This is a genomic window from Pseudomonas sp. TH41 (assembly GCF_016650695.1).
Lineage (GTDB): Bacteria > Pseudomonadota > Gammaproteobacteria > Pseudomonadales > Pseudomonadaceae > Aquipseudomonas.
The window spans coordinates 1,133,801-1,191,296 of the sequence record NZ_JAEKFH010000003.1; the positions used below are offsets into that span (position 1 = coordinate 1,133,801).

The following is a 57,496-nucleotide window of genomic DNA, read 5'->3' on the forward strand; positions in this document are numbered from 1 at the left end:
TATTAACACTATCCCCTACAAGGCCAAGGCTGCGCCCCTATAAACGTGCTCACCTGAGCACCCAACCGCTTGATTTACAGGCTTACGGCCTGGCATTGAGCGCGCAAGACCTTTGCACGAACGTCCTCTGACCAGAGGATCCGCTGCATAACAGGGCACGCCATAATAATAAAGCCTAGTTACGCATACCTTGAGTGCGCTTATTTGGACACTCGGAACTTTGTATGCCTGCACACGGCATTGTGGCGTCTGTCATGCCGCACTTGCTAGTGCACTATGACCGCTGAACACCATTAACTCCGGCCATGTAATGGCTTGATAATCACAGAGGTAAATGCGATGCGCATCAGCATATTTGGTTTGGGTTACGTCGGTGCAGTATGTGCCGGTTGCCTGTCTGCACGGGGCCACGACGTCGTTGGCGTCGATGTTGCCAAAGACAAGATCGATATGATCAATGCCGGCAAATCGCCGATCGTTGAACCGGGTCTGGGCGAACTTCTGCAGAAGGGTATTGAGACCGGCCGTCTGCGCGGCACGACCAATTTCGCCGAGGCGATTCGCGACACCGACTTGTCGATGATCTGCGTCGGTACGCCGAGCAAGAAGAACGGCGACCTGGAACTGAACTACATCGAAGCCGTGTGCCGCGAGATCGGTTTTGTCCTGCGTGACAAGACCTCCCGCCACACCATCGTGGTTCGCAGCACCGTACTGCCGGGCACCGTCGCCAACGTGGTGATCCCGATCCTCGAAGATTGCTCCGGCAAGAAAGCCGGCGTCGACTTCGGCGTGGCGGTCAACCCTGAGTTCCTGCGTGAAAGCACTGCGATTGCGGATTACGACCTGCCACCGATGACCGTTATCGGCGAGTTCGACAAGGCTAGCGGCGACGTTCTGCAATCGCTGTACGAAGAGCTCGACGCACCGATCATCCGCAAGGACATCGCCGTTGCCGAGATGATCAAGTACACCTGCAACGTGTGGCACGCCACCAAGGTGACCTTCGCCAACGAGATCGGCAACATCGCCAAGGCTGTCGGCGTCGATGGTCGCGAAGTGATGGAAGTGGTCTGCCAGGACAAAACCCTGAACCTGTCCCAGTACTACATGCGCCCTGGCTTCGCATTCGGCGGTTCATGCCTGCCCAAAGATGTACGCGCCCTGACCTTCCGCGCCGGTTCGCTGGACGTCGATGCACCGCTGCTGAACTCGCTGATGCGCAGTAACGAATCGCAAGTGCAGAACGCCTTCGACATCGTTTCCAGCCACGACAAACGCAAAGTTGCCCTGCTGGGACTGAGCTTCAAGGCCGGCACCGACGACCTGCGCGAAAGTCCGCTGGTTGATCTGGCGGAAATGCTGATCGGCAAGGGCTACGACCTGAGCATCTACGACAGCAACGTCGAATACGCCCGCGTTCACGGTGCGAACAAGGATTACATCGAGTCGAAGATTCCTCACGTCTCGTCCTTGCTCAACGCTGACTTCGACGACGTGATCAACAACTCCGACGTGATCATCCTCGGCAACCGTGACGAGAAGTTCCGCGCCCTGGCGCTGGAAGCTCCACACGGCAAGCAAGTGATCGACCTGGTCGGCTTCATGTCCCAAGCCACCAGCGTTACCGATCGCACCGAAGGCATCTGCTGGTAACGCGGTCGTAGGAGCTGTCGAGAGAAACGAGGCTGCGATCTTTCCGGGTTCACTTGAGTCTTGAGTGACCCCGGGCTCTTGAACCCCAAGCGAAAGATCAAAAGATCGCAGGCTCCGCCAGCTCCTACAGGATTTCTGGCGTCATCCGGATCGGGTGTCGTCAGTTTTCACAAGCCTGCCTTAACCCCATCGGGCCACCCCACAGGCTCGCCCGAGATCGAGACGGATGCAGACTATGCACAGGCTAAAGCACGGCCTACTTCAGGCCGCCGGTTGGCTGTTTTACCTAAGTTTATTGATGGGCATCGCCATGGCGTTGCCTGCGTCCACGTTCGACTCCGAGTCGAAGGACTTCATCTTCCTGATTGGTTTTATCGGGATCTGGCGTTACTCGATGGGTGCCACGCACTTTCTGCGCGGCATGCTGTTTCTGTACGTGGTCTACCCGCACCTGCGGCGCAAAGTGCGCAAACTGGGCGAAGCGGCAAACCCGTCCCATGTCTATCTGATGGTCACGAGTTTCCGCATCGACGCGCTCACCACCGCGCAGGTGTACAGCTCGGTAATTCGCGAAGCGATCGACTGCGGTCTGCCTGCCACCATGGTGTGCTCGATCGTGGAAATGTCCGATGAGCTGCTGGTGAAAAGCCTTTGGGCCCGGATGAATCCACCAGACCGCGTCAAACTCGACTTCGTGCGTATTCCCGGCACGGGTAAGCGCGATGGTCTGGCCTACGGTTTCCGCGCCATCTCCCGCCACCTGCCGGACGACCGCGCCGTGGTAGCAGTGATCGATGGCGATACCGTGCTCGCCCCCGGCGTCGTGCTCAAGACCGTGCCGTGGTTCCAGCTGTTCGGCAACGTCGGCGGCCTGACCACGAACGAGTTCTGCGAAGTGCGCGGCGGTTACATCATGAGCGAGTGGCACAAACTGCGATTCGCCCAGCGCCACATCAACATGTGCTCCATGGCCCTGTCCAAGCGCGTGCTGACCATGACCGGCCGGATGTCGGTGTTTCGTGCGACGGTCGTGACCGACCCGGACTTCATCGCCGACGTGGAAAGCGACTCGCTGCAACACTGGCGCCTGGGCCGCTTCAAGTTCCTTACCGGTGATGACAAATCGAGCTGGTTCAGCCTGATGCGCCTGGGCTACGACACGTTCTACGTGCCGGACGCCGCGATCCACACCGTGGAGCACCCGCCGGAAAAAAGCTTCATCAAGGCCAGTCGCAAACTGATGTTCCGCTGGTACGGCAACAACCTGCGCCAGAACTCCCGCGCCTTGGGCCTGGGGATGAAACGCCTCGGCCTGTTCACCTCGGTGGTGCTGTTCGACCAGCGTGTGTCGATGTGGACATCGCTACTTGGCCTGACCGTCGCGCTCATCGCCAGCTTCAAGTACGGCACCGCGTTCATCCTGGTTTATCTGCTGTGGATTGGCATTACCCGCCTGATCCTGACCCTGCTGCTGTCTTGCTCCGGTCACCGGATCGGCCCGGCCTACCCGGTGATTCTCTATTACAACCAGATCGTCGGCGCGCTGGTGAAGATCTACGTGTTCTTCCGCCTCGACCAACAATCCTGGACTCGCCAGGACACCAAATTGACCCGTGATCTCGCCAGCTTTCAACGTTGGTTCAACACCTGGTCGTCTCGGACCATGACCTTCTCCGCCGGCAGCATTTTTGTCGCCGTGCTGCTGATGATGGTCTGACCGAACTCGCCTGAATTAACTAGGAAATCGCCCATATGAATACCGCCGTCAACGCCAACGTAGTGCATGAATCAGAAGCCCAGCGCCAACACGCCCGAGTGAAAATCCCGGCCAAGTTGCGCTTCTTCGGTCCTGACCGGACCCCGGTTGAAGCTCGAGTGATCGACCTGTCCGCTGGCGGACTGGCCTTCAATGCCGGTCAGTTGCCACTGAAGATCGGCGATGTGTACAAGGCTCGCCTGCAATTCGTCATCGATAACCTCGGCCTGGCCATGGACGTGGAATTGCAGGTGCGCTCCTTCGATCGCCCGACCGGTCGTGCCGGCTGCCAGTTCCAGAACCTGGAACCACAAGACATCTCGACCCTGCGTCACCTGATCACCTCTCACCTGGCCGGCGACATCGTCACCATGGGTGAAGTGCTGGCAACGCTGCAGCGCGACAACTTCACCAAGGCACGCAAGGTCAAGGATGGCGGCCACGGCATGAGCCCGTTCGGTCGTCTGCGTGCAGTGACGTTCAGCCTGGCGATTTTCCTCGTCGGCCTGGCGGCGTTCGGTTTCATTTTCAAATCGGTGTACGGCATGTACTTCGTCAGTCACGCACAGGCTGGCCTGGTCACCGTGCCGGGGATGAACATCACCATGCCGCGTGACGGCACCGTGCAGAGCCTGATCAAAGCTGACGGCATTGCCGCCAAAGGTGCTCCGCTGGCGACGTTCAGCACCAGCATGCTCGACGTGCTCAAGGGCCATCTGGACGAAGAGCAACTGCAACCCGCCAAGGTTGAAGAACTGTTCGGCAAGCAAATGACCGGCACCCTGACCTCGCCGTGCGATTGCACCGTGGCGCAGCAACTGGTCGCCAACGGTCAGTACGCCAGCAAGGGCGACGTGATCTTCCAACTGGTGCCGCGTAACACCCAAGCCAATGTTGAAGCACGCTTCTCCTATCGCCAGTTCGGCGACGTGCTTCCAGGCAGTCCGGTCCGCTTCCAGATCGCCGGTGAAAACAAATCCCGCACCGGCAAGATCGTCAGCAGCACCAGCCTGAAAAGCGCGGACCTGTCCTCCGACATCCGCGTGCTGATCCAGCCGGACGAGCCACTGGACAGCAAGTTAGCCGGTCGCCCGGTTGAAGTGAACAGTGACCGTGGTCCGAACCTGAGCTGGCTGATCGACAAAGCCATGGCTTCCGGTCTTTAAGCAGAGGACATGCCTGTGACCATAATCAGTCTCCTGAAAACACCGCAAACCCTGTGGGAGCGGGCTTGCTCGCGAAGGGAACAACGCGGTCTGCCTGATGCAACGCAGCGCCTGCTTCGCGAGCAAGCCCGCTCCCACATGGGTTACGCGTTCTGCTCACTGGCGTTGGCCGTGAGCCTGGCCGGTTGCGCCGGTCTGCCCGACCAGCGTCTGGCCAACGAAGCCCTCAAGCGCGGCGACACCGCGCTGGCGCAGCAGAACTACAAACAACTGGCCGACCTGGGCTACAGCGAAGCGCAAGTGGGCCTCGCCGATATCCAGGTCGACAGCCATGACCCGGCGCAGATCAAGCAGGCCGAGGCGACTTACCGCGCTGCGGCCGATGTCTCGCCACGGGCTCAGGCGCGCCTGGGTCGTCTGTTGGTGGCCAAACCCGGTTCCACCGAAGCCGAGCAACACGAAGCCGAAGGCTTGTTGAAGAAAGCCTCCACCGCGGGTGAAGGCAACACGCTGATCCCGCTGGCGATGCTGTACCTGCAATACCCCCACAGCTTCCCGAACATCAATGCCCAGCAGCAGATCAGCCAATGGCGCGCCGAAGGCAAACCAGAAGCGGGCCTGGCCCAAGTGCTGCTGTATCGCACCCAAGGCACTTACGACCAGCACCTGGACGAAGTGGAAACGATCTGTAAAGCCGCGCTGAATACCACCGACATCTGCTACGTCGAACTGGCCACGGTTTATCAGAAAAAAGCCCAGCCGGAAAAACAGGCCGAGCTGATCAAGCAGATGCAAGCCGCTCACACTCGCGGCACCGTTTCTGCTCAGCGGGTGGACAGTGTTGCTCGTGTACTCGGCGATGCAACCCTGGGCAAGACCGACGAGAAAACCGCTCAGTCGTTGCTCGAAGACATCGCCCCCGGCTACCCCGCTTCCTGGGTCAGCCTGGCGCAACTGCTCTACGACTTCCCGGAACTCGGTGACGTCGACACGATGATGAAGTACCTGGACAACGGCCGCGCCGCCGACCAACCCCGCGCCGAACTGTTGCTGGGCAAGCTTTACTACGAAGGCAAATGGGTGCCGGCCGACGCCAAGGTCGCCGAAGAACATTTCCAGAAAGCCGTCGGCAAGGAAGTCGCCGCCGACTACTACCTCGGCCAGATCTACCGTCGCGGTTACCTGGGCAAGGTCTACTCGCAAAAAGCCCTGGATCACCTGCTCAAGGCTGCGCGTAACGGCCAGAACAGCGCCGACTTCGCCATCGCCCAACTGTTTTCCCAGGGCAAGGGCACCAAGCCCGACCCGCTCAACGCTTACGTCTTCAGCCAGTTGGCCAAGGCTCAGGACACCCCGCAAGCCACTGAGCTTGCGCAAACACTCGAAGCCCAACTGCCGCCTGCCCAGCTCGCCGAGGCCCAACGTCTGTTGAAACAAGAACAGGCCGTTCGCGGAAGCTTGAGCAAGAACACGCTGGAACTGCATGCCCTGCAAGAAGAAGACGGCGAGGAATCCCTATGAAGTTGAATCCCATGCACCCTGTAGCAGCTGCCGAAGGCTGCGTTCGATCGCGCAGCGGTCGCCATGCGGTCGCCCCGAATCTGTCTGAAAGAACGTTGACGCTTATTTTACGATTGCTTCGCAATCGGACGCAGGCTTCGCCAGCTGCTACAAAACTCTTCACACTTTCAAAACTGGGTATCGGCCTGAGCTGCGCGCTGGTCTGGTCTTCCCCGAGCTTTGCGGCACTGACCGAAAGCAAAAACTACGGCCTTGACGTGAAAGTCACTGCCCAGTCCGAAGGCGACACCGACCTGGGTACGCAGAGTGGCGGCGACGTCAACGGCATCGGCCTCGATCTGCGTCCGTGGGTCTATGGTGAAAGCGGCGCGTGGAGCGCCTATGCCATGGGTCAGGCCGTGACGGCCACTGACATCATCGAAACGGACACTCTGCAAGGGACCAACGGCGACGGCACCCAGACCACCGACAACGGTGATCGTCAGACCAAGAGAAACTACCTGGCCATGCGCGAATTCTGGGTCGGCTACAGCGGCCTCACGCCGTACCCCGGCGAAATGCTCAAGCTCGGTCGCCAACGCCTGCGCAACGATGACGGCCAATGGCGCGACACCAATATCGAAGCCCTGAACTGGACTTTCGATACCACCCTGTTGCGCGCCAATGTCGGTGTGGCTGAACGCTTCAGCGAATACCGCACCGACCTGACAGAACTGTCCCCCAAAGACAAAGATCGCCAGCATGCTTACGCCGATGCGGCGTATCAATGGACACCGGGCAACTGGGTCGGCATTCGCGGTCATCACACCCACGATGACGGCAAGCTGGACTACGCAGAGCCGGGCGTACCTCCCGATACCCTGGACAAGAAACAGAACGGCGACATCAGCTGGATCGGCCTCACCGCCGACAGCGATGCCTATAACTGGCGCAACACCAACACCGTCAATTACTGGGGCAGCGTCACCGGCATGAGCGGCGACATCGACAAGGTCAACCCGCTGAACGCCGACGGCACCACACCCGCCCAACCCAAAACCAGTGGCAACGTCGATGGCTGGGCCACCGACCTGGGTGTGCGCCTGCGCCTCGATCCGCAATGGCAAGTCGGTGCGGCCTATGCCCGCGCCAGCGCCGAGTACGAACAGAACGGCCTGGAAAGCAACCGCTCGAACTACACCGGTACCCGCTCGCGGGCGCACCGTTTCGGCGAAGCCTTCCGTGGCGAAATGCAAAACATGCAGAGCGCCACCCTGTTCGGCTCGTGGATGCTTAACGACGAATACGACGCCAGCCTGATCTACCACAAGTTCTGGCGTGTCGACGGCAACAAGCCTGTCGGCAGCAACGGTATCAATGCCGTTGAGAACAACACCGATGACGCAACCGGTGCGATTCTCTCCAGCACCTCCCTGCCACTGGAAGATGGCAGCAAGGACCTCGGCCAGGAAATGGACGTGGTCGTCACCAAGTACTTCAAGCAAGGCCTGCTGCCTGCCTCTATGAGCCAATCGATTGATGAGCCTTCGGCCCTGGTGCGTTTGCGTGGCGGTGTGTTCAAGCCCGGCGATGCCTACGGCAAAGGCGTCGATTCGTACATGCACCGTGCGTTCATCGACGTGATCTGGCGCTTCTGATGCGAACCGCGAAGGGAGTGCCCGACATGAACAGTCCGAACAGAGGCTCGTTGACCTTGCTGGCCGGCGCGATGCTGCTCGCAAGCTCGGCAGCCTTCGCGACGGCGGAGCCTGTCGCCAAACCGGTGACCATTGCCAAGGAACTGCAACAGGCCAAAACCTACACTGTCAGCAGCGCGCCAACCGCGCCGCTGGAGCTTGCAAAGCCAACATTGCCAGACACCTCCGGCTACACCGCCGAAGCCATTGCCGCGAAAATCGTGCGCACCAAGGCCGGCAAAATCAGCGTGCGCCGGATGATGCAGGAAGACGCGCTGAAGGACTTCATTGGCGGCGACAACAAGATGGCCGAATGGGTGGTGCGCCAGCACGGTATCCCGCAGGCGATTTTTGTCGACGACGGCTACATGAACCTCAAGGATCTGGCCAAAAAACTGCCGAAGCAATACTTCAGCGAAACCTCGCCGGGCGTGTTCCTGGCGAAGTTACCGATCGTGGTGGGTAGACACGGCATCCTGGAAATCGACAAGCAGACCCAGGAACTGCGCATGTCCCAAGAGGCCGGTTCGTTCCTGGTCAACGACGGTCAGCTGTTCGTGCGTGACACCAAAATCACCGGCTGGCGCGAGAAGGACAACGGCCCGGCGACGTTCACCTCGCCCAAGGAATTCCGTCCGTTCCTGCTGTCCTGGGGTGGCACCGAAACCTACATCGCCAACAGCAAGATCGCCAGTTTCGGCTACGCCAACAGTAAGTCCTACGGCGTGAGTATTTCCCAATACACGCCGAACATGGCCAAGGTCCTCAAGCGTCCTGAACCGACTGGCTGGATCGTCGGCTCCGAGTTCTCGGACATGTGGTATGGCTTCTACTGCTACGAAACCCGCGACTTCGTGGTCAAGGGCAACACCTACAAAGACAACATCGTCTACGGCATCGACCCGCATGACCGTTCCCACGGTCTGATCATTGCCGACAACACGGTGCACGGCACAAAGAAGAAGCACGGGATCATTATTTCCCGTGAGGTCAACGACAGCTTCATCTTCAACAACCGCAGCTACGACAACAAATTGTCGGGCCTGGTGATCGACCGTAACAGCGTGAACAACCTGATCGCCTACAACGAGATCTACCAGAACCACACGGACGGCATCACCCTCTATGAGAGTGCCGACAACCTGCTGTATGCCAACAAGGTGATCAGCAACCGTCGCCACGGCATCCGCATTCGTAACAGCGTGAACATCCGTCTCTACGAAAACCTGTCGTTGGCCAACGGCCTGACCGGCGTCTACGGCCACATCAAAGACCTGAGCGACACCGACCGCGACATCAAGCTCGACCCGTTCGACGCCGAGGTCTCGCTGATCGTGGTCGGTGGTGAACTGGCCGGCAACGGCAGCGGGCCGCTGTCCATCGACTCGCCGCTGAGCGTCGAGCTGTATCGCGTGTCCATGCTCGCCCCGACCAAATCCAGCGGCATCAGCTTCAACGGGATTCTTGGCGATCGTCAGGATGAAATTCTCGACCTGCTGGTGCGCCAGCAGAAAGCCGTGCTGATCGACCCTGTCGAACGCCAGACCGAACTGCGGGACTGAGGATAATTTTATGCACCCACACTTGATCAAATTACTCAGCCTGTCGGCCCTGACCGCCGGCATTCTTGCGGCCAGCGCGGGTGTTCGCGCCGATGAAGCCCCGGCACCAAAATTCAGCGCCGAGCCGTGCTGCAACCTGTGCCCTGAAGCGCACGACGCGAAGAACTACACCACACGCTATCAGCAGAACTTCACCACGCTGGTACAGGCTCAGGGCGACTGGTTGTTCCGGACTCAGGAAGACTTGCGCACCGAATTCGACACCTCTCCCGCTGGCTACAAACGCATGAAAGAACTGCACGATGCGTTCAAGAGCAAAGGCGTAGAACTGGTCGTCGTTTACCAGCCGACCCGTGGCCTGGTGAACCGCAACAAGCTCAACCCGGAAGAAAAAGCCAAATACGATTTCGACAAGGCGTTGAAGAACTACAAGACCATGCTCGGGCGCTTTGCCGCCATGGGTTACGTGGTGCCGGACCTGTCGCCGCTGACCAACGAGTCGCTGCCCGACACCCTGCCCGCCCACGATTTCTACTTCCGCGGCGACCAGCACTGGACGCCGTATGGCGCCCAGCGCACGGCGAAAATCGTCGGCGAAAAAATCAAGCAACTGCCTGAGTTTGCTGACATCCCGAAACGCGAATTCGAGACCCATAGGTCGGGTCGCATGGGCAAGACCGGAACGTTACACAATATGGCCGGTCAACTCTGTGGCACCAGCTACGCGATCCAGTACATGGATCAGTTCACCACCGAGCCGAAAGGCGAAGCAGCTGATGGCGATCTGTTCAGTGACTCCGGTAATCCGGAAATCACCCTGGTCGGCACCAGCCACAGTGGCAAGAACTACAACTTCGCCGGTTTCCTCGAAGAGGCCATCGGCGCCGACATCCTCAACGTGGCGTTTCCCGGTGGTGGCCTGGAAGGTTCGATGCTGCAGTACCTGGGCAGCGAAGAATTCCAGACCAAGCCGCCGAAGATTCTGATCTGGGAATTCTCGCCGCTCTATCGCCTCGACCAGGAAACCATCTACCGCCAGATGATGGCGCTGCTGGACAACGGTTGCGAAGGAAAGGATGCACAGATGACCGGCAGCACCACATTGAAACCGGGCAAGAACGAATTGATGGTCAACAGCAAAAACCTGAACCTGCAAAACAGCAGCCACCAGGTCGACATCCGCTTCGCCGATCCGTCGGTGAAAACGTTGCAAGCCACCCTCTGGTACATGAATGGTCGCCACGAGGACATCAAGATCGATAAACCGCAAACTTCCGACACTGACGGGCGTTTCGCCTTTGAGTTGCGCACGGACGAAGACTGGGCCTCGCAGAACCTGCTGGCCGTCGAAATCCAGGGCCCTGAAGCAGGTGCCGCGCCACAGAAAGTCGAAGCGAAAATCTGCAAACGCAACGTATTCCCTGGCGCTGGGCAGCGTACCGCTCAGGCCGGGCAATGAGGTTACCTCCTATGACATGCCTGCAAACCCGAACTTTGAAAAAGCTACTCGTGCCGTCCCTGTTGAGCCTGGCCTTGTTTGCCGGTGCGACCCAGGCCGCCGCGCCATTGCGCCCGCCCCAGGGCTACTTCGCGCCGATTGAAAAAGTCAAAGCCGGCGACAAGAGCGAAGGCTGTGATGCGATGCCGACGCCGTACACCGGCTCGCTGCAATTTCGCAGCAAGTACGAAGGCTCCGATAAGGCGCGTTCGACCCTGAACGTGCAATCGGAAAAAGCCTTCCGCGACAGCACCGCCGACATCACCAAACTCGAGCGCGGTACCAGCAAGCGCGTGATGCAGTTCATGCGTGACGGTCGTCCGGAACAACTCGAATGCACGCTGAACTGGTTGACCGCGTGGGCCAAGGCCGATGCGTTGATGTCCAAGGACTTCAACCACACCGGCAAGTCCATGCGCAAATGGGCATTGGGCAGCATGGCATCGTCTTATATCCGCCTGAAATTCTCCGACTCGCATCCGTTGGCGAACCATCAGCAAGAGTCGCAGTTGATTGAAGCCTGGTTCAACAGAATGGCCGATCAGGTCGTCAGCGACTGGGACAACCTGCCGCTCGACAAGACCAACAACCACTCGTACTGGGCCGCCTGGTCGGTGATGGCGACGTCCATCGCCACCAACCGCCGCGACCTGTTCGACTGGGCCGTGAAGGAATACAAGGTCGGTGCCAATCAAATCGACGCCGACGGCTACTTGCCGAACGAACTCAAGCGCCAGCAACGCGCCCTCTCCTATCACAACTACGCCCTGCCGCCGCTGGCAATGATCGCCAGTTTCGCCCAGGTCAACGGTGTGGATTTGCGTCAGGAAAACAATGGCGCCCTGAAACGCCTGGGTGACCGAGTGTTGGCCGGGATTAAAGACCCGGGTGAATTCGAGAAGAAGAACGGCAAAGAGCAGGACATGACCGACCTCAAAATCGACTCGAAATTTGCCTGGCTTGAACCGTTCTGCACGCTCTACACCTGCCCGGCCGATGTGCTGGAACAGAAGCACAAGATGCAGCCGTTCAAGACGTTTCGCCTGGGCGGGGATTTGACCAAGGTCTACGACCCGGCCAATGAAAAAGGCAACAAAGGCTCGTAGGACAAACGCAAAACCCCCTGTGGGAGCGGGCTTGCTCGCGAATGCGGTCGGACATTCACCAATGATGTCGACTGACACACCGCTTTCGCGAGCAAGCCCGCTCCCACAGGGTCAGTGCAAGACATGAATTTTGTGTGATGTTTCCCCCGGTTTTCGGTGGGGGGTTTGGGGGGGCCGTTGGCCCTTGACTGTTGGTTAAACATGGAGAGATCGGGATGGTATTTTCGTCCAATGTGTTCCTGTTTTTATTCTTGCCGATCTTTCTCGGCTTGTATTACCTGAGCGGGATTCGCTATCGCAATCTGCTGCTGCTGATCGCCAGTTATGTGTTCTATGCCTGGTGGCGCGTGGACTTCCTTGCGCTGTTCGCCGCCGTCACGCTGTGGAACTACTGGATCGGCCTCAAAGTCGGCGCCGCCGGCGTGCGGACCAAACCGGCCCAGCGCTGGTTGCTCCTGGGCGTGGCCGTCGACCTGTGCATTCTCGGCTACTTCAAGTACGCCAACTTCGGCGTCGACAGCATCAACGCGATGATGACTTCGGTCGGTCTGTCACCGTTCATCCTGACCCACGTGCTGTTGCCGATCGGGATCTCGTTTTACATTTTCGAGTCCATCAGCTACATCATCGACGTCTACCGGGGTGACACCCCGGCGACCCGCAACCTGATCGACTTTGCCGCCTTCGTGGCGATCTTCCCGCACTTGATCGCAGGTCCCGTGTTGCGTTTTCGCGACCTCGCCGACCAGTTCAACAACCGCACCCACACCCTCGACAAGTTCTCCGAAGGTGCCACGCGGTTCATGCAGGGTTTCATCAAGAAGGTGTTCATCGCCGACACCCTCGCGGTGGTGGCCGACCATTGCTTTGCCTTGCAGCACCCGACCACGGGCGACGCCTGGCTCGGCGCCCTCGCCTACACCGCGCAGTTGTATTTCGACTTCTCCGGCTACAGCGACATGGCCATCGGCCTGGGCTTGATGATGGGTTTCCGCTTCATGGAAAACTTCAAACAGCCGTACGTCAGCCAGTCGATCACCGAGTTCTGGCGTCGCTGGCACATCAGCCTGTCCACCTGGTTGCGTGACTACCTGTACATCACGCTGGGCGGTAACCGTAAAGGCACGCTGATGACGTATCGCAACCTGTTCCTGACCATGCTGCTCGGCGGTCTGTGGCACGGCGCGAACATCACCTACATCGTCTGGGGTGCGTGGCACGGCATGTGGCTGGCGATTGAAAAAGCGCTGGGCCTGAACACTTCGCCGCGCAGCATCAACCCGATCCGCTGGGCCCTGACGTTCCTGCTGGTGGTGATGGGCTGGGTGATCTTCCGCTCGGAAAACCTGCACGTTGCCGGCCGCATGTACGGCGCGATGTTCAGCTTCGGCGAATGGTCGCTGTCGGAACTCAACCAGGCCAGCCTCACCGGCTTGCAAGTCGCAACCCTGGTGGTGGCTTACATGACCCTGGCGTTCTTCGGCATTCGTGATTTCTACACCAACCGTCCGCCACTCAAAACCAAGCCTGCCGTGAATGTCGAGGCCGATGGCCCGGCGACCGCCACGCCTGGAATGATCAAAGCCGTACCGGGCGACAACCCGGCCAACATCCACCAACCGGGTTACACCGTCGGCGTTGAAGCGACCGTGCAACCGGCCTACTGGACCGCTGACTGGCCTCGTTACGTGATGCGCACGCTGGTACTGGTGCTGTTCATCGCCTCGATTTTCAAACTCTCGGCGCAAAGCTTCTCGCCGTTCCTTTACTTCCAGTTCTGAGGGATCTGACCATGACCCGCTCATTACGTATCTTCTACATCGCCCTGTTCCTGGTGACCCTGTTGGTCCTGGGTCTGTGGTCGACACGCAGCTTCTTCGGTTTCAGCACCAACGCCGACGCGACGGTGCTCAACGGTCGCTGGACCAAAGCCGTGGAGACTCACTACGACGACGAGTTCCCGATCAAGCGCCTGGGCACCAACCTTTGGGCCGCGCTGGATTTCAAACTGTTCAACGAGGGTCGTCCGGGTGTTGTGCTCGGTCGCGACCAGTGGTTGTACAGCGATGAAGAATTCAACCCGATCGTCAACGAAGAGCTGAACCTGCAAGGCAACTACGCGCTGGTTGAAGGCGTGCGCCAGACCCTGAAAGAGAAAGGCGTGAAACTGGTGATGGCGATCGTGCCGGCCAAGACTCGCCTGTACCCGGAACACTTGGGTGAGGTGAAGCCTTCGAGCATTCACGCCAACCTCTACCAGGATTTCCACGCCCGAGTCGCGGCTGACAAGATCCTCGCGCCCGACCTGCTCGGCCCGCTGCAACAGGGCAAGAAAAACGGTCAGCAAGTGTTCCTGCGCACCGACACCCACTGGACCCCGGAAGGCGCGCAAATCGCTGCCGAAACCCTGGCCAAAACCATCGCCGACAAGACCCCGCTCAGCGGCGAGCCTCAGCGCTTCGTCACCGAGCCTGCGGAGAAAGTCACCCATAAGGGCGACCTGCGCCTGTTCCTGCCGCTGGACCCGCTGTTCGAAAACCTGATGCCGGCGCAAGAACCGCTGCAGAAGCGCAACACCGTGGCGGCTGAAGACCAGCCTGCTGGTGATGACGCCTTGTTTGCGAACACCGAAGTACCGGTGGCCCTGATCGGCACCAGCTACAGCGCCAACCCCAACTGGAACTTCGTCGGTGCGCTGAAACAAGCGCTGCACAGCGACGTGGTCAATTACGCCGAAGACGGCCACGGCCCGATTCTGCCGATGCTCAGCTACCTGAAAAGTGATGCTTTCAAGAACAGCCCGCCACAAGTGCTGATCTGGGAGTTTCCTGAACGTTATCTGCCTGTGAACAACGAAATCGGTGACGCCGACCCGCAGTGGGTCGCAGAGCTTAAACAAGCCGGCGTCCGCCAACAAAACGTAGCCGCAAACACTAAATCCGAGACGCCCGACCGGGCGCAAAACTGAAAGAGAGAGGTACTACCATGACTTTCACTACTACTCCTCGCCGTCTCGCCAAGACCTTCGCACTCGTTGCGGGCATGAGCGTTCTGTCAATGCACGCCTTCGCCGGTGGCGACTCCGCGCTGTACGGCCCGACTGCACCGAAAGGTTCGAGCTTCGTGCGGATCTACAACGCCGGTAACGCTGAAGTCAGCGCCACCGTCGGCACCACCAGCCTGAGCGATGTCGCGCCGCTGTCCAGCAGTGATTTCAGCTTCATGCCGGGCGGCGACTACAGCGCCAAGGTCGGTAGCCAGACCCTGCCGGTGAAACTGGCCGGTGATCACTATTACACCCTGGTCAACAACGCCAGCGGCGCACCGCAACTGATCGAAGAGCCGCCGTTCAAGAACAAGCAGAAATCCCTGGTTCGCCTGCAGAACCTCAGCGACAAGGCCCTGACCCTGAAAACCGCCGACGGCAAGACCGATGTGGTCCCGAACGTGGCCGCCAAGGGCCGTGGCGAACGTGAAATCAACCCGGTCAAAGTCAGCCTCGCGCTATACGATGGCGACAAGAAAGTCGGCGACGTAAAACCGGTTGCCCTGGAACGCGGTGAGGCCGCTGTGCTGTACGTCACCGGTAACGGCACCAGCCTGTCGCCAGTCTGGGTAAAACGCCCGGTTTCGACGCGCTAAACAATTTTTCGAAAGGCTGACACCCCAATGGGGCCTTGAATCAGGCCCCTGTAGGAGCTGCCGCAGGCTGCGATCTTTTGATCTTCAAAAATTTCAAGACCGCCAAAGATCAAAAGATCGCAGCCTGCGGCAGCTCCTACAGGGGATCGTGCCAGCCTTTGGATACGAGACAAAAACAAGAGTGAAACGACAGAACGCAGTAGCTCTGACCCAATCGATTTTAAAGGAGTAACAACATGATTCCGGTGATCTTGTCAGGTGGTAGCGGCTCACGTCTTTGGCCGCTTTCGCGTAAACAGTTCCCTAAACAATTCCTCGCCCTGACCGGCGAACACACCCTATTCCAGCAAACCCTGGAACGCCTGGTGTTCGACGGCATGGACACCCCGATCGTGGTCTGCAACAAAGACCACCGCTTCATCGTCAACGAACAACTGAGCGCCCGCAAGCTGGAAACCCAGCGCATCCTGATGGAACCGTTCGGCCGCAACACCGCGCCGGCCGTGGCCCTGACCGCGATGATGCTGGTCAACGAAGGTCGCGATGAGTTGATGCTGGTGTTGCCGGCTGACCACGTATTGGAAGACCAGAAAGCCCTGCAACGTGCCCTGGCCCTGGCCACTGTCGCGGCCGAAAACGGCGAAATGGTGCTGTTCGGCGTGCCGGCCACCAAACCGGAAACCGGTTACGGCTACATCAAGTCGACCAACGATTCGCTGCTGCCCGAAGGCGTCAGCCGTGTCGCGCATTTCGTTGAAAAACCCGATGTGAAACGCGCCACCGAGTTCGTCCAGTCCGGCGGTTATTTCTGGAACAGCGGCATGTTCCTGTTCCGCGCCAGCCGCTTCCTCGAAGAACTGAAAAAACACGATCCGGACATCTACGACACCTGCGTACTGACCCTGGAACGCAGCGAACAGGATGCCGACACCGTCGACATCGATGCCGCTACCTTCGCCTGCTGCCCGGACAACTCCATCGACTACGCCGTGATGGAAAAAACCCAACGCGCCTGCGTCGTGCCGCTAACCGCAGGCTGGAGCGATGTCGGCTGCTGGTCGTCGCTGTGGGAAGTGAATGAAAAAGACGCTAACGGCAACGTCACCAAAGGCGACGTGGTCATCCAGGACAGCAAAAACTGCATGATTCACGGCAACGGCAAACTGGTGTCGGTGATCGGCCTGGAAAACATCGTGGTCGTCGAAACCAAGGACGCCATGATGATCGTGCACAAGGACAAGGTCCAAGGCGTGAAGCAGATGGTCAACACCCTCAACGAACAGGGCCGTAGCGAAACCCAGAGTCACTGCGAAGTCTATCGTCCGTGGGGCTCCTACGACTCGGTGGACATGGGCGGCCGCTTCCAGGTCAAGCGCATCTCGGTGAAACCGGGTGCATGCCTGTCGCTGCAGATGCACCACCACCGCGCCGAACACTGGATCGTGGTCAGCGGCACTGCTGAAGTGACCTGCGACGAGAATGTGTTCCTGCTCACTGAAAACCAGTCGACCTACATCCCGATCGCTTCGGTTCACCGCCTGCGCAACCCGGGCAAGATTCCACTCGAGATAATCGAAGTGCAATCGGGCAGCTACCTGGGTGAAGACGATATCGAGCGGTTTGAAGACATCTACGGTCGGTCCACCCCGATTGAACGCGGCGTGTCGGTGAGAACCATCGCGCAGTAAGCGTTCAGCAAAACAAGAAGCCCCTGCCCAGTGCGCTGCGTACCCTATCCGCAGCCGGTTGGGTGGGGGCTTTTTTGTGTTCAACAAAGCAAGATCAAAAGATCGCAGCCTTCGGCAGCTCCTACAGTGCGATCTTTTGACTTTGCGGTACCCATCGCCACCTCACCTGCGCTTAGGTAGGATGACCTTCTCTCCCCCGAGGTTCGCGTCATGTTCATCGGCGTCCTGCTGGTCATCACCTGGCTCATTCTGTTGCTGCGCTATCCGGCAAAAGCCTTGCCCGTCTCTCTGGCGGCCGCTGTCGGGTTGGGGTTGGTGGCGACCTGGGTGGTCTGGCTGGACAATCGCGAGATCAAGCAACTGGCACGCCTTGAGTTGCGCATCACTTACGCGCCGGAACACTGCCCGGCGGACCGGCCGTTGCAACTGAAAATGAACAACGGCAACGACGTACCGCTGACCGAGTTGCGCTGGCGCATCGCCGCCTACGCGTCAGGCGACACGGTCAATCTGGCCGACAATCAATATGCAGCCCCGCGCTACCGCGGCCCCGGCGAATTGCAGGCCGGTGCCAATTGGGAAGACTGTTTACCGTTGCCGCCGCTGCGCCCCGGTTATCGCCCGCAAACCCTGGAGTTTCGCGCCGAGCGATTGCAGGGTAGTTTCTCCGACTGATTCCCTCTCTTCCTTTTGCACAAGGACCGCGCCATGCCCGTTGCGTTGATTACTGGTTGTTCCAGCGGCATTGGCCGCGCCCTGGCCGATGTGTTCAAACAGGCCGGATATGAGGTCTGGGCCAGCGCTCGCAAAGCTGAAGATGTCGCGGCGTTGACTGCCGCCGGCTTCACCGCCGTGCAACTGGACGTCAATGACGGCGCGGCGCTTGAACAGTTGAGCGAGAGAATCAACCAGCAACGTGGCGGCCTCGATGTGTTGATCAACAACGCTGGTTACGGCGCCATGGGGCCGTTGCTCGATGGTGGTGTGCCAGCCATGCAGCGCCAGTTCGAAACCAATGTGTTCGCCATCGTCGGCGTCACCCGCGCAATGTTTCCGGTACTGCGCCGCGCCAAAGGACTGGTGGTGAACATCGGTAGCGTCTCCGGCATTCTGGTCACGCCGTTTGCCGGCGCCTACTGCGCCTCAAAAGCAGCGGTGCATGCCTTGAGCGATGCGTTGCGCATGGAGCTGGCGCCGTTTGGTGTGCGGGTGATGGAAGTGCAGCCAGGTGCGATCGAATCCAGTTTCGCCAAGAATGCCGGTCATGAGGCGGAACAGTTGATCACCGAACAATCGCCGTGGTTTCCGTTGCGTGAAGGTATTCGCGCGCGGGCCAAAGCGTCGCAGGACAAACCGACGCCGGCCAAGGAATTTGCACAAGGCTTGCTCAAGGCTGTGCAGCAGAGCAAACCACCGCGCCTGATTCGCCTGGGCAATGGCAGCCGGGCGCTGCCGTTGCTGGCGGGGTTGTTGCCCAAGGGGCTGCTGGAGGCGGGGTTGATGAAGCGGTTCGGGTTGAGTGCGCGACTCTGAGCCCGAGTCGGCCCCTTCGCGAGCAGGCTCGCTCCCACATTTGAAATGCATTCCCTGTGAGAGTGAGCCTTGCCCGCAAAAGATCGCAGCCTTCGGCAGCTCCTACAGGGGGTCGCGGTCACTGTAGGAGCTGCCGCAGGCTGCGATCTTTTGATCTTTACATCACTGCGTCACCACAACTGTACAAGTAATCCCCGCCGCCAACAGCACCCCCTCCGGCACTTCATCAATGTGAATCCGCACCGGCACTCGCTGTGCCAACCGCACCCAGTTGAACGTCGGGTTCACGTCAGCGATCAGTTCACGGCTTTCCGGGTTGTCACGGTCGTAGATGCCGCGAGAAATACTCTCCACATGCCCCTTGAGCACTTCGCCGCTCATCAGCTGCATGTCGGCCTTATCACCCACTCGCACATGAGGCAGTTTGGTTTCTTCGAAGAAGCCGTAGACCCAGAACGAATTCATGTCGACCACGGCCATTTTCGCTTCGCCGATGCGTGCGTAGTCGCCGCGATGAACGTTGAGGTTGGTCACGTAACCGTCCACCGCCGCCCGCACTTCGGTGCGTTTCAGGTTGAGTTCGGCAGCTTCAAGTTGCGCTTGCGCGTGTTGGTAATCGGCCAGGGCCGAGTCGGCGATGTTGCTGGCGTCGTCGCGGTTTTCCCTGGAGATCACCAAGGCGTCCATATCGGCGCGGCGATGGGCGTTGACCTTGCGCATCTCCCACGTCGACTTGCGTGAAGCCACCAGCGATTGCGCCTGCTTGACCGCGATGCGGTAGTGCTCGGGGTCGATCTGCATCAGCAAGTCGCCCTTCTTCACCAATTGGTTGTCGCGCACTGGCACATCCACGACTTCCCCGGTGACGTCGGCCGCAACGTTGATGATGTCGGCGCGCACCCGGCCGTCGCGGGTCCATGGGGTGTCCATGTAATGCACCCATAGGGTGCGGCCGATCCACATCGCAAGGGCCAGCACCAACAGGGTCGCGAGCAGGCTGAAAAGCTTTTTCATCAGGGCATTCTCAGTGGTAGAGAGTCAACGGTAAACAGTCAGCGCCAGGGCGCCGAACAGACAGGTAAACAGACTCAGGCGCAGCAGCGCCGGGTGCCAGAAAAAGCGGTACACATCGAACCCGGACAACAATCGGTCCAGCGCCCAGGCCAGCGCTGCGGCGATGAAAAACATCAGCGTCATGGTCGGCATGTACACGCCATGGAAGGCGATCTCACGAGGCATGTTCAAGTCCTTGGGGCTTGGCGGTGGGCCGGGCGTTTATGTAGTTCGCCAGGGGTGATTGCGGGTCCAGCAATGAGGTGCGGATGAAGTGCAGATAGCTTTTCACCCGGCGCAACGCCGAGGTGTCGAAGTGCGGGGCGAAGGGCTCGTCGGTGGCTTGCACGCGGCTGATGGCGTGATCGACGGCGATCAGTGCGCGCTCCAGATTGCTCTGGCTCGGTTGCAGAAACAGCCGCACCAGCGAGCGACCCATCACCCGGATCGCCTGGCGCCATGGCTGGGATTCGGCGTAGGCAGGATGCACCGGCAGGATCGCCTGTTCCTTGCGCAACTCGATAATCGCGTGCCCGACTTCCAGCACCACGAACATCCAGCGCAGCAAGTCCCGTTGCACCTGCGGCTGCCCTGCCGCAAGGCCGTACGCCTGATGCAGCAGGTCCCGCGTGCGGCTTTCGAAGCTCGACGCCAGCCCCTTGAGTTTGCCGCTGATGGCGTACACCACTTGCTCGCGCAAATCCTGCTCCAGTCGGCGCCACAACCAGCGGCTGTTGGGCGGCAGAATGATCGCCCCCGCCGCCGCGCACACCAGCATGCCGAGCACCATGGCGATGTAGTCGTTGATGAAGGTGTAAGGGTTGTAAACGGTGAGGTTGTCCGGCACCGAACCGGTGCTGAAGAAAATCAGCAAACCGAGGCCGACACCGGCGTATTGCGGCCGCGACGTGAGGAAAGAACCGAGCACGATCACCGGTGCGAGCATCACGCAGAGCAACGGAAAACCATCGATCCAGGGGAAGATGAAAAACATCTCGACGAAGCCGATCAACGCCCCAAGGAAAGTCCCGCAGGCCATTTGGAAGGCCATGCGTTTCGGGTTCGGCGTGGCGGCAGACAGGCCCACGGTGGCAGCGGCGATCAAGGTCATGGTTGCACCGCTCGGCCACGCAGTGGCGACCCAGTAACTGCCAAGTACCACCAGAATGAACGCTGCTCGAATGCCCGAAGCGGCCGACGCCAGCCAGTTGGTTTGAGGCGTGAAGGGCTCGTCCCAACGCTCTCGTTCGTGACTGTGATCGGCCAGCGATGCGTGGGTCTGTGCATAACTGTGCAGGTCGTCGACGAAGCGATAGAGCAGTTCGTACGCGGTATGAAAGTCCAGTTGCTCGGCGTCGCTCGGAGCGTTCTGCTGAAACGTCGCCCGCAGGCTGCGAACCCGTGCCGGTAAACCTTCTTTGTAAGCCGTCAACGCGAGCACCAGGCGCGCCGCATCGGCATGGGTCAAGGCACGACCGCTGAAGCCGTCGAGTAATTCGGCAAGGTCCTGCAAACCCGGTTTGATCGCCGCGACAACGTGCTCAGCGCTGCTGCTGTGCAAGCGTTCGAGCAGCTGGTGCAAGGCGTTGAAGCGCGTGGTGATGCCCATGAACTCGCTGTTCAGCCGGCTGAGCCGACCGTTGCGCCGGCGCATGTGCGGGTCTTCGAATACCGTCACGCTGCGCAGCCCCTCCAGGCCCACGGCCTCGGCAATGAACCGCACGTTGCTCGCTTCAAAGGCGTCCCGTTGACTGCGACCGCGCAAGCCGTCGGTGACAAACAACGCAAACACACCAAAGCGCTGATACAAAGCGTTGCGCATCGCGGCACTGGCGGTTTGCGGCAGGATCGCGGCGCTGACCAGCGTCGAACAGAGAATCCCCAGAGAGATTTCCAATACTCGCCAGACTGCCGCCATGAACGCACCGTCCGGGTGGGCCAGCGCCGGTAAACCGACCATCGCGGCGGTGTACCCGGCGAGCACGAAGCCGTAGGCACGGAAGTTCCGGTAGCGTGCCGCGCCAGCGGTGCAGATACCGACCCAGATCGCCAGCGAACCGAGGAACAGTTCAGTGTTCTGCGCGAACAAGGCAATCAGCGCCACCATCACCGCCGAACCGGCCAACGTGCCAAGGAAGCGATAGAAACTCTTGGCGAACACCTGGCCGCTTTGCGGCTGCATGACGATGAACACGGTGATCATCGCCGTACGCGGTTGCGGCAACTCCAGGCGCATCGCCAGCCACAAGGTCAGGAACGCCGCGAACAGCACCTTGAAAATGTAGACCCAGGTCACGCCGTCGCTGCGTGCCCAGTCGAAAAACCCCCGACGCCATTCCAGGGAATACAGCCAGCGCAAAGGTGCGGGCAAGGAAGTCATGAAGTAATGCTCAATGGTCGGAAGTTTTACGGCGAGGACTCGGTCCCTGTGGGAGCGGCGGTGCGGCGATCCGACTTGCTCGCGAAGAGGGGGTGACAGTCAATGCTGATGTCGCCTGACACACCGCTTTCGCGAGCAAGCCCGCTCCCACAGGTTTTGTGTTCAATTCGAGAGGCTCTTAAGCAGAGCCGGGGTTTTCGGTGCTGCGGTCTGACTGTCTTTCGGCACGTCGTTACCCGCACCGAGTCCGCCACCCAACGCCGTCACCAGTTCGGCGTGAGCGCTGAGGCGCGCGGCCTGAACCTGCTGCTGGACCTGCTGCTGCTTGAACAACAGCGTCTGGGCGTTGAGTACGTTGAGGTAGTCGGTGAGCCCGCGCTGATAGGCGATCATCGCGATGTCGTAAGTCTTCTGCGCGGTGGCCACCGACTCGGCGGCGAACGTCTGCTGCTTGTCCATGGACTCGCGGCGGATCAACTGGTCAGAGATGTTTTTCAGGGCGTTGACCAGCGTCTGGTTGTACTTGGCCACGGCGATGTCATAGCCGGCCGAGGCTTCGCCCAACTCAGCACGCAAACGGCCACCGTCGAAAATCGGCAACGAGATCGCCGGGCCGACGCTGTAGTTGAGCTTCTTGCCGGTCAAAAACTCCAGTGCTCCGCCGCCAGTGGCCATGTAGCCGAGACTGCCGACCAGATCAACGTTGGGGTAGAAACCGGCGTGTGCGACATCGATGCCCCGGGCCTGGGCCGCCACTTGCCAGCGACTGGCGACCACGTCCGGGCGTTGACCGAGCAATTGCGCGGGCAGTGACGACGGCAGTTTCAGCGCCACGCCCAACGACAGCGTCGGCCGTTGCAACTGCGCACCCTCCCCCGGCCCAAAGCCTGCCAGGGCTGCGAGTTGATTGCGGCTGAGGGCGATTTCTTCATCCAGCGCGTCGATCTGGCGATGGGTTTCCGGCAGCGGCGTTTCGGCCTGACTGACTTCGAAATGGGTGCCTATCCCGCCATTCAGGCGTTTCTGTGCGAGGTCGAGAATCTGCTGTTGCTGCTGCAACGTCGCCTCGACGATGTCGCGCTGCGCGTAGTGCAACGAGAGTTCGATGTAGGCGCGCACGATGTTGTTCTGCAATTCGAGCTGGGCCAGCCGCGCTTCGGCAGCGGTCATGTGGGCTATGTCCACCGCGCGTTCGGTGGCATTGCTTTCGCGGCCCCACAAATCGAGCGCATAGCTGAAACCCAGCGCGGCGTTGTTGTCCCACGTCGTCGTGTTGGCCAGCTCGCCCGGCCCGTAGAACTGATCGGTGGGCCAGTTGTGGCGTTTGAGGGTGGATTCGCCGTTGACCTGCAGCGACTCGGCGGATTCGGCGACGCCAGCCATGGATTTGGCCTGACGCACTCGCGCTGCCGCCATCGCCATGGTCGGGCTGCCCTGCACGGCGCGGTCGATCCAGCGGTTCAATTGCGGGTCGCCATACACCTGCCACCATTGGGCGGAGGGCCAGTGAGCGTCCTGCGCGGCGTTCTGGATAGCTTCGTCGGTGGCCAGTGAATTGGCCTCCAGCGCCTTGCCCTGTGGGGCAATACCTCCGGTTCCGATGCAGCCGCTGATTGCCAGGGTTAAAGCCAAAACACTGAGTGTCTGAAACACTCTGCTGATGCGACGCGGCACTGCTGCAAATTCCTGAAATAAGGGAGGTCTTCTGTATGGACCGCGTATCAATGCGATTGAAATACGGTCCTGTAGGAGCTGCCGAAGGCTGCGATCTTTTGATCTTGCTTTTAAAAACAAAAATCAAAAGATCGCAGCCTGCGGCAGCTCCTACAGAGGTGGGCGCAATTCTAGGGGTGAGCCTTGTTGGCGATAAGCCGGGATTCCTGTGAATCTTTATTACCGTTCACGCGATAATCCCTTGGTCGGGGTCTCAGACTCTGAAACCTTGTGTCACAATTTGCCATCGCACCCGAGAGCACCCCATGGACACTTTGCAAAACATGCGCGCCTTCAGTTACGTGGCCGAGGCCGGCAGCTTCACCGCCGCCGCCGTGCAACTCGACACCACGACGGCTAACGTCTCGCGCGCGGTCTCCAACCTGGAGGCCCACCTGCAAACCCGCCTGCTCAATCGAACGACCCGACGCATCGCCCTGACCGAGGCCGGCAAACGGTATTTGCTGCGTTGCGAGCAGATCCTGTCCTACGTCGAAGAAGCCGAAGCCGAGGCCAGCGACGCCCACGCGCGCCCGGCCGGGCAACTCAAGGTGCACACCATGACCGGCATCGGTCAGCACTTCGTGATCGACGCCATCGCCCGCTACCGCAAAAGCCACCCGGACGTGACCTTCGACCTGACCATGGCCAACCGCGTACCGGACCTGCTCGACGAGGGCTACGATGTGTCCATCGTGCTGGCCAGCGAACTGCCGGACTCGGGCTTCGTCTCCCAGCGGTTGGGCATCACCTACAGCATCGTTTGTGCTTCGCCGGCGTATGTAAAAGCCAACGGCTGCGCCCAGAAGCCCAGCGACTTGCTCAACCATGCCTGTTTGCGCCTGGTCAGCCCGGTGATCCCGTTAGAGAAATGGACCTTCGACGGGCCGGAAGGCCAGGAGATGGTCACCATCAATAGCTCGCCGTTTTTGGTGAACTCCGCCGATGCGATGAAAACCGCGATCACCAGCGGCATGGGCGTGGGTGTGCTGCCGGTGTACGCCGCCATCGAAGGCTTGCGCAACGGCTCGTTGGTGCGGGTGATGCCGAAATACCGGTCGCAGGAACTGAATCTGTATGCGATCTACCCGTCGCGGCAGTACCTGGACGCGAAGATCAAGACCTGGGTTGAGTACCTGCGGGGGTCGTTGCCGGAGATCTTGGCGGCGCATCAGGCGGAATTGGCGGCTTTTGACTTGAGCGGGAGCATGGCTGGGGCTCGGGTGGCGAATTGATTTTCGCCTGCACCACAATTTTTGGATTGGGGGCAGATCCGTTTTTTTGGTAGCGGCCGCTATTGGTTTCGCCCTTACGGCGAGTCACTTTCGAAAAGCGCGAAAGTAACCAAAGCGCTTCTGCCCCTTTCGTTCGGTGCCTCGCCTAGGCTCGGCATGCCCTCGCTCCGGTCCTGCTCCGTGGGCCCGCCGCCATCGGCCATCCATGGCCGGGGGCGGCTAACCCGGCATCCATGCCGGGTTGCCCACTGCGCAGAACCTCCACTCGGCCTCTCGAGGGGGCGGTGCATCGAGATCAAAAGCTGAAGGCGAGCTAACGCTCGGCCTGATGAGTGGTGAGGAGCAGGTGTACGCCGATCTGCTTTATGTGAGCGAGCTTGCTCGCGATGGCGGTGCATGAAGATCAAAAGATCGCAGCCTTCGGCAGCTCCTACAGGGGGATGCGTGCTCTGTGTAGGAGCTGCCGAAGGCTGCGATCTTTTGATCTTGCGGTTGCTTTGGCTTTTGATCTGCCTGCCCCTTTCCCAGAGGCCGAACGCAGGCGTTGCGCAGGGGGCACCGCGGCAAGGATGCCGCGGTAGCCGCCCCCGGCCATGGATGGCCGATGGCGGCGGGCCCCCGGAGCAATGCCGGAGTGAGGGCATGCCGAGCCTAGGCGAGGCACCGAATGGAGGGGCGAAGCGTTTTTGGTTACTTTTTAGGCGTTTGTAAAAAGTGACTCGCTGTAAGAGCGAAACCGCCAGCAGCCGCTACCCAAAAAATGGATATGCCCCCCCCCAAAAACCCGCCACAACTTCAGAACACCGTCAGGTTTTCTACAGCCCCCCTATCAATGCAAAATCTGGCTCAAAAACAACTTGGTCCGTTCATTCTGCGGATTATCGAAGAAATCATTCGGCGCAGCCTGTTCAACGATTTCCCCCTTGTCCATGAAGATCACACGATTAGCCACAGTACGGGCAAAGCCCATTTCGTGAGTCACGCAGAGCATGGTCATGCCGTCTTCGGCCAAACCAATCATGGTATCGAGCACCTCTTTCACCATCTCAGGATCGAGTGCCGAAGTCGGTTCATCGAACAGCATGATTTTCGGTTTCATGCACAACGCACGAGCAATCGCCACACGTTGCTGCTGACCGCCGGACAACTGCCCCGGGAATTTATGCGCCTGCTCCGGAATGCGCACGCGCTCCAGGTAATGCATGGCAATTTCTTCAGCCTTGCGCTTGGGCATCTTGCGTACCCACATCGGCGCCAGCGTGCAGTTTTGCAGGATGGTCAGGTGCGGGAACAGGTTGAAATGCTGGAACACCATGCCGACTTCACGGCGGATCGCTTCGATCTGCTTGAGGTCGTTGGTCAGTTCCACGCCATCGACCACGATGCGGCCCTGCTGGTGTTCTTCCAGACGGTTGAGGCAACGAATGGTGGTGGATTTCCCCGAACCCGACGGGCCACACAGAACGATACGCTCACCCTGCTTGACGTTCAGGTTGATGTCTTTCAACACATGGAACTGGCCGTACCACTTGTTCACGCCCTGCATCTGAATAATGCCTTCAGGACCCACAGGCTGTTTGATCGCTTCACTCATGACAAAACTCCTAACGCTTGTGGCCAGTGTCCAGCTTACGTTCCAAATGCATGGAGTAGCGGGACATACCAAAACAGAAAATCCAGAACACCAGGGCCGCGAACACATAACCTTCAGTGGCCATGCCCAACCATTTCGGGTCGGCGGCGGCTTGCTTGACGCTGTTGAGCAGGTCGAACAGGCCGATGATGATCACGAGGCTTGTGTCCTTGAACAGCGCAATGAAGGTGTTGACGATGCCCGGAATGACCAGCTTCAGGGCTTGCGGCAGAATCACCAGGCCCATGCTGCGCCAGTAACCGAGGCCCATCGCTGCAGCCGCTTCGTACTGACCTTTGGGAATCGCTTGCAGACCACCCCGCACCACCTCGGCCACATAAGCCGACTGGAACAGGATCACGCCGATCAGTGCCCGCAGCAGCTTGTCGAAGCTCATGCCCTCAGGCAGGAACAACGGCAGCATCACCGAAGACATGAACAGCACCGTGATCAACGGCACGCCGCGCCAGAATTCGATGAAGGTCACGCAGACCACCCGAATCGCCGGCATGTTCGAACGACGGCCCAGGGCCAGGACGATACCCAGCGGCAGAGCACCCGCAATACCAACGGTGGCGATCACCAGGGTCAGCATCAAGCCACCCCATTGGCTGGTCGCCACGGGGGTCAGTCCAAAAAGGTCGCCGTGCAACAGGAAGAAGGCAATGATCGGGTACAGCACCAGGAAACTCAGGCCATACACCGCTTTGTGGTGAAAGCGCGAGATGAACAACGGTGCGATGCCGATTATTGCCAGCCACACGGTCAGGTCCACCCGCCAGCGCAATTCCGGCGGATAGTAGCCGTACATGAACTGGCCAAAACGCTGCTGGATGAACACCCAGCACGCACCTTCCTTGGTGCAGTCGGCGCGGGTGGTGCCCACCCAGTTGGCGTCGAGGATCGCCCAATGCAGGATCGGCGGCACCACCAGGTAAATCAGATAGAACGCGAACAGGGTCAGCAGGGTGTTGAGCCAGCTGGAGAACATGTTCGCGCGCATCCATGCGATCACACCGATGCTGCGGTTCGGTGGTGGCATGTCAGGTTTGAAAGTATGAGTACTCATGCGCTTTTCCTTACCGCTCGATCAGCGCAATGCGCTTGTTGTACCAGTTCATCAGCAGGGAAATGCTGATACTGATCGCCAGGTACACGCTCATGGTGATGGCAATGACTTCGATCGCTTGCCCGGTCTGGTTCAGCACCGTACCGGCGAACAACGAAACCATTTCCGGATAACCGATACCGGCCGCCAGCGAGGAGTTTTTCGCCAGGTTCAAATACTGGCTGGTCAGCGGCGGAATGATCACGCGCAGGGCTTGCGGGATGATCACCTGGCGCAGGGTCGGACCGTTGCGCAAACCCAGGGAGTGCGCCGCTTCGGTCTGGCCATGGCTGACCGACTTGATGCCCGAACGCACGATCTCGGCGATAAACGCCGCGGTGTACACCGTCAGGGCCAGGGTCAACGCCAGCAGTTCCGGGATCAGCACCCAGCCACCGACGAAGTTGAAGCCCTGCAGCTTCGGCAGTTCCCAGTGCAGCGGCGCGCCGAAGATCAACGCGCACAGCGCCGGTATCACCAGGAACAGCGCCAGCCCCACCCAGAATTTGTGGAAGGGTACGCCGGTCGCTTCGAAGCGTTTGGTGGCCCAGCGGTTCATCAGCACGATGGCGACAATGGCCACGACCACACTGACCACAAACGGCCAGAAACCTTCTGCCACCAACGCGGCCGGCATGTTCAGGCCGCGGCTGCTGACGAAGAAGGTGTCGCCGAAGTTATGGCTGTTGCGTGGCCCCGGCATGGTGAGGAACACCGCGAAGTACCAGAACAGGATTTGCAGCAGCGGCGGAATATTGCGGAAGACTTCCACATAAACAGTCGCCAGCTTGCTGATGATCCAGTTCTTCGACAGCCGTGACACACCAACGATGAACCCGAGGATCGTCGCCAGGATCACGCCGATGAAGGTCACCAGCAGCGTGTTGAGCAGGCCGATGACAAACACCCGGGCATACGTGTCCGATTCGGTGTAGGAGATCAGGTGTTGAGCGATGCCGAAACCGGCGCTGCGCTCCAGAAAGCTGAAACCGGAGGTGATACCCCGGTGTTGAAGGTTGGTCTGCACGTTATCGAACAGGTACCAACCCATCGAGACCACCGCCACAAGGGTGATGATCTGAAATAGCCACGCACGCACTTTGGGATCGTTGAGGCTGAGCCTCTGCTTTGGTGCGCCGATTGAATTTTGCATGAAGTGCCCCGGATGTAATGGAACAGAACATCACCCGGTGGTTGGCCCACCGGGTGATAGAACCATCAGCGCACTGGTGGTGCGTATTGGATGCCGCCGTTGGTCCACAGGGCGTTCAAGCCACGGTCGATTTCCAGCGGGGTGCTCTTGCCGAGGTTTTTCTCGAACACTTCACCGTAGTTACCGACCTGGCTGACGATCTTGACGACCCAGTCCTTCGGCAGCTTCAGATCCTTGCCGTATTCACCGTCAGCACCCAGCAGACGGGCAACGTCGGGGTTCTTGGTCGACTTGGCTTGTTCAACCACGTTTTTGGAGGTCACGCCCGCTTCTTCAGCGTTGAGCATGGCGTAGCCAACCCAACGAACGATGGCCAGCCACTCGTCATCGCCGTTACGCACGACAGGACCCAGAGGTTCTTTGGAAATGGTTTCCGGCAGCACCACGTAGTCTTTCGGCGAAGCCAGCTTGCTGCGCTGTGCGTACAACTGGGACTTGTCGGAGGTCAGCACGTCGCAACGACCGGATTCCAGCGACTTGGCGCTTTCATCGGAGGTGTCGAAAGTGATCGGAGTGTATTTCAGGTTGTTGGCACGGAAGTAGTCGGACACGTTCAGCTCGGTGGTGGTACCGGCTTGAATACAGATGGTCGCGCCGTCCAGTTCCTTGGCACTTTTTACGCCCAGCTTGCTGTTGGCCAGGAAGCCTACGCCGTCATAGTAAGTAATGAAGCCTGGAAACTTCAGGCCCATGCCCGCGTCACGGGAACTGGTCATGGTGGAGTTACGCGACAGCATGTCGATTTCGCCGGACTGCAGAGCCGTGAAACGCTCCTTGGCATTCAACTGGCTGAATTTGACCTTGTTCGCGTCACCGAAGACTGCAGCAGCGACAGCGCGGCAGTAGTCAGCATCGATACCCACGATCTTGCCAGTGGAGTCCGGTACCGAGAAACCCGGCAGACCGTCGCTCACGCCGCACTGTACGAAACCTTTCTTCTGCACTGCATCCAGGGTTGCACCCGCCTGAGCGAACCCGCTGACACCGAGTACTGCGGCTGCAGTCACGATCGCCAGGGTGGATTTCAACATCTTCATTCAAACCTCCAGTTTTGCTCTTGTTGTGTCGGAGCTTGAGTCCAGTCGCACCCTTATGAGGCGTTGTTGACCCGTGTTGGCTTTTTTTGGGGTCAACCGACGTAGGACCTGCGCTATGAGTCTAGTAGGAGAAAATCCATTCATGGATAACTCACTTCTCACCAATCGGCCGAACGGGCTGTAGCCCTTTCACGTTCGCGAAGCCCGTAGCGGCCACTGGCGAACATCCATCACCGGATTCTTTGCTATCCCGCAACCAGCGGTACACTGATAGTGTTACCGCAAGGCGCGAGATGGGTTGCACCGTTTCCCCATAGCAAAGCCCGTACCAGACCGCTCGCTAAAGCGATTCAGCGACAGGTCAATAGCAAAACTTGTAGCCTTGCGACATCTTCTTAACTGATCAACCAGGCACGCACTCAGAACTCGCACTTAATGAGCGCGCGCGCACACCTTTGGAGCACCCATGACCGAGCCCTTGATTCTTCAACCCGTCAAGCCCGCAGACGCCTGCGTCATCTGGCTGCACGGCTTGGGCGCTGACCGTTTCGACTTCCTGCCGGTGGTCGAAGCCTTGCAGGAAACGCTGTTGACCACCCGCTTCGTTCTCCCTCAGGCACCGACACGCGCCGTGACCATCAACGGTGGCTACGAGATGCCGAGCTGGTACGACATATTGGCCATGACCCCGGCGCGCGCGATCAGTCGAGAGCAGCTGGAAGAGTCGGCCCAACGCGTCATTACTCTGATCGAAGAGCAGCGCGCCAGCGGAATAGACGCCTCGCGGATTTTCCTGGCCGGTTTTTCCCAGGGCGGCGCCGTGGTGTTGCACACCGCATTCCTCAAATGGCAGGGGGCCTTGGGTGGCGTACTTGCCCTCTCCACTTACGCACCGACCTTCAGCGATGAACTGGAGCTTTCGGCCAGCCAGCAGCGCATTCCCGTGCTGTGTTTGCACGGCCAGTACGATGACGTGGTTCAAAACGCCATGGGGCGGAGCGCTTATGAGCATTTAAAGCTGCGTGGTGTCACCGTGACATGGCAGGAATACCCAATGGGCCACGAAGTGTTACCCGAGGAGATTGTCGATATCGGCGCGTGGCTCGCCGAGCGCTTGCGCTAACGCTGTTGCTGAAAAGCACGCCCATTGATCATCCCACTACGCCGCGCCCGATTCTTGCATTACACTGGCCGGCGTATATTCCTTAACCAATTGATGAGATGACCGTGCTCAAAGCACTCAAGAAAATGTTCGGTAAAAGCGAGACTGAGCAGCTCGCGCCAGTTACCAGTGCTCCGTCTCACAATCCCGGCCACCGCACCGACGGTAATCAGTCTGGCCGGACCGCCACCGCCGCGGTACCGAAGCACGAGCCAGTGACCGCACCGGCCGTCCTGCCTGTTGAAGTCGCTGACGCCGAGCCACCGCGCAGCGAAGCCCCGAAACCGGCAAAACCGCGTCGCGAACCGAAGCCGAAAGCGCCGGTCATTCCCTGGAAACTCGAAGACTTCGCCGTCGAACCCCAGGAAGGCAAAACCCGTTTCCACGATTTCAAACTCGCCCCCGAACTGATGCATGCCATCCAGGACCTGGGCTTTCCGTATTGCACGCCTATCCAGGCACAGGTTCTTGGCTTCACCCTCGCGGGCAAAGACGCCATCGGTCGCGCCCAGACCGGCACCGGCAAAACTGCTGCCTTCCTGATTTCGATCATCACCCAGCTGCTGCAAACCCCGCCGCCGAAAGAGCGTTACATGGGTGAGCCGCGGGCGCTGATCATCGCGCCGACCCGTGAATTGGTGGTGCAAATTGCCAAGGACGCGGCCGACCTGACCAAGTACACCGGCCTCAACGTCATGACGTTTGTCGGCGGCATGGACTTCGACAAGCAGCTCAAGCACCTCGAAGCCCGTCATTGCGACATCCTCGTGGCCACGCCGGGCCGTCTGCTGGACTTCAACCAGCGCGGCGACGTGCACCTGGACATGGTCGAAGTCATGGTCCTGGATGAAGCCGACCGGATGCTCGACATGGGTTTCATCCCACAAGTGCGTCAGATCATTCGCCAGACCCCGCCGAAAAACGAACGTCAGACACTGCTGTTCTCCGCGACCTTCACTGAAGACGTGATGAACCTCGCCAAGCAGTGGACCACCGACCCGTCGATCGTTGAGATCGAGTCGCAGAACGTGGCCAGCGAAAACGTCGAGCAGCACATCTATGCGGTGGCCGGTGCCGACAAATACAAACTGCTCTACAACCTGGTCAACGACAACGGTTGGGAGCGGGTGATGGTATTCGCCAACCGCAAGGATGAAGTGCGGCGCATCGAAGAACGCCTGGTCCGTGATGGCGTCAACGCCGCGCAGCTGTCGGGTGACGTACCGCAGCACAAACGCATCAAGACCCTGGAAGGTTTCCGCGAAGGCAAGATTCGCGTGCTGGTGGCCACCGATGTCGCCGGTCGCGGCATCCACATCGACGGCATCAGCCACGTGATCAACTTCACCCTGCCGGAAGTCCCGGACGACTATGTACACCGTATCGGCCGTACCGGTCGTGCGGGCGCCGAGGGTGTGTCCATCAGTTTTGCCGGCGAAGACGACTCCTACCAGCTACCGTCCATCGAGGCGCTGCTGGGGCGCAAGATCAGCTGTGAAACGCCACCGACGCATCTGCTGCGGGCGGTTGAGCGCAAGCGCCCATAACACGGGACGCAGTAAAAGAGGCGCAGCCGGAAACGGACTGCGCTTTTTTTTTGTGCAGCCTTTGTAGGAGCGAGCTTGCTCGCGATGGTCGTTAACGATGACGCTTATTTTCTGAAACAACGCGGCGCACTTGGGATCATCGCGAGCAAGCTCGCTCCTACTGGTATTGCGTTAACGGCGAGAAGCAGCTTTTTTTTCGCTTGGATATTGCGAGCTAGAACTAAAAGTCCATAATGGACAAATTAGTTTACTTTCAGTGCCCGGAGCCGACCATGTCCAGTACGCCTTATGTGATCAACCAACTTCAGGCCCGCGAGCTGCTGGCACAGGTCGACGTGCCGCAGATCCTGCGCAAACTGTTCCGCGACCTCGCCGCCGGGCAAGCGGTGCAACCGGCGCAGCAACTGGTGGAGTTTCCACAGGGCGCCGGCGATTTCATCAACTATCTGGGGGTACTGGCAGAAGAAGGCGTCTACGGGGTCAAGACCTCGCCGTACATTGTGCGCGAGCAAAGTCCGCTGGTGACGGCGTGGACGTTGCTGATGTCGATGCAGACCGGTCAGCCGCTGCTGCTCTGTGATGCCGCAGAGCTGACCACCGCACGCACCGCCGCGACCACGGCCGTGGCGGTTGATGCCCTCGCCCCGTTGGAGGCCCGGCGCTTGGCGATCATCGGCAGTGGCAAGGTTGCCCAGGCGCACTTGCATTACGTCAAAGACCTGCGGGACTGGCAGACCATCAGCCTCTACTCGCCAGGCCTGGACGACCTGAGTCCAGAAGCACTGGCCCAGCTCAAAAGCCTCGATCCACGCCTGACCCTCGTCGACAACCGCGAAACGGGCATTCAGGACGCCGACGTGATCATGCTCTGCACCTCCTCCGCAGGCCCGGTGATCGAGCCGTCGAGCTTAAGCAAACCAGCGCTGATCACCTCCATCAGCACCAACGCGCCGCGTGCCCACGAAGTACCGCCGCAGAGCCTCAATGACATGCAGGTGTTCTGCGACTATCGTCTGACCACCCCGGGCTCGGCCGGTGAAATGCTGATTGCCGGCGAACACCATGGTTGGGACAAAAGCGCGATTGTCGGCGACCTGCCGGATCTGCTCAGCGAAAAAGTGCAGCGCCCCGACTACGACCGTCATGTGTTCTTCCGCTCGATCGGCCTCGGTCTTGAAGACATCGCGCTGGCCAATGCCATTTACCAACTTCAGCGCTAACACCACGAATCCCCTTGTAGGAGCGAGCTTGCTCGCGATGGTGTGTCAGTTGACATCGATGTAGCTGACCCACCATCGCGAGCAAGCTCGCTCCTACAGGAGGCACCGACACCATCGGCATTTGCGCCCCACAGGAGACGTTCATGAGCCAGGCAGATTTCATCATCATCGGCGGCGGGATAGCCGGCGCTTCCACCGGTTTCTGGCTGTCGCAACAGGCCCGCGTGATCGTGCTCGAACGCGAATCCCATCCGGCCTATCACTCGACCGGACGTTCCGCTGCGTTGTACACCGCCGCTTACGGGACTCCGCAGGTTCGGGCATTGACCCAGGCCAGCCGTGATTTCTTCGACACCCCGCCAACCGGTTTCTGCGAGCACCCACTGCTGACCCCGCGAGGCGAGATGACCGTGGACTTCACTGGCGATCCGGTCGAGTTGAACAATCAATACCTGAGCGCCAAATCCACCGTGCCGGAGATGCAACTGCTCAGCCCCGACGAGGCCTGTGCACGCCTGCCGATTCTGCGCCGGGAAAAAGTCCATGGCGCGATCTACGACCCGACGGCCAGTGATATCGACACCGATGCCCTGCACCAGGGTTACCTGCGCGGTATTCGCCGCAACAACGGCGAGGTCCATACCGACCGTGAAGTCCTGAGCCTGACCCGCGATGCCGAGGGTATGTGGCACGTAGAAACCAACGGCCAGACCTTTACCGCCCCGGTCATCATCAACGCGGCCGGCGCCTGGGCCGACAAGATCGGCGAACTGGCCGGCGCCAAACCGCTGGGCCTGCAACCGAAACGCCGGGCGGCGTTCATCTTCGCCGGCCCCGAGGGCGTGGACATCCACCATTGGCCGATGCTGGTCAGCCTCGACGAATCCTTCTACATGAAGCCCGACGCCGGGATGTTCCTTGGCTCGCCGGCCAACGCTGACCCGGTGGAACCGCACGACGTGCAGCCTGAAGAATTGGACATCGCCATGGGCATTTACCAGATCGAAGAAGCCACGACCCTGACCATCCGCCGTCCGACCCGAACCTGGGCCGGCCTGCGCAGTTTCGTCAGCGACGGTGACTTGTTGTCCGGTTTCGATCCACAAGTGCCGGGGTTGTTCTGGGTGGCGGCGCAAGGCGGCTACGGCATTCAAACGTCGCCGGCCATGGGCCAGGCCAGCGCTGCGCTGGTACGCGGTGAAACCCTGCCCGAACAACTGACGCGCTTCGGCCTGAACGCCGAGATGCTCTCGCCCACTCGACTGAGCTGATTGTCGTCCTCAGGTGACGTCTCGACACGATTACGGCACACTTCCAGCGCCCGCTTTTGATGGGGCGTTGATGCTGCCTGGAGCTCCACTTTATGAACGCCCAAGAACAAGATCCGGCCCTCGATGCCTCTCCGTTGGAGCGCTCGCCCCTGGACAACTATCGAGCGATCGCCGACGCCATCGCCACGTTGTTCTTTCCTCACGCCGAGGTGGTCCTGCACGATCTGCGCACACAGAAGGTCGACTACATCGCCAACAACCTGTCCAAACGGGAAATCGGTGACGATTCGTCGCTGGAGGACATGCTCAGTGACGATGTCAGCGAACGAAACATCGGGCCATACGAAAAACTCAATTGGGATGGTCAGAAGATTCGCAGCCTGAGTAGCGTGCTGCGCGACAGCGAAGGTCATCCGCAGGCGGTGCTGTGCATTAACCTGAATATTTCGTTGTTCGAAAACGCGAAAGCGGCGCTGGATCTGTTCCTGTCGCCGACCAAGTTGATTCCGCAACCGGACTCACTGTTTCGCGATGACTGGCAGGAGCGGATCAACACTTTCCTCCATGCCTGGCTGCGCGAACGCCAGCTGAGCCTGAACCTGCTGACCCGCGACCACAAACGCGAACTGGTGCTGGCACTGCATGCCGAAGGCGCTTTCAAAGGCAAAAGCGCCTCCAACTACGTCGCCAATGTGCTGAACATGGGACGGGCAACGGTGTACAAGCATTTGAAGGAATTGAAGGGCTAACACGCACTTGTGTAGGAGCGAGCTTGCTCGCGATGGTCGTCAACAATAACGCTGTAAGCCTGACACCCCGAGGTGTTTTCAGGTTTATCGCGAGCAAGCTCGCTCCTACAATTGATCGAGTGGTTACTCCAGCACCGCAGCCGGCCCGAAGAACTCGTAACGGCTTTGCTTCTCCGGAACACCCAGGGCTTTGAGGTGGCGCTTGATCGCCGCCATAAAACCTTTAGGCCCAAGGAAGTAAGCATCCAGATCGCGCTGCTGCGGCAACCACTCGCCGAGCTGCTCCTGACTCAACAAACCAACCTTGTGCGCTGCCGGGCTGACGCCGTCATCTTCGTCGTAGCAATAGAAGCGCTTGAGCTGCGGATGACGTTCGGCCAAACCATCGATCCAGTCGCGGAAGGCATGAACGCTGCCATTACGTGCGCAGTGGATAAAATGCACCGGCCGCTCGGTCGCCAGCGCCGCTTCAAGCATCGCCAGGGTCGGGGTGATGCCAACGCCGCCGCTGATCAACACCAGCGGTTTGTCGCTGGCGGTCAGGGTGAACTCGCCCGATGGCGGGAACAGCTCAATGGTCGAACCCACATGCAGTTGATCGTGCAAGTGGTTCGAGGCGCGGCCACCGGTTTCACGTTTGACGCTGATGCGATACTGCCCTTTGTTCGGCAAGGCCGACAACGAGTAGTTGCGACGAATCTCTTCGCCATCGAGGATCAGCTTCATGCCGATGTACTGCCCAGGCTCTGCGACCAGAATCGGGCCTTTATCAGCCGGTTCGAAGTAGAACGAGATGATTTCCGCGCTTTCTTCCACCTTGGCCGCCACGATGAATTCCCGTGCCCCGCGCCAGCCGCCCGGTGCCTGTTCTTTCTGGTCATAGATGCTGGTTTCGGCGCCGATCAGGATCTCGGCCAATTGACCGTAGGCCGCGCCCCAGGCGCTCATCACTTCAGGCGTGGCAATTTCGTCGCCCAACACTTCGGAGATCGCCCGCAGCAGGCAGGTGCCGACAATCGGGTAGTGTTCCGGGAGGATTTGCAGGGCAACGTGCTTGTTGATGATCTTGGCCACCAGGTCGCCCAACTGGTCGAGTTGGTCAATGTGCCGCGCATACATCAACACACCGTTGGCCAAGGCACGTGGCTGATCACCACTGACCTGATGGGCCTGGTTGAACAGCGGGCGAACTTCCGGGTACTCGGAGAGCATCATGCGGTAGAAGTAAGTGATCAACGCTTCGCCACCGCTTTCCAGCAACGGCACAGTGGATTTGACGATGGCACGGTCTTGAACGCTAAGCATTAGGCGACTCCTGGGTGACGTGGGTTGCTAACTGATGATCCTAGGCTTATCAGTTTCCATGCCAACATTTAAAACTTTATAAATCAATAGCTTAAAAACAAGATAGTCATATCGACAGCACCTGATTTATAGTCATACCGACTACATGGAGTCAGTATGACTGCAAAATCCTTACTCACCGCGCTGCTACCCCTGGTCTCCGACCTTTCCCGTGAACTCCCCGAAGGCGAGCGTTATCGACGCCTGCTCGAAGCCATGCGCGCCTTGCTCCCCTGCGATGCCGCCGCCCTGTTGCGCCTCGACGGCGAATGGCTGGTGCCCCTGGCCGTTGACGGGTTGAGCACCGACACCCTTGGCCGACGCTTCAAAGTCAGCGAGCACCCCCGCTTCGAAGCGTTGCTCAGCAGCCCCGGCCCGACCCGCTTCGCCGCCGACAGTACGTTGCCCGATCCTTACGACGGGCTGGTCGATGGCCTCGACGATCACCTGGAAGTCCACGACTGCATGGGTTGCCCGCTGTTCATCGACGAGCGTCCGTGGGGCCTGCTGACGCTCGATGCCCTCGATCCAGAGCGCTTCGAACCGATCGAACTCGACGCCCTGCAAGCCTTCGCCAGCCTCGCCGCCGCCACGGTCAACGCCGCCGAGCGCATCGAACGCCTGGCCAATCGCGTCGAGGACGAACACCAGCGCGCCGAGATTTACCGTCAAGCCGGCGGCCAGCAGAACCGCGAGATGATTGGCCAGAGCAAGACCCACAAGCGGCTGGTGGAAGAAATCAATCTGGTGGGCGGCAGCGATCTGACCGTGCTGATCACCGGGGAAACCGGGGTAGGCAAAGAATTGGTGGCCCAGGCGATTCACGCCGCATCGCCCCGAGCCGACAAGCCGATCATTAGCCTCAACTGCGCCGCACTGCCGGAAACCCTGGTGGAGAGCGAACTGTTCGGCCACGTGCGCGGCGCGTTCACCGGGGCAATGAATGACCGGCGCGGCAAGTTCGAACTGGCCAACGGCGGCACGCTGTTTCTCGATGAAGTCGGTGAGTTGTCGTTGACGGTGCAGGCCAAATTGCTCCGCGTGCTGCAAAGCGGTCAATTGCAGCGACTGGGTTCGGATAAAGAACATCAGGTCGACGTGCGACTGATCGCGGCGACCAACCGCGACCTGGCGGAGGAAGTACGCAGTGGTCGCTACCGCGCCGACTTCTATCATCGACTCAGTGTTTACCCGTTGCTGGTGCCGGCCCTGCGGGATCGCGGACGCGATGTGCTGCTGCTCAGCGGGTTCTTCCTGGAACAGAACCGCTCGCGCATGGGCCTCAACAGCCTGCGCCTGAACGCGGACGCCCAGGCGGCGTTGCTGGCCTACAGTTGGCCCGGCAACGTGCGGGAGCTGGAACACTTGATCGGCCGCAGTGCCTTGAAGGCCTTGGGTAACTGCAAGGAACGACCAAAAATCCTCAGCTTGAGCGCGGCCGACCTGGACCTGCCCCATGGCAGCGTCGAGGTCAGCGTCGAGCAACCGGCTGCGGCCGCCGTGGCAGGGGTGACGGGCGATTTGCGCGAAGCCACCGAAAACTATCAGCGCCAATTGATCAGTGCATGCCTGGAACGCCACCAGAACAACTGGGCAAGCGCCGCCCGCGAACTGGGTCTGGATCGGGCGAATCTCGGGCGAATGGCCAAGCGGCTGGGCATGAAATGAGCTATCAACCCCTAACATCCAAGGATGCCCGAATCATGAAAACTGTCTCCCTGACCTTCCTCTGCCTCACCGCCCTCGTCACCCAGGCCCACGCCTCCAGCCCTGAAGCCTGGGCCACCTACGACAAAGCGGTAATCGCCAGTTGCACCAAGGCCAGTGGCCTCAAAGATGCCAGGCCCGTCAGCAAGGCCGCGCAGTTCGATGATCGGGTCGGCTACACCGCGCTTCTGTTGCAAGGGCAATACCCGCAAAAACACATGAAAGGCCAACAAGGCACCGAGCTGTGCCTCTATAACAAAAAAAGCAAAACCGCCTACGTCACCGAATGGGACGCCATCCTCCCCGCCGCCAAGGCGCAGTGAGTGGCGCATAACTTGCTTCGAGAGCGACCCCTGCGGCGGCATTCTGTCGCTGTTTTTTATGCCCTCGGATGCGACTGACCGCTCAATGAATACGACGTTTTCCTGCGTAGGCTGCGGCAAATGCTGCAATGATCACCATGTGCCCCTGACCCTGTCCGAAGCCCGGACCTGGGCAGCCGATGGCGGTCAAGTGATCGTGCTGGTGGAAGCTTTCCTGAGCAACGGCCTGGGCCTGCCGTCGCAGCAACGCGAACACGCCGAACGCCGTTCAGCGCTGGTTCGTAGCGCCGACGCCGAGGCCAGCGTCGCGATCACCTTCGCGGCCTATAACGTCGGTGCCTGCCGTAATCTTGACGAAGACAATCGCTGTCGTATCTACGAACGCCGACCGTTGGTGTGCCGCATCTACCCGATGGAAATCAATCCGCACATCCCTCTGAACACCACCGTGAAGGAATGCCCGCCCGAGTCGTGGGAAAAAGGGCCGGACCTGATTGTCGGCGGTGAGTTGATGGACCGGGAATTGTCAGCGCTGATTCAGCGCTCCCGCCAGGCGGACCGCGATGACATTCAGATGAAGGACGCCATTTGCGCGTTGCTGGGAATCCGGACGACCGCGCTGAAGGGCGATGGATTTACCGCTTATCTGCCGGACATGAACGAGTTCGCCACGATCATCGACGAATTGACCGGCCAGGTATTGCCGCAGTGGGACAGCGAATGGCTGTTCCATGTGTCGGGTGAGGATATCGCCGGACAAGTGCTGGCGGCCGGCGCGCAAGTGGCGACGGATGAGCCGGCGAACTATTCGTTTATTTCGTTGCGGGCGGCTTGATCCGAAAGGATTGTCGCCTGTAATGGCCTCTTCGCGAGCAGGCTCGCTCCCACAGTGGATCTTGTGGGAGCGAGCCTGCTCGCGAAGACGGCAGACCCGGCATTCTAAATAGCCGATTCCTAACGCTTGCCCATCGAACGACGAGTGCCCGGAGGCGCTGCGCCAGGGGTCTTGGTGTGGCCGTTCTTGGCGCCATTCTTGTACCAGGGCTGGCTGGCACCCTTGGCGGCCTGCAGTTCACCTGGTTTGAACGGGAACTTGAACGCCGGGATCGCCGCGTTGATTTCGCTCTCGGTGCCGGTGTCGACGCCGTCTGGCAGCTCGTCGCTCAAGGCGTCCGCTACCGGCGGTTGTTTCGGGGAAGTCATGAAAGCTCCGGGTAATGCGCAAAGTGTCGGGCCCGGTCAGCGAGCCGCGAAAGGCGGCAGTATAACTGGATGGCGCTCAAAGCTCTCAACTGCCGTTGAACGGTAGGCAGGCGACTCGCACAAATCCCGGGAAGAATGTTAGCGTGCTCAGCATTCACCTCCGCCCGACGAGCCCCCACCCATGAAAAAGACCGTCCTCGCCTTCAGCCGCGTCACGCATGAAATGATTGAACGCCTGCAACAAGACTTCGACGTCATCGTGCCGAACCCGAAAAACGGCGACATCAGCGCCCAGTTCAACGAAGCCCTGCCCCACGCCCATGGTTTGATTGGTGTCGGCCGCAAGCTGGGTCGCGCCCAACTGGAAAACGCCGCGAAACTGGAAGTGGTGTCCAGCGTTTCGGTGGGTTACGACAACTATGACGTAGCCTATTTCAATGAGCGCGGGATCATGCTCACCAACACCCCCGATGTGCTGACCGAAAGCACTGCCGACCTGGCCTTCGCCCTGTTGATGAGCAGCGCCCGGCGCGTGGCTGAGCTGGACGCCTGGACCAAGGCCGGTCAATGGCAAGCCACTGTCGGCGCGCCGTTGTTCGGTTGCGATGTGCACGGCAAGACACTGGGCATCGTCGGCATGGGCAACATCGGCGCAGCCATTGCCCGTCGCGGTCGGTTCGGTTTCAACATGCCAATCCTGTACAGCGGCAACAGCCGCAAGACCGAGCTGGAACAAGAACTCGGCGCGCAGTTCCGCAGCCTCGATCAACTGCTGGCCGAAGCCGATTTCGTCTGCCTGGTGGTGCCGCTCAGCGAAAAGACCCGGCACCTGATCAGCCACCGCGAACTGGCACTGATGAAACCAAGCGCCATTCTGGTGAACATTGCCCGGGGCCCGGTGGTCGACGAACCGGCATTGATCGAAGCGCTGCAAAACAACCGGATTCGTGGCGCAGGGCTGGACGTCTACGAGAAAGAACCACTGGCCGAATCGCCGCTGTTCCAATTGAAAAATGCCGTGACCTTGCCGCACATCGGCTCGGCCACCCACGAAACCCGCGACGCCATGGCCAACCGGGCCTTGGCCAACTTGCGCAGCGCCTTGCTGGGTGAGCGGCCACAAGACCTGGTGAACCCGCAAGTCTGGAAAGGCTGACCCGCCAAATCAAAAGATCGCAGCCTGCGGCAGCTCCTACAGGGAAATGCATTCCTATGTAGGAGCTGCCGCAGGCTGCGATCTTTTGATCTTACCGGCCCCTCACGCCAGCTTCCCATTCCCCAGGCTCATCGGCACCTTGGGTTTGCGAAACACCAGCACGTTCCCCAGCATCACCATCACCAGACCCGCCAGCGCCGGCGCGGTCCACTGGTAACCTTCGACAAACGCCGACACGTTGAGCGCCACCACTGGGAACAACACGGTGCAGTAAGCCGCGCGCTCCGGGCCCATGCGCCCGACCAGCGTCAGGTACGCAGTGAACCCGATCACCGAACCCGGAATCACCAGGTACAGCAGCGAGCCGAGGTAGCGTGCATTCCACTCGATATCAAACGGAATGCCCTTGACCAGGCACCACACCGAGAGCATCGCCGCGCCATACGCCATGCCCCAGGCATTGGTCGTCAGCGGCTTGAGGCCGGCCTTCTGTTGCAGGCTCGAGAGCATGTTGCCCGCCGAGAAGCACAGGGTTCCGCACAGCGCCAGGCCCAGACCGAGCAAGGTTTGCGGGCTGGCAGCGTGGCCGGCCAACTCAGGCCAGAACAACAGGCCAAGCCCAAGCAAGCCCAGCGCGCCGCCCATCAACACGTTACGGGCGATTTTCTGGCCGAAGAACACCCGCGCATTGAGGGCGTTCCACAGCGTCGCGGTGGAAAACACCACGGCCACCAGACCGCTGGGGATCCACTGGCTGGCGGTGAGGAAGCACATGAAGTTGACGCAGAACAGGCACAGCCCCTGTGCCAGGCAGATCAGGTGTCCGCGGCGGTTCATCACTTGCAGGCGCCGGCTGAGCAGCAACATCACAAACAGCACCAGCGCGGCGAGGCCGAAGCGATAGACGATCGACACCGGAATGGCCACCACGCCCAATTGCCATTTGAGCGCAATCCAGGTGGTGCCCCAGATCAGCACGGTCAACAGGTACAAAGACAGGTTCATGGCAAAGACTCCTCAATAGGGGCCCAGTGTCCTGCGCCAGCGCCTGGCGCACTTGCATAAACTTGCGCTTTTGTCAGGCGGCGGGCTGGCAGGCGAACGCCTACGGAGTAGGATGCAAGGCGTTGGAGAGAACCGATCATGCCCGCACTGGAAACCTTGCAAGTCTTTCAAGCCCTCAACCGCTCGCCCAATGCTCGTCTCGAGCACAGCGCCGAGCTCGGTGACGGCATGGCTGCAGCCTTGTGGAGCAACCATCACGACGCCCAGGATTACGAAGCGCCGAGCCACCACACCCTCTCTTGCTACATCGCCGGCGGCACCGGCACCTTTCGACGCGACCAGCCCGGCACCAAGGGCGGTCCCGACAAGCTGTGCATCCTGCCGGCCGAGCATCAGTCTGGCTGGGTGATCAATGGCGACATTCGCCTGGCCCACCTGTATTTCAGCCCCGAACAATTCGCCCTCGGCTGCGTCACGCTGCTGGACCGCGAACCACGCGAACTGCAGTTGCGCGAAAGCACCTTTCTCGACGATCCACGGCAAGCCCGGCGCTTTCGGCAGATGATCACCCTCAATTGGGATGAACCGGGTGAACGCCTGCTCACCAGCAGCCTGGCCCACGAAATGCTCAGCCACGCGCTGCTCTGCCAGGTCGGGATGCGCGAAGGGTTGCGGCTCAAGGGCGGGCTGGCGGCGCATCAGCGACGGCAGTTGGTGGAGTACATCGACAGTCAGTTGGCCGAAGCCATCAGTCTTGGGCAACTGGCGGGATTGTGTGCGCTGTCGGAATATCACTTTGCGCGGATGTTCAGGGAAAGCTTCGGTTTGCCGCCGCATCAATATGTGTTGGCGCGGCGATTGAGCCGGGCGCGGGATTTGCTGCGTTCAACGTCACGGCCATTAGGAGAAATTGCATTGGCGTGCGGCTTTGCCAGTGCAAGTCATTTCACCAATCGGTTTCGCCAGGTGTTGGGTGGGACACCCGGGGAGTATCGGCAGGCGTTTTTGCGGTAAAGCAAGATCAAAAGATCGCAGGCTCCGCCAGCTCCTACACGGAATATGCGTTTCCCTGTAGGAGCTGCCGCAGGCTGCGATCTTTCAGCTCCCGCCTCAGAACTCCAACGTGCTGGACAACGTCACCTGCCGCGAATCGCCCATCGAGACAAAGAACCGGCTCGAGCCTGCGCCAGTTGCTACAAAAGAGCGGCGTTGTCGATGAGATCATTGAACGCACAAACCAAAACGGGCCTGCATAAGCAGGCCCGTCTTCAGTGGGAAGGTAAAAAGTAAATCAGGCTTCAGCCGTTTTGTGCAGCCTGTTCGTTCTCGAGAAACTCTTCTTCCAGCAATACATCAGCAGTGCGTCTCTCGAACGGCACCACAGCAGCTCGCGGTTTGCCCCGCAGTCTGCCAAACAGATGATCCAGTGCATGTTCGAGTTTTTCGGCTGCCCCGTCGATCGCCAGTTCCAGGGAGTCAGCTTTATGGGTGACAGAAATCGGTTGATGGCCTTTTGGCCGCGCTTCCAGTTGGCAGCGCAAATCGTGGGGACCCGGCTTGTCGCCGTTCTCGTCCCGCAGGTGAACCTCAACTCGGGTCAGGTCCTCTTCGTAACGTTCGAGCGTGCTCTCAATGGTAGTACGTACCCACTCCTCCAGTCGGATGCTGCTTTGAATATGGTTATCGCTGTTGACTTGGATTTGCATAGTTCATCCCTTATTTCAGCTAGCTCGCTAGAGGCCCTCCGGCTAGCCCTTGGGCGTCATCACCGTGACCTCTTACTTACACAATCGGTCTGTGCGAGGAACATTTCAACCCCTACAAAAAGATAAATTTCGATTCGCAAAAAAAGCCGGACAACGAACAAAAGCGCTGTTAAGGTCGGGAGTTGGGTCGCCACGCTTCTTTGTCATAATTACTCACATCTGCTGCTCCGCCAGTGGATGCAGGCTACGAAAAACACCCGCCTCTTCCACCAGCCAGTCATGCACCGCGCGCACGCCCGGATGGCTCAGCGCACCTGGCGCGTAGAGCAGCATGTAACGCTTGTGATTGGGCACCGCCAAACCAAAGGGCACGATCAACGCCCCCCGCTCCAGCTCATCGTTCAACAACGTTCGCCGTGCAATCGCCACGCCCATGCCGGCTATCGCCGCTTCGATGGTCAGGTGATTGCGATTGAACGTGTGCCCGCGCCGCACGTCGGCGCCCTCGAAGCCGATGGCATTGAGATAGAACTCCCATTCCGCATATTCATAGCTGCCGCGCCAGGCGGTGATGTCGTGCAACAACGGAAAGTGCACCAGGTCCGCCGGCCCATGCAGCGGTGGACGGCCACGCAACAGGCTCGGGGCGCAGACCGGGAAAATCTGCTCGTCGAGCAAGGCTGTGGATAACAATCCCGGATAACTGCCGTCGTTCAAGTCGATCGCCAGGTCGAAATCACCCTCGTGCAACGGCACGCTGCTGTCCTCGGCCACCAGCCGTAACTGAATGTCCGGGAAACGCTGCTGCAAACGCGGTAATCGCGGCGTCAGCCATTTGCTGAGGAAGGAGGGAATCGAGCGCACCCGCAATATGCCACTGATCATGCCTGCGTCCAGTCGTCGTAATTCCGCGTCGATACTGCCGTAAGCCTCATTGACCGTAATGGCCAGTCGCTGGCCTTCAGCGCTCAGTTCCACGCCGCGAGCGCGACGGTGGAACAAGCGAAAACCCAGCCGCTCTTCCAGCTGTCGGATTTGCTGACTGACCGCCCCCGGCGTGATGTGCAGTTCTTCCGCGCATCGGGTGAACGACAAGTGGCGCGCGGCACAGGAAAACACGTGCAGCCAGACGTACGTCTGGGCATGCAATTGACGACTCATCGTTTAGTCCTGCTAAAGGCTGTCTTAGAAAGTTTGGTTGGTCACCGTGGACCGAGAGGAGCAGTATCGCCGAAATTGCGCTGGTCCTACAAAACATGGCAGCGATTCCCCTTCCATTGCTTGTATAGGCTTTAGCATGGCTATCAGTGTTTTCGATCTTTTCAAAGTGGGTATCGGTCCGTCCAGTTCCCACACCGTCGGCCCGATGCGCGCCGCCGCGACCTTCGCCCAGGCGCTAACCGATCAGGGTTTGCTGGACGACGTCAGACGAGTAGAAATCCGCCTCTATGGTTCGCTTTCAGCCACCGGCGTCGGCCATGCCACCGACCGCGCCTGCGTCATGGGTTTGATGGGCGAGTGGCCGGACAGCATCGATCCGACCCGTATCGACGAACGCATCCAAACCTTGCGCGAAACCGGTGAATTGTCTCTGGCAGGCAAAGCGACTATCGCCTTCAACTGGCAACGCGATCTCCTGCTGCTCGACGAGAGTTTGCCCTACCACCCCAACGCCATGTCCCTGACAGCCTTTGGCGAAACGGGTGAATTGTCGGAGCAAACGTACTACTCGATCGGCGGTGGTTTTATCATCGAAGCGGCGGAAGCCGAATCCGGCATCGCGCCAACCAGCGACGTCGTGCTGCCGTACGATTTTTCCAGTGCCGCCGAATTGCTCAGGCTCTGCAACCAGCATGGTTTGCGGGTTTCCGAGTTAATGATGGCCAACGAATTGGCCTGGCGCAGCGAAGCGGAAATCCGTCAGGGTTTGCTGCACATCTGGTCGGTGATGCGTGAGTGCGTCGAGCAAGGCTTGCGCCACGAGGGCATTCTGCCGGGCGGTCTGAATGTTCCGCGCCGCGCCGCGAAATTGCACCGCAGCCTGTTGGAAATCGGCAAGCCCAATGTCATCACCTCCACGCTGTCGGCCATGGAGTGGGTGAACCTGTTCGCCCTCGCCGTGAACGAAGAAAACGCTGCCGGCGGACGCATGGTCACCGCGCCAACAAACGGTGCGGCGGGAATCATTCCAGCTGTGCTGCACTACTACATGAAATTCAACCCAGAGGCGTCAGACGATGACGTGGTCGCGTTCTTCCTGGGCGCGGCGGCCGTAGGCATTCTCTGCAAGAAAAACGCTTCGATCTCTGGTGCAGAAGTCGGCTGCCAAGGTGAAGTTGGCTCGGCCTGCGCGATGGCTGCTGCCGGGCTGGCGGATGTGCTGGGCGCATCCCCGGAACAACTGGAAAACGCGGCTGAAATCGGGCTGGAACACAACCTCGGCCTGACCTGCGACCCGGTCGGCGGCCTGGTTCAGGTGCCGTGTATCGAGCGCAACGCCATTGCTGCCGTGAAGGCGATCAACGCCACGCAAATGGCCCTGCGTGGAGATGGTAAACACTTCATTTCCCTGGACCGGGTAATCCGCACCATGCGCGATACCGGCGCTGACATGCACGACAAATACAAAGAGACGTCACGGGGTGGCCTGGCCGTGAGCTGGGTGGAGTGCTGATCGGCCGGCTTGCACCGTCTGCGATCATCGACGCATTCATGCCCTGAAACGGGCAGACAGGCCCAGTAATTCCAGCGGCTACACGCCTTGTAGCAGCTGGCGAAGCCTGCGTTCGGCTGCGCAGCAGTCGTAAACCTCAAGTACGAGATGGACCTGATGCACCGCATTGCCTGATTTCACGGCTGCTGCGCAGCCGAACGCAGGCTTCGCCAGCTGCTACAAGGCGTGCGCGCTCGTGGTCCGAAAATCTTTCCGGCATACCACTTGCTAATGCCTCTGTAGGAGCTGCCGCAGGCTGCGATCTTTTGCTCTTGATTCTTAGCGCCCTTGATGTCGCGGAAGATCAAAAGATCGCAGCCTGCGGCAGCTCCTACATGAAAATCGAAAACGCGAAAACGATGATGGCGATGTGGCCATGGAATGGCCGGTGGTCTGGTGTTGCGAACTAATCCTGATCACGGCCGTCAACTACTGCACGTTCAATCAAGCGGTGACGCATCATGGACAACCCCTTTCAGCTCATTACCGATGCCTTTGCAGCGGATTATCAGATCAACCTGAGCATTCAAGGTCTGGACGGCAGCATCATGCTGACCCTCTCCAACAGTGGCCATGTGGTTGCCAAACGGATGATCAGCGCCGAACAACGCAATGACCCCGTCCGCCTCAAACGGCTGGTGCAAAGCATTCAGTTCGGCATCGCCATCGAGCAGGGCCAAAGCGCCATGGCGATCCTCGAGGCCATGACCGACGGCGACAATCGCACCCTGCCGCCGCCACAAGTCAAAGGCCATTCCCGGCCGGCCATGAGGCTTTAAAGCTCGCCTTTTTCAACCTCGGGATGCTCGCCGGAACCCGCGCCGATCTTGCGCTGCGGGTGTTCGATCTTCACCGAGGGAAATTGCGACGAGGCATAGCGCACCACCAGGATCGAAAACGCCAGCAGCAGAATCCCGCCACACAAGTAGATGATCCCGATGTCTGGCGGATTGTGGTGCGAGACGTTGGAAATCAGCAGTCGTGTCAGCGCTGTGATCGCCACGTAGATCAAGAAGCGCACCGGCATGTGGTTGGTCTTGAAGTAAATCCCGACCATCGCGCCCAGTTCCAGGTAGATGAACAGCAGCAAGATGTCATCGATCTTGATGTGTCCAGCCTCGATCATCTGCAAAAATTCTATCACCGCCGCCCACGCAGTCACCGCACCAATGGCGAACAGCGCCATGTAGTGGAAGGTCTCGACGAACAGGTTGCCCAGAGACTCGGCCAGTTCATGCACGTTCTGCCGCAGATTTTCAGCCCAGTTTATTTTCACGATGATGCTTCCTTAGGTCGGCTCGACCGGATGATGCGGATTTGACGTGACGATTGTTCTGTATGCAGAAAAAAGGCCAGCGGCTGTGAATTGAGATGAGGGCTGGGTGACATGAGGCACGTCTGCGGTGTTCGGACGGACGCCTTCGCGGGCAAGCCCGCTCCCACAAGGACAGCTCCTATCCTGTGGGAGCGAGCCTGCTCGCGATTGGGGCGACACGGTTCACTGACAACCACTGATTTCGGTCTACATTAAAAAGCCACTACCCAAAGCGCAGGGATTCGCTTATCCTTTTCGCTGTATATAAATACAGTGGTCGAAACAGACAACTAATGTGAAGGCATGTGAGGTGGTGAATGGCCGTCGAAGTGGTATACCGCAGCAGCCGAGATCTGGAGCGCTTGTTCATGGATAAAGCCGAAGCTGACCGTCATGACAAAATGCTCGAACTGGCCGAACTGCTGGCCGAAGTGTTGCAAAAAGCCGTTCCGTCGCTGACCGAACAGCAAGTGGAAGAAGCCGGGATCTACATGGCGAAGAACCGCGATGTGTTCGCCAAGGCATTCAAGAGCCAGCCGGATGCTTTATCCGAACTGCTTAATGCGCCTGCTGAAGTCGCTGAAGAACCTGCTCCTGTAAAAGTGGATGTTCCTGTTGAAGTGCCAAGCGCTGAGCCGACCAAGCCAGCCAAAGCCGCCAAGACACCCAAGTAAGCAACACCCGAATTGAATAGGCCCTGAGTCATATGGCTCAGGGCCTTTTTCATGGCCGCAGAATACTAGGCCTCGGGTTGCTCCAATGCGTCCACTAACGCCTTGAAGAATCGCGCCGCCTCACCGCCCGTCACCACCCGGTGGTCGAAGGTCAGGGACAGCGGCAGGATCGAATGCACCACCACCGCGCCATCGACCGCCACCGGTTCGTCGCGAATCGCGCCGGCAGCGAGGATCGCCACTTGCGGCGGCACGACCACCGGGTTGGCGTAGCGTCCGAACAGCGTGCCGAAATTCGACAGGGTCAGGGTCGCGCCCATCATTTCCTTGGGCGGAATCGAGCGGGCCTGCACATCGGCCCGCAAGCGCATGACACCTTCCTTCAGGTCAGCCGCCGTGCGCTGGCCGACATCGCGCAGCACCGGCACAAACAAACCGTCCGGGGTGTCCACGGCGATGCCCAGGTCGAGCCGTTCGTGTTGTTTAAGCGTGAGGGTTTTGCCATCGAAAGCGCTGTTGAGCACCGGCTCTATGGCGCAAGCCGCCGCTATCGCCTTCGCCAGACGAATCAGCGGTTCCCGTGCCTGGCCCCAGCGATGCAGATCGGCGTCGCCGAAAATGGTCACCGGTACCACTTCGGCATGCGACCTGGCCATGTTCAACGCCATGCTGCGCCGCACACCGCGCAACCGCTCGCCACCGAAGCGCTCACGTTCGGCCTGGGAGGCGTTTTCCACATCGTTGCGAGTGATCAGGCCCTCGTGGCCGGAACCGGCCACCCCGCTCAATTCGACGCCGAGTTGCCGGGCCAATTGACGCACGGCCGGGGTGGCACGGTTCGCCAGGTGTTCGCGCGTCGAGGGTGCGGCGCCGATAAAGAACGAGTCCTCCTGATGATTGCCGCCACCTTCGAGACGCCCGACCACGGTGCCCGCGTCCGCTTCGCCTTCGTAACCGAGCAACGGTTCACCGACGTGAATGATGTCGCCCTCGCCGCCGTAGAGTTTCGCCACCACGCCATCGTAGGGCGCGGGGATTTCCACTAAGGCTTTGGCGGTTTCCACCGACACCAATAGCTGATCGGCCTTGACGGTATCGCCAGGCTTGACGTGCCAGCGGACGATTTCCGCTTCCTGCAAACCTTCGCCCAGATCCGGCAGTTTGAAATATTTCATGGCGGCCTCCGTGGGTTTCAGGCGTAGTTCAACGCACAATCGCAGGCCTGAAGAATGTCTTCGACGTTGGGCATGTACAGCGATTCCAGTCGATACAGCGGCGGTGGAATGTCCGGCGCCGTCACTCGCTGGATCGGCGCCTGCAACTCCAGCAACACCCGCTCATAGAGACTGGCGGCAATTTCCGCGCCGACGCCACACGCGCGTGGCGCTTCGTGGACGATCACGCAGCGACCGGTCTTGCGCACCGAGGCTTCCAGGGTGTCGAGGTCCAGCGGCTTGATGCTCGCGACGTCGATCACTTCTGCCGAGACGCCCCGCTCGGCCAACGCCGTGGCGGCTTGCAGGGTTTCCATCACACTGGCACCCCAGCTGATCAACGTGATGTCGCTGCCCTCGCGCAGGGTGAAACAGCTGTCCAGCGGCAGGCGTTTGCCGTCATCCACCAGCGGTTGCGGGTTCATTCGATAGAGTCGGGTCGGTTCAAGAAACACCACCGGGTCCGGGTCGTCGATGGCCGCCAGCAACAAGCCATAGGCCCGGGCCGGTGATGACGGAATCACCACCCGCAGCCCCGGAATGTGCGCGAACAGGGCTTCGGTGCTTTCGCTGTGATGCTCCGGCGCACGAATGCCCGCGCCCATCGGTGTGCGCATGACCATCGGGCACGTGATCCGCCCGCGCGTACGATTACGCATCCGGCTGGCGTGGGACACCAGGTGTTCCATGGCGGCGTAGATGAAGCCCATGAACTGGATTTCCACCACCGGTTTCAGGCCTTGGGCAGCCATGCCGACCACCAGTCCGCCGAGCATGGTTTCGGCCAGCGGCGAGTCGATGACCCGCTTGAAGCCGAAGCTGTCGCGCAGCCCTTGGGTGGCGCGGAACACACCGCCATTCACGCCGACGTCTTCGCCGAGGACGATCACGTTTTCGTCTTCGCTCATGGCCCGATGCAACGCAAGGTTCACCGCCTCCAGCAACGTGACTTTGCCGTTACTCATGGCCCGAACCTCCCGCCCGGCGCGCGGCCCGCTCAAGTAACCATTCGCGTTGTTCGGCCAGGGCTGCAGGCCACTTCGCGTAAACGTAATCGATCACCGACTCGGCCGCTTGAGTACCCGCCGCCTCGAAGTTATCCACAGCACGCTGCACCAACCCTTGGCATTCGCTGATCAGCGCCTGTTCGCGGACTTCGTTCCACACGCCCTGCCCGACCATGAAGCGTTGCAGACGCTTGACCGGTTCTTCGAGCCAGGCCTGCTTGACCTCGTCCGCCGGCCGATAGCGCGTGGCATCGTCGGCGGTGGTGTGATCGCCGAGGCGATAGCTCAGGCACTCCAGCAACACAGGGCCTTTGCCGTGGCGGGCCCGTTCCAGTGCTGCTTGCACTCGGTCGTATACCGCGAGCATGTCGTTGCCGTCGACCTGTTCGCCATGAAACCCGGCGCCGATCGCTTTCTGCGCCAACGTCGGGGCGGCGCACTGAATTCGCCGGGGCACCGAGATTGCCCATTGGTTGTTGTTGACCACAAACACCACCGGCAACTGCCAGGCACCCGCGACGTTAAGGGCTTCAAGGAAGTCGCCTTTGCTGGTGGCGCCGTCGCCGCACGTGGTGACGGCGACCCGATGCTCGCCACGGATCTTGAACGCGCTGGCGATGCCACAGGCATGCAGGGCCTGGGTGGCAATCGGTACACAGATCGGAAAGTCCTCGGCCACCGCCGGTTCGGCAAAGTCACTGCCGCGCTCGTCGCCGCCCCAATACAGAAGGATTTCTTCCATACGCACACCGCGCATCAACTGCACGGCGGTGTCGCGGTAATACGGCACCAATACGTCCTCGGCGTGCATCACGCTGCCGATGGCAACGCCGATAGCTTCCTGGCCCAACGTCGGCGCGTAGGTGCCGATGCGCCCGGTGCGTTGCAGGGCGACGGCTTTCTGATCGAAGAGGCGAGTCAAGACCATTTGCCGATAAAGGCGTGCCAACAGATTAAAGTCGTCGGCCCAGAGGGGGAGATCGTCGAGTAATTGGCCTTCGGGGGATAAAAATCGGGTGTAAGGCAGCTCAACCTTGTGAGGCATCACAGGGCTCCTGGCACGCGGGGTCTGCGTGCGTTGGTCAAGCCCGACGCTTATGGCGCCAGGCCTTGGGAGCAAGCTGGCCGGATAAGGCCCTCACTCCTTCATCGGTACAGCACTTTCTCCGCCAACTCGTCCGCGACCCGGGCCGGGGAGCGTTTTTCCGCCTGGGCATGGGCAAAGACTTCGGTCAGCCGTGAGCTGATTTTCGACAGGTGCGCGGTGATGGTCGTGAGCGCTTCGCCGCGGTGTTTGAGCGACACATAGATCAGCCCGCCGGAATTGATCACGTAATCCGGCGCATACAGAATGCCGCGGCGCTCCAGTTGATCGGCGACGTCCAGATGAGTCAGTTGATTGTTCGCCGAACCGGCCACGGCCGAACAGCGCAGTTGCGTGACGCTGTGGCTGTTGAGCACACCGCCCAGACCGCAAGGCGCGAGAATGTCACACGGGGTGCTCAGCAATGCTTCGTTGGCAATCGGATGCGCGCCGAGCTGTTCCATGGCCAGTTGCACCTTGCCGTGGTCGATGTCGCTGACCAGCAGTTCGGCTCCCGCCGCGTGCAGTTGCTCGGCCAGGGCATAACCGACGTTGCCCAACCCTTGAATCGCCACTCGCAAGCCTTCGAGATTGTCGCTGCCCAGGCGGGCCATGGCGGTGGCACGGATGCCGGTGAACACCCCCATCGCCGCGTGAGGCGCAGGGTCGCCCGCCGAGGTGGTGCTGGTGACGTGTTGAGTCTGTTGGGCGATGCAATCCATGTCCGCCACCGAGGTGCCGCTGTCGATCGCGGTGATATAACGGCCGTCGAGCTGATTGATGCAGCGGCCGAAGGCTTCGAATAGCGCCGCGCGGTTTTCCACATGGACCGGACGAACAATCACCGCAACGCCACCGCCCTGTGCCAAGCCGGCCAATGCCGCCTTGTAACTCATGCCTTGGGCAAGGCGCACGGCATCCTCGATGGCAGACTCGTCGCTGGGATAGGCAAGGTAACGACACCCGCCCAGGGCAGGCCCCAGACGGCTGTTATGAATGGCAATGACCGCCTTCAACCCGGTAACCGAGTCGACGCTCAGATGCAGCGATTCAAGGCGAGTGCTTTGCATGAGAGCGAACATCGTAAGGCTCCCGAATCACTTCTTGTAGTCGCCAGTATAGGCTTGCGCCCAAAAATTGCAGAAGCGCACCGGAATAAGCAACGCCGCGATGCTGGCTTTTGGAAATAACCTGCTACGACTGGTGCGCGGCACTGGACGAATGCCGGGGACGGGGCTAAAACGAGGCATTCCCCGGAGATTTTGATGACGCCCCGCCAACATTTTTTCGACTGCCTGCAACGTACACCGCCCGCGCTGTTCGAAGCGGCACTGTGGATTGCGGCCGAACACGATAGCGAGGTGAGTCCCGAGGGGGTGCTCAATGACTTCAGTGACCTGCAACAGCGAGTCAGTCATGGCTTGCCGATGCTGCCGGTGAGTGAATTGGCCCAGCCATTGTTGCGACGCATGAATGACCTGGGATTCGCCCAGGACGATTTCACCCCGCTGCGCCCGCAAGTGGCCTTGCTCGATAAGGTCCTGGTACGCCGACGTGGCCAGCCCCTGGCCTTGGGGCTGATTGCGCTGGAGCTGGCCAAAGGTCTGGAAATCCCCATGGTCGGGGTCAACTTCCCCGGGCATTTCCTGCTGCGCGTACCCGGTGCCGATCACCTGCTCGACCCTTGCGGCGGACGCCGGTTGTACCCCAACGATTGCCGGGAACTGCTGCACCGCCAGTACGGCCCGAACATCCAGCTCAGCGCCGAACACTTGGTCACCGCCGAACCGGTGCAGATGTTGCAAAGACTGTCGCGCAACCTGCGTCAGTTGCACCTTTCCAATGATGATTACATCGGCGCCCTGATCGACGCCGAACGCGTGCTGGAGCTGGGCAACGCCAGCGCGTCCGACTACCTGGCCCGGGCCAGCCTCTATCAGCGGCTCGATTGCCCGAACGCCGAGCGTTTCGACCTGGAGCATGCGTTGCTGCTCAGCGATGACCCGATACAGCGGATTCGACTGACGGAGCGGCTGGGGCATTTGCCGCCTAACTCCATCGTCCATTGACCTGCGGCTAATGTAGGAGCGAGCTTGCTCGCGATGGACTCGATGGCGACGCATTTTTCCAGACAGTACGCGTGATCGTTCACGTCCATCGCGAGCAAGCTCGCTCCTACATTATGGGGTATCTGGCTGGTTCGCCGGATGGGCCTGGATGAACGCCGGATGTGTGGCTGCCAGCGCTGCCACCCGGCGAATCCGTGGATACGCCTCGAGGGCAATGTTGAAGCGCTCGGCCGCGTACAGCTGCGGGATCAGGTAGACATCGGCCAGGCCCGGCAGTGGACCAAAGCAATAACCCTCATCCCCGATCAACTGCTCCACCGTCGCCAACCCCTGGCTGATCCAATGGCCGATCCACTCCATCACCTGCGTCTCATCGTGGCCCAACTGCCGAAGCTTGTTGAGCACGCTGACGTTGTGCAGCGGATGCACGTCGCAACCAATCACCGCCGCCACCCCGCGTTCATGGGCGCGAGCGGCGAGGTCTTTGGAAAGCAGCGGCACCTGTGGAAAACGTTCCTCCAGGTACTCGAGGATCGCCGGTGACTGGATCAGCAACTCGCCTTCGTCGGTGCGCAGCGCCGGAACCCGGCCTTGCGGGTTGATGCCCAGGTAAGGTGGCTGGCGATGTTCGCCACCTGACGGCGCGATCAGGTTGATCGGCAGCGCGTGGTAATCCAGCCCCTTGAGTGCCAATGCGATGCGCACTCGAAAGGACGAGGTCGAACGGTAGTAGGTATAGAGTTCCATAACCTGCTCCTCTTAACGCGCCGGCAGTACTTTGCCGCGGCACTCGCCAAAACCGATGGAGGCAAAACCCTCGCGGCTGCAACGGGCGCGCAGGATGATTTCGTCGCCGTCCTCAAGGAACTTGCGCACCTCGCCCGACGCCAACTCGATTGGCTTTTTACCGCCCTCGGTGATTTCCAGCAGGCTGCCGAACTGACCGCTTTGCGGGCCCGACAACGTGCCCGAACCGAACAGGTCACCGGCCTGCAACTGGCAGCCGTTTACGCTGTGGTGCGCCACCATTTGCGCCACGGTCCAGTACATGTGTTGTGTGTTGCTCAGCGTCAGGCGGTGGGCCGGCAGGTTTTTCTCGCGCATGGTTTCGGTGAGCAGCAGCACTTCAAGTTCGATATCGAAGGCGCCAGCGGCCTGATCGCGCTGGTCGAACAGGTACGACAGCGGCTGCGGGTCACCTTCCGGACGGGCTGGCTGTGCACGACGGAACGGCTCCAGCGCTTCGGCGGTCACGACCCACGGCGAGATGCTGGTGATAAAACTCTTGGACAGGAACGGACCCAGTGGCTGGTATTCCCAGGCCTGGATGTCGCGTGCCGACCAGTCGTTGAGCAGGCAGAAACCGGCGATATGATCGGCGGCGTCCCCGATGGCGATGGAGTCGCCCATCTCGTTGCCCTGACCGATCCAGATACCCAGTTCCAGTTCGTAATCCAGACGAGCACAGGGACCAAACGTCGGCTCGGTCTGACCGGCTGGCAAGGTCTGGCCTTTCGGACGGCGAACGTCGGTGCCGGACGGGCGAATGGTCGAAGCGCGGCCGTGATAACCGATCGGCACATACTTGTAGTTCGGTAGCAGCGGGTTGTCGGGACGGAACAATTTACCGACGTTCTGCGCATGCTCGATACCGACATAGAAGTCGGTGTAATCGTTGATTTTCGCCGGCAGGTGCATCTCGCAATTCGCCGCCAGTGGCAGCAGTTTCGCGCCTTGGGCTTCGATCTTGCCGTGCAGGGTGCTGCCTTCGGCAAACAGTTCCAGCAGGCGTTCGCGCAGAGCGACGCGAGCCTCACGGCCCAGTTCGAAGAACGCATTCAGCTGACCGCCACGGGTAGCTTCGACGGCTGCGCGGGCGGTGCCGTCGAACAGACCGGCGTCGAGCGCTGCTTCCAGATCAAAAATGTGATCACCGATCGCCACGCCGCTGCGCGGTGCGCCCCCCTCGATGCTGAACACTCCCAATGGCAGGTTTTGCAGCGGGAAATCGCTGTGGCCGTTGGCGGAGGCAACCCAGCTACGAGTGATGGAAGTCTGAGTCATGGGTTATCTCCGGGTCGGGTCGAAAGTGGCGGGCAGCGAGGCCCAGCAGGCGTCGTAGTTGTTTTGCAGTTGCGGGCAATCGAGGGCGAAACGGCTCGGACGCAGCACTTGGCTGGTCTCGAACATGAACGCCATCGTGTTGTCGATTTTCGCCGGGGCCAGTTCGGCGTTGATCGCCTTGGTGCAGGTTTCGCCGTCGGGGCCGTGCGCGCTCATGCAGCTGTGCAAGGACGCGCCACCGGGCACGAAACCTTCGGCCTTGGCGTCATAGGCGCCCTGGATCAGGCCCATGAACTCGTTCATCAGGTTGCGGTGGAACCACGGTGGCCGGAAGGTTTTCTCGGCCACCATCCAGCGCGGCGGGAAGATTACGAAATCGAGATTGGCCAGACCGTGAACGCTGGTCGGCGAAGTCAGGACGGTGAAGATCGACGGATCCGGGTGATCGAAACTGACCGTGCCAATAGTGTTGAAACGGCGCAGGTCGTATTTGTACGGCACGTTATTGCCGTGCCAGGCCACCACGTTCAGCGGCGAGTGATCGAGCTCGCAGCCCCACAATTGGCCGAGGAATTTCTGCACCAGCGTGGTCGGTTGCTTGAGGTGTTCGTAGTGCGCAACCGGGGTCAGGAAATCCCGTGCATTGGCCAGGCCGTTGCTGCCGATAGGCCCAAGGTCCGGCAGGCGTAGCGGCGCGCCGTGGTTTTCGGCGATGTAGCCGCGGGCCTGCGGGTCGAGCAATTCGACACGAAATTTCAGGCCGCGAGGCAGTACGGCGATTTCCAGC

Annotated in this window: 50 protein-coding genes and 1 pseudogene (1 of these 51 only partly in view); 30 read left to right on the forward strand and 21 right to left on the reverse strand. The window is 60.1% G+C overall.

The annotated features are described in order from the left end of the window. Positions 1–339 precede the first annotated feature (339 nt). The 14 genes from JFU37_RS07945 (at position 340) to JFU37_RS08010 (ending at position 18,804) form a co-directional block, all read left to right on the forward strand. A complete protein-coding gene (locus tag JFU37_RS07945) occupies positions 340–1,656 on the forward strand; it encodes a nucleotide sugar dehydrogenase (RefSeq protein ID WP_201114781.1) in 1,317 nt (438 codons plus the stop codon). A gap of 235 nt (positions 1,657–1,891) precedes the next feature. Then, positions 1,892–3,373 (forward strand): mannuronan synthase, encoded by a 1,482-nt coding sequence (gene alg8, locus JFU37_RS07950; protein WP_201114782.1) that lies wholly within the window; start codon positions 1,892–1,894, stop codon positions 3,371–3,373. 35 nt (positions 3,374–3,408) lie between these two features. Beyond that, positions 3,409–4,578, forward strand: coding sequence for an alginate biosynthesis protein Alg44 (locus JFU37_RS07955; RefSeq protein WP_201114783.1), 1,170 nt, complete (start codon positions 3,409–3,411; stop codon positions 4,576–4,578). Positions 4,579–4,593: 15 nt separating this feature from the next. Beyond that, on the forward strand, positions 4,594–6,099 hold the full coding sequence (algK, locus tag JFU37_RS07960) for an alginate biosynthesis TPR repeat lipoprotein AlgK (protein WP_342214942.1): 1,506 nt from the start codon (positions 4,594–4,596) through the stop codon (positions 6,097–6,099). Next, positions 6,096–7,736, forward strand: a complete 1,641-nt coding sequence (locus JFU37_RS07965; protein ID WP_242485719.1) for an alginate export family protein — start codon at positions 6,096–6,098, stop codon at positions 7,734–7,736. Before algK ends, JFU37_RS07965 begins: the two co-directional genes overlap by 4 nt. Before the next feature lie 26 nt (positions 7,737–7,762). Continuing rightward, positions 7,763–9,337: a mannuronan 5-epimerase AlgG gene (gene algG, locus JFU37_RS07970; protein WP_201114784.1), complete on the forward strand. Its 1,575-nt coding sequence runs from the start codon at positions 7,763–7,765 to the stop codon at positions 9,335–9,337. Positions 9,338–9,347: 10 nt separating this feature from the next. Next, positions 9,348–10,796: an alginate O-acetyltransferase gene (locus JFU37_RS07975; RefSeq protein ID WP_201114785.1), complete on the forward strand. Its 1,449-nt coding sequence runs from the start codon at positions 9,348–9,350 to the stop codon at positions 10,794–10,796. 11 nt (positions 10,797–10,807) lie between these two features. Beyond that, the gene (locus JFU37_RS07980; RefSeq protein ID WP_274609930.1) at positions 10,808–11,941 is read left to right on the forward strand and encodes a mannuronate-specific alginate lyase; all 1,134 of its coding nucleotides are present in this window, start codon (positions 10,808–10,810) and stop codon (positions 11,939–11,941) included. A gap of 215 nt (positions 11,942–12,156) precedes the next feature. Beyond that, complete coding sequence (locus JFU37_RS07985) at positions 12,157–13,722, forward strand: MBOAT family O-acyltransferase (RefSeq protein WP_201114786.1); 1,566 nt, start codon at positions 12,157–12,159, stop codon at positions 13,720–13,722. Between the two features lie 11 nt (positions 13,723–13,733). Further along, entirely contained in the window at positions 13,734–14,909 is a 1,176-nt protein-coding gene (locus JFU37_RS07990) for an alginate O-acetyltransferase (protein ID WP_201114787.1), read from the forward strand. Between the two features lie 17 nt (positions 14,910–14,926). Further along, positions 14,927–15,583: an alginate O-acetyltransferase AlgF gene (locus JFU37_RS07995; RefSeq protein ID WP_201114788.1), complete on the forward strand. Its 657-nt coding sequence runs from the start codon at positions 14,927–14,929 to the stop codon at positions 15,581–15,583. Between the two features lie 236 nt (positions 15,584–15,819). Then, positions 15,820–17,271, forward strand: a complete 1,452-nt coding sequence (locus JFU37_RS08000) for a mannose-1-phosphate guanylyltransferase/mannose-6-phosphate isomerase (protein WP_201114789.1) — start codon at positions 15,820–15,822, stop codon at positions 17,269–17,271. Positions 17,272–17,481: 210 nt separating this feature from the next. Further along, complete coding sequence (locus JFU37_RS08005; RefSeq protein ID WP_201114790.1) at positions 17,482–17,946, forward strand: multidrug transporter; 465 nt, start codon at positions 17,482–17,484, stop codon at positions 17,944–17,946. A 33-nt stretch (positions 17,947–17,979) separates the two neighbouring features. Beyond that, on the forward strand, positions 17,980–18,804 hold the full coding sequence (locus JFU37_RS08010) for an SDR family oxidoreductase (RefSeq protein ID WP_201114791.1): 825 nt from the start codon (positions 17,980–17,982) through the stop codon (positions 18,802–18,804). A gap of 162 nt (positions 18,805–18,966) precedes the next feature. Here JFU37_RS08010 and JFU37_RS08015 read toward each other — a convergent pair whose 3' ends face one another. The 4 genes from JFU37_RS08015 to JFU37_RS08030 all read right to left on the reverse strand — a co-directional run bounded on the left by JFU37_RS08015 (position 18,967) and on the right by JFU37_RS08030 (position 23,911). Next, positions 18,967–19,818 (reverse strand): efflux RND transporter periplasmic adaptor subunit, encoded by an 852-nt coding sequence (locus JFU37_RS08015; RefSeq protein WP_201114792.1) that lies wholly within the window; start codon positions 19,816–19,818, stop codon positions 18,967–18,969. Positions 19,819–19,842: 24 nt separating this feature from the next. Then, positions 19,843–20,043 (reverse strand): DUF1656 domain-containing protein, encoded by a 201-nt coding sequence (locus JFU37_RS08020; protein WP_201114793.1) that lies wholly within the window; start codon positions 20,041–20,043, stop codon positions 19,843–19,845. After that, positions 20,033–22,237 (reverse strand): FUSC family protein, encoded by a 2,205-nt coding sequence (locus JFU37_RS08025; RefSeq protein WP_201114794.1) that lies wholly within the window; start codon positions 22,235–22,237, stop codon positions 20,033–20,035. Before JFU37_RS08025 ends, JFU37_RS08020 begins: the two co-directional genes overlap by 11 nt. Positions 22,238–22,399: 162 nt before the next feature. Further along, the gene (locus JFU37_RS08030) at positions 22,400–23,911 is read right to left on the reverse strand and encodes an efflux transporter outer membrane subunit (protein WP_201114795.1); all 1,512 of its coding nucleotides are present in this window, start codon (positions 23,909–23,911) and stop codon (positions 22,400–22,402) included. A gap of 35 nt (positions 23,912–23,946) precedes the next feature. Here JFU37_RS08030 and JFU37_RS08035 point away from each other — a divergent pair, with 35 nt between their 5' ends. Both JFU37_RS08035 and JFU37_RS08040 read left to right on the forward strand, forming a co-directional pair. Beyond that, the gene (locus tag JFU37_RS08035) at positions 23,947–24,123 is read left to right on the forward strand and encodes a hypothetical protein (protein WP_201114796.1); all 177 of its coding nucleotides are present in this window, start codon (positions 23,947–23,949) and stop codon (positions 24,121–24,123) included. Positions 24,124–24,216: 93 nt separating this feature from the next. Further along, positions 24,217–25,185, forward strand: coding sequence for a LysR family transcriptional regulator (locus tag JFU37_RS08040; protein WP_201114797.1), 969 nt, complete (start codon positions 24,217–24,219; stop codon positions 25,183–25,185). 829 nt (positions 25,186–26,014) lie between these two features. Here the strand turns inward: JFU37_RS08040 and JFU37_RS08045 are convergent. From JFU37_RS08045 to JFU37_RS08060, 4 genes are all read right to left on the reverse strand, one after another. Then, complete coding sequence (locus tag JFU37_RS08045) at positions 26,015–26,779, reverse strand: amino acid ABC transporter ATP-binding protein (RefSeq protein WP_201114798.1); 765 nt, start codon at positions 26,777–26,779, stop codon at positions 26,015–26,017. 10 nt (positions 26,780–26,789) lie between these two features. Next, a complete protein-coding gene (locus tag JFU37_RS08050) occupies positions 26,790–27,887 on the reverse strand; it encodes an amino acid ABC transporter permease (RefSeq protein ID WP_201114799.1) in 1,098 nt (365 codons plus the stop codon). Between the two features lie 10 nt (positions 27,888–27,897). Then, positions 27,898–29,079, reverse strand: a complete 1,182-nt coding sequence (locus JFU37_RS08055; RefSeq protein ID WP_201114800.1) for an amino acid ABC transporter permease — start codon at positions 29,077–29,079, stop codon at positions 27,898–27,900. 65 nt (positions 29,080–29,144) lie between these two features. Then, on the reverse strand, positions 29,145–30,176 hold the full coding sequence (locus JFU37_RS08060; RefSeq protein WP_201114801.1) for an amino acid ABC transporter substrate-binding protein: 1,032 nt from the start codon (positions 30,174–30,176) through the stop codon (positions 29,145–29,147). Positions 30,177–30,642: 466 nt separating this feature from the next. Between JFU37_RS08060 and JFU37_RS08065 the strand changes: the two genes are divergently transcribed. From JFU37_RS08065 to JFU37_RS08085, 5 genes are all read left to right on the forward strand, one after another. Next, positions 30,643–31,299: an alpha/beta hydrolase gene (locus JFU37_RS08065; protein WP_201114802.1), complete on the forward strand. Its 657-nt coding sequence runs from the start codon at positions 30,643–30,645 to the stop codon at positions 31,297–31,299. Between the two features lie 98 nt (positions 31,300–31,397). Further along, positions 31,398–32,885: an ATP-dependent RNA helicase RhlB gene (gene rhlB, locus JFU37_RS08070; RefSeq protein WP_201114803.1), complete on the forward strand. Its 1,488-nt coding sequence runs from the start codon at positions 31,398–31,400 to the stop codon at positions 32,883–32,885. Between the two features lie 272 nt (positions 32,886–33,157). Further along, on the forward strand, positions 33,158–34,105 hold the full coding sequence (locus JFU37_RS08075; protein WP_201114804.1) for an ornithine cyclodeaminase family protein: 948 nt from the start codon (positions 33,158–33,160) through the stop codon (positions 34,103–34,105). Positions 34,106–34,248: 143 nt separating this feature from the next. Next, positions 34,249–35,376 carry an NAD(P)/FAD-dependent oxidoreductase gene (locus tag JFU37_RS08080; RefSeq protein WP_201114805.1) on the forward strand — a complete coding sequence of 376 codons (1,128 nt, stop codon included), beginning with the start codon at positions 34,249–34,251 and terminating at the stop codon, positions 35,374–35,376. 92 nt (positions 35,377–35,468) lie between these two features. Then, entirely contained in the window at positions 35,469–36,125 is a 657-nt protein-coding gene (locus JFU37_RS08085; RefSeq protein ID WP_201114806.1) for a helix-turn-helix transcriptional regulator, read from the forward strand. Between the two features lie 123 nt (positions 36,126–36,248). Here JFU37_RS08085 and hmpA read toward each other — a convergent pair whose 3' ends face one another. Further along, a complete protein-coding gene (hmpA, locus tag JFU37_RS08090) occupies positions 36,249–37,430 on the reverse strand; it encodes an NO-inducible flavohemoprotein (protein WP_201114807.1) in 1,182 nt (393 codons plus the stop codon). A gap of 156 nt (positions 37,431–37,586) precedes the next feature. Between hmpA and norR the strand changes: the two genes are divergently transcribed. From norR to JFU37_RS08105, 3 genes are all read left to right on the forward strand, one after another. Further along, positions 37,587–39,137: a nitric oxide reductase transcriptional regulator NorR gene (gene norR / locus JFU37_RS08095; RefSeq protein ID WP_201114808.1), complete on the forward strand. Its 1,551-nt coding sequence runs from the start codon at positions 37,587–37,589 to the stop codon at positions 39,135–39,137. Between the two features lie 35 nt (positions 39,138–39,172). Continuing rightward, complete coding sequence (locus JFU37_RS08100) at positions 39,173–39,499, forward strand: hypothetical protein (RefSeq protein WP_201114809.1); 327 nt, start codon at positions 39,173–39,175, stop codon at positions 39,497–39,499. 85 nt (positions 39,500–39,584) lie between these two features. Then, positions 39,585–40,334: a YkgJ family cysteine cluster protein gene (locus JFU37_RS08105; RefSeq protein ID WP_201114810.1), complete on the forward strand. Its 750-nt coding sequence runs from the start codon at positions 39,585–39,587 to the stop codon at positions 40,332–40,334. Between the two features lie 119 nt (positions 40,335–40,453). Here the strand turns inward: JFU37_RS08105 and JFU37_RS08110 are convergent, their stop codons facing one another. Continuing rightward, on the reverse strand, positions 40,454–40,702 hold the full coding sequence (locus tag JFU37_RS08110) for a hypothetical protein (RefSeq protein ID WP_201114811.1): 249 nt from the start codon (positions 40,700–40,702) through the stop codon (positions 40,454–40,456). Positions 40,703–40,883: 181 nt separating this feature from the next. Between JFU37_RS08110 and JFU37_RS08115 the strand changes: the two genes are divergently transcribed. After that, positions 40,884–41,858: a 2-hydroxyacid dehydrogenase gene (locus JFU37_RS08115; protein WP_201114812.1), complete on the forward strand. Its 975-nt coding sequence runs from the start codon at positions 40,884–40,886 to the stop codon at positions 41,856–41,858. A gap of 102 nt (positions 41,859–41,960) precedes the next feature. Here the strand turns inward: JFU37_RS08115 and JFU37_RS08120 are convergent, their stop codons facing one another. Next, positions 41,961–42,863: a DMT family transporter gene (locus tag JFU37_RS08120; protein ID WP_201114813.1), complete on the reverse strand. Its 903-nt coding sequence runs from the start codon at positions 42,861–42,863 to the stop codon at positions 41,961–41,963. A 138-nt stretch (positions 42,864–43,001) separates the two neighbouring features. Here JFU37_RS08120 and JFU37_RS08125 point away from each other — a divergent pair, with 138 nt between their 5' ends. Beyond that, positions 43,002–43,877: a helix-turn-helix domain-containing protein gene (locus JFU37_RS08125; protein ID WP_201114814.1), complete on the forward strand. Its 876-nt coding sequence runs from the start codon at positions 43,002–43,004 to the stop codon at positions 43,875–43,877. 284 nt (positions 43,878–44,161) lie between these two features. On the opposite strand, the gene JFU37_RS08130 is transcribed toward JFU37_RS08125, so the two are convergent. Continuing rightward, positions 44,162–44,569: an HPF/RaiA family ribosome-associated protein gene (locus JFU37_RS08130; RefSeq protein WP_201114815.1), complete on the reverse strand. Its 408-nt coding sequence runs from the start codon at positions 44,567–44,569 to the stop codon at positions 44,162–44,164. Positions 44,570–44,782: 213 nt separating this feature from the next. Further along, positions 44,783–45,730 carry a LysR substrate-binding domain-containing protein gene (locus tag JFU37_RS08135; protein ID WP_201114816.1) on the reverse strand — a complete coding sequence of 316 codons (948 nt, stop codon included), beginning with the start codon at positions 45,728–45,730 and terminating at the stop codon, positions 44,783–44,785. Between the two features lie 136 nt (positions 45,731–45,866). Here JFU37_RS08135 and JFU37_RS08140 point away from each other — a divergent pair, with 136 nt between their 5' ends. After that, positions 45,867–47,243 carry an L-serine ammonia-lyase gene (locus tag JFU37_RS08140; RefSeq protein WP_201114817.1) on the forward strand — a complete coding sequence of 459 codons (1,377 nt, stop codon included), beginning with the start codon at positions 45,867–45,869 and terminating at the stop codon, positions 47,241–47,243. 500 nt (positions 47,244–47,743) lie between these two features. Further along, complete coding sequence (locus JFU37_RS08145) at positions 47,744–48,061, forward strand: DUF3509 domain-containing protein (RefSeq protein WP_201114818.1); 318 nt, start codon at positions 47,744–47,746, stop codon at positions 48,059–48,061. Here the strand turns inward: JFU37_RS08145 and JFU37_RS08150 are convergent. After that, positions 48,058–48,558 (reverse strand): phosphate-starvation-inducible PsiE family protein, encoded by a 501-nt coding sequence (locus tag JFU37_RS08150; RefSeq protein WP_201114819.1) that lies wholly within the window; start codon positions 48,556–48,558, stop codon positions 48,058–48,060. The two genes, JFU37_RS08145 and JFU37_RS08150, sit on opposite strands and share 4 nt — an antisense overlap. A 356-nt stretch (positions 48,559–48,914) precedes the next feature. On the opposite strand from JFU37_RS08150, the pseudogene JFU37_RS08155 reads away from it, so the two are divergent. Then, a pseudogene (locus JFU37_RS08155) lies at positions 48,915–49,169 on the forward strand (YebG family protein); the annotation flags it as partial. A 167-nt stretch (positions 49,170–49,336) separates the two neighbouring features. Here the strand turns inward: JFU37_RS08155 and JFU37_RS08160 are convergent. The 4 genes from JFU37_RS08160 to JFU37_RS08175 all read right to left on the reverse strand — a co-directional run bounded on the left by JFU37_RS08160 (position 49,337) and on the right by JFU37_RS08175 (position 53,658). Beyond that, complete coding sequence (locus JFU37_RS08160; protein WP_201114821.1) at positions 49,337–50,446, reverse strand: dihydrolipoamide acetyltransferase family protein; 1,110 nt, start codon at positions 50,444–50,446, stop codon at positions 49,337–49,339. A gap of 17 nt (positions 50,447–50,463) precedes the next feature. After that, on the reverse strand, positions 50,464–51,450 hold the full coding sequence (locus JFU37_RS08165; RefSeq protein ID WP_201114822.1) for an alpha-ketoacid dehydrogenase subunit beta: 987 nt from the start codon (positions 51,448–51,450) through the stop codon (positions 50,464–50,466). Further along, positions 51,443–52,537, reverse strand: coding sequence for a pyruvate dehydrogenase (acetyl-transferring) E1 component subunit alpha (gene pdhA, locus JFU37_RS08170; protein WP_207201401.1), 1,095 nt, complete (start codon positions 52,535–52,537; stop codon positions 51,443–51,445). Before pdhA ends, JFU37_RS08165 begins: the two co-directional genes overlap by 8 nt. A gap of 101 nt (positions 52,538–52,638) precedes the next feature. Then, entirely contained in the window at positions 52,639–53,658 is a 1,020-nt protein-coding gene (locus JFU37_RS08175; RefSeq protein ID WP_201114824.1) for a Glu/Leu/Phe/Val dehydrogenase family protein, read from the reverse strand. Positions 53,659–53,841: 183 nt separating this feature from the next. On the opposite strand from JFU37_RS08175, the gene JFU37_RS08180 reads away from it, so the two are divergent. Continuing rightward, on the forward strand, positions 53,842–54,645 hold the full coding sequence (locus JFU37_RS08180) for a SirB1 family protein (RefSeq protein WP_201114825.1): 804 nt from the start codon (positions 53,842–53,844) through the stop codon (positions 54,643–54,645). A gap of 111 nt (positions 54,646–54,756) precedes the next feature. On the opposite strand, the gene maiA is transcribed toward JFU37_RS08180, so the two are convergent. The 3 genes in view from maiA to hmgA are tightly spaced (at most 12 nt apart) and all read right to left on the reverse strand, a layout consistent with a single transcriptional unit that may run on beyond the window. Then, entirely contained in the window at positions 54,757–55,392 is a 636-nt protein-coding gene (gene maiA, locus JFU37_RS08185; RefSeq protein ID WP_201114826.1) for a maleylacetoacetate isomerase, read from the reverse strand. 12 nt (positions 55,393–55,404) lie between these two features. Continuing rightward, entirely contained in the window at positions 55,405–56,709 is a 1,305-nt protein-coding gene (gene fahA, locus JFU37_RS08190; protein ID WP_201114827.1) for a fumarylacetoacetase, read from the reverse strand. Positions 56,710–56,712: 3 nt separating this feature from the next. After that, positions 56,713–57,496: the 3' portion of a homogentisate 1,2-dioxygenase gene (hmgA, locus tag JFU37_RS08195; protein WP_201114828.1), read on the reverse strand. 521 nt of this gene lie beyond the right edge of the window; only the last 784 of its 1,305 coding nucleotides appear in the window; its start codon lies beyond the right edge, outside the window; it ends in the stop codon at positions 56,713–56,715.

Excerpts from the sequence above, each read along its gene's own strand:
- JFU37_RS07945 (WP_201114781.1), top strand. The coding sequence starts at position 340 with ATGCGCATCAGCATATTTGGTTTGGGTTACGTCGGTGCAGTATGTGCC.
- alg8 (WP_201114782.1), top strand. The coding sequence starts at position 1,892 with ATGCACAGGCTAAAGCACGGCCTACTTCAGGCCGCCGGTTGGCTGTTT.
- JFU37_RS07955 (WP_201114783.1), top strand. The coding sequence starts at position 3,409 with ATGAATACCGCCGTCAACGCCAACGTAGTGCATGAATCAGAAGCCCAG.
- JFU37_RS07965 (WP_242485719.1), top strand. The coding sequence starts at position 6,096 with ATGAAGTTGAATCCCATGCACCCTGTAGCAGCTGCCGAAGGCTGCGTT.
- algG (WP_201114784.1), top strand. The coding sequence starts at position 7,763 with ATGAACAGTCCGAACAGAGGCTCGTTGACCTTGCTGGCCGGCGCGATG.
- JFU37_RS07975 (WP_201114785.1), top strand. The coding sequence starts at position 9,348 with ATGCACCCACACTTGATCAAATTACTCAGCCTGTCGGCCCTGACCGCC.
- JFU37_RS07980 (WP_274609930.1), top strand. The coding sequence starts at position 10,808 with ATGACATGCCTGCAAACCCGAACTTTGAAAAAGCTACTCGTGCCGTCC.
- JFU37_RS07985 (WP_201114786.1), top strand. The coding sequence starts at position 12,157 with ATGGTATTTTCGTCCAATGTGTTCCTGTTTTTATTCTTGCCGATCTTT.
- JFU37_RS07990 (WP_201114787.1), top strand. The coding sequence starts at position 13,734 with ATGACCCGCTCATTACGTATCTTCTACATCGCCCTGTTCCTGGTGACC.
- JFU37_RS07995 (WP_201114788.1), top strand. The coding sequence starts at position 14,927 with ATGACTTTCACTACTACTCCTCGCCGTCTCGCCAAGACCTTCGCACTC.
- JFU37_RS08000 (WP_201114789.1), top strand. The coding sequence starts at position 15,820 with ATGATTCCGGTGATCTTGTCAGGTGGTAGCGGCTCACGTCTTTGGCCG.
- JFU37_RS08005 (WP_201114790.1), top strand. The coding sequence starts at position 17,482 with ATGTTCATCGGCGTCCTGCTGGTCATCACCTGGCTCATTCTGTTGCTG.
- JFU37_RS08010 (WP_201114791.1), top strand. The coding sequence starts at position 17,980 with ATGCCCGTTGCGTTGATTACTGGTTGTTCCAGCGGCATTGGCCGCGCC.
- JFU37_RS08015 (WP_201114792.1), bottom strand. The coding sequence starts at position 19,818 with ATGAAAAAGCTTTTCAGCCTGCTCGCGACCCTGTTGGTGCTGGCCCTT.
- JFU37_RS08020 (WP_201114793.1), bottom strand. The coding sequence starts at position 20,043 with ATGCCTCGTGAGATCGCCTTCCATGGCGTGTACATGCCGACCATGACG.
- JFU37_RS08025 (WP_201114794.1), bottom strand. The coding sequence starts at position 22,237 with ATGACTTCCTTGCCCGCACCTTTGCGCTGGCTGTATTCCCTGGAATGG.
- JFU37_RS08035 (WP_201114796.1), top strand. The coding sequence starts at position 23,947 with ATGGACCGCGTATCAATGCGATTGAAATACGGTCCTGTAGGAGCTGCC.
- JFU37_RS08040 (WP_201114797.1), top strand. The coding sequence starts at position 24,217 with ATGGACACTTTGCAAAACATGCGCGCCTTCAGTTACGTGGCCGAGGCC.
- JFU37_RS08045 (WP_201114798.1), bottom strand. The coding sequence starts at position 26,779 with ATGAGTGAAGCGATCAAACAGCCTGTGGGTCCTGAAGGCATTATTCAG.
- JFU37_RS08050 (WP_201114799.1), bottom strand. The coding sequence starts at position 27,887 with ATGAGTACTCATACTTTCAAACCTGACATGCCACCACCGAACCGCAGC.
- JFU37_RS08055 (WP_201114800.1), bottom strand. The coding sequence starts at position 29,079 with ATGCAAAATTCAATCGGCGCACCAAAGCAGAGGCTCAGCCTCAACGAT.
- JFU37_RS08060 (WP_201114801.1), bottom strand. The coding sequence starts at position 30,176 with ATGAAGATGTTGAAATCCACCCTGGCGATCGTGACTGCAGCCGCAGTA.
- JFU37_RS08065 (WP_201114802.1), top strand. The coding sequence starts at position 30,643 with ATGACCGAGCCCTTGATTCTTCAACCCGTCAAGCCCGCAGACGCCTGC.
- rhlB (WP_201114803.1), top strand. The coding sequence starts at position 31,398 with ATGACCGTGCTCAAAGCACTCAAGAAAATGTTCGGTAAAAGCGAGACT.
- JFU37_RS08075 (WP_201114804.1), top strand. The coding sequence starts at position 33,158 with ATGTCCAGTACGCCTTATGTGATCAACCAACTTCAGGCCCGCGAGCTG.
- JFU37_RS08080 (WP_201114805.1), top strand. The coding sequence starts at position 34,249 with ATGAGCCAGGCAGATTTCATCATCATCGGCGGCGGGATAGCCGGCGCT.
- JFU37_RS08085 (WP_201114806.1), top strand. The coding sequence starts at position 35,469 with ATGAACGCCCAAGAACAAGATCCGGCCCTCGATGCCTCTCCGTTGGAG.
- hmpA (WP_201114807.1), bottom strand. The coding sequence starts at position 37,430 with ATGCTTAGCGTTCAAGACCGTGCCATCGTCAAATCCACTGTGCCGTTG.
- norR (WP_201114808.1), top strand. The coding sequence starts at position 37,587 with ATGACTGCAAAATCCTTACTCACCGCGCTGCTACCCCTGGTCTCCGAC.
- JFU37_RS08100 (WP_201114809.1), top strand. The coding sequence starts at position 39,173 with ATGAAAACTGTCTCCCTGACCTTCCTCTGCCTCACCGCCCTCGTCACC.
- JFU37_RS08105 (WP_201114810.1), top strand. The coding sequence starts at position 39,585 with ATGAATACGACGTTTTCCTGCGTAGGCTGCGGCAAATGCTGCAATGAT.
- JFU37_RS08110 (WP_201114811.1), bottom strand. The coding sequence starts at position 40,702 with ATGACTTCCCCGAAACAACCGCCGGTAGCGGACGCCTTGAGCGACGAG.
- JFU37_RS08115 (WP_201114812.1), top strand. The coding sequence starts at position 40,884 with ATGAAAAAGACCGTCCTCGCCTTCAGCCGCGTCACGCATGAAATGATT.
- JFU37_RS08120 (WP_201114813.1), bottom strand. The coding sequence starts at position 42,863 with ATGAACCTGTCTTTGTACCTGTTGACCGTGCTGATCTGGGGCACCACC.
- JFU37_RS08125 (WP_201114814.1), top strand. The coding sequence starts at position 43,002 with ATGCCCGCACTGGAAACCTTGCAAGTCTTTCAAGCCCTCAACCGCTCG.
- JFU37_RS08130 (WP_201114815.1), bottom strand. The coding sequence starts at position 44,569 with ATGCAAATCCAAGTCAACAGCGATAACCATATTCAAAGCAGCATCCGA.
- JFU37_RS08135 (WP_201114816.1), bottom strand. The coding sequence starts at position 45,730 with ATGAGTCGTCAATTGCATGCCCAGACGTACGTCTGGCTGCACGTGTTT.
- JFU37_RS08140 (WP_201114817.1), top strand. The coding sequence starts at position 45,867 with ATGGCTATCAGTGTTTTCGATCTTTTCAAAGTGGGTATCGGTCCGTCC.
- JFU37_RS08145 (WP_201114818.1), top strand. The coding sequence starts at position 47,744 with ATGGACAACCCCTTTCAGCTCATTACCGATGCCTTTGCAGCGGATTAT.
- JFU37_RS08160 (WP_201114821.1), bottom strand. The coding sequence starts at position 50,446 with ATGAAATATTTCAAACTGCCGGATCTGGGCGAAGGTTTGCAGGAAGCG.
- JFU37_RS08165 (WP_201114822.1), bottom strand. The coding sequence starts at position 51,450 with ATGAGTAACGGCAAAGTCACGTTGCTGGAGGCGGTGAACCTTGCGTTG.
- pdhA (WP_207201401.1), bottom strand. The coding sequence starts at position 52,537 with ATGCCTCACAAGGTTGAGCTGCCTTACACCCGATTTTTATCCCCCGAA.
- JFU37_RS08175 (WP_201114824.1), bottom strand. The coding sequence starts at position 53,658 with ATGTTCGCTCTCATGCAAAGCACTCGCCTTGAATCGCTGCATCTGAGC.
- JFU37_RS08180 (WP_201114825.1), top strand. The coding sequence starts at position 53,842 with ATGACGCCCCGCCAACATTTTTTCGACTGCCTGCAACGTACACCGCCC.
- maiA (WP_201114826.1), bottom strand. The coding sequence starts at position 55,392 with ATGGAACTCTATACCTACTACCGTTCGACCTCGTCCTTTCGAGTGCGC.
- fahA (WP_201114827.1), bottom strand. The coding sequence starts at position 56,709 with ATGACTCAGACTTCCATCACTCGTAGCTGGGTTGCCTCCGCCAACGGC.